This window comes from Solidesulfovibrio sp. (assembly GCF_029978005.1).
In the GTDB taxonomy this organism is placed as follows: Bacteria; Desulfobacterota; Desulfovibrionia; order Desulfovibrionales; family Desulfovibrionaceae; genus Solidesulfovibrio.
This window is the reverse complement of the sequence record NZ_JARKOZ010000146.1, coordinates 1-42,397: the sequence shown is the minus strand read 5'-3', so window position 1 is coordinate 42,397 and position 42,397 is coordinate 1. Positions and strand designations below refer to the sequence as shown.

General features: G+C 68.9%; 39 protein-coding genes and 1 tRNA gene. 16 read left to right on the top strand and 24 right to left on the bottom strand.

What is annotated here, in order from left to right:
* From Q1K70_RS16885 to Q1K70_RS16870, 4 genes are all read right to left on the bottom strand, one after another.
* Nucleotides 1-886 (bottom strand): MCP four helix bundle domain-containing protein (locus tag Q1K70_RS16885; RefSeq protein WP_300161959.1); only part of this gene is annotated, 886 nt, incomplete at its 3' end.
* A gap of 153 nt (nt 887-1,039) precedes the next feature.
* Nucleotides 1,040-1,711 (bottom strand): ABC transporter ATP-binding protein, encoded by a 672-nt coding sequence (locus Q1K70_RS16880; RefSeq protein WP_300161956.1) that lies wholly within the window; start codon nt 1,709-1,711, stop codon nt 1,040-1,042.
* A gap of 28 nt (nt 1,712-1,739) precedes the next feature.
* Nucleotides 1,740-2,903, bottom strand: a complete 1,164-nt coding sequence (locus tag Q1K70_RS16875) for an FtsX-like permease family protein (protein WP_300161953.1) — start codon at nt 2,901-2,903, stop codon at nt 1,740-1,742.
* A 14-nt stretch (nt 2,904-2,917) separates the two neighbouring features.
* On the bottom strand, nt 2,918-3,400 hold the full coding sequence (locus Q1K70_RS16870; RefSeq protein WP_300161951.1) for a DUF2318 domain-containing protein: 483 nt from the start codon (nt 3,398-3,400) through the stop codon (nt 2,918-2,920).
* 365 nt (nt 3,401-3,765) lie between these two features.
* On the opposite strand from Q1K70_RS16870, the gene Q1K70_RS16865 reads away from it, so the two are divergent.
* The 3 genes from Q1K70_RS16865 (at nt 3,766) to Q1K70_RS16855 (ending at nt 10,077) form a co-directional block, all read left to right on the top strand.
* On the top strand, nt 3,766-5,574 hold the full coding sequence (locus Q1K70_RS16865; RefSeq protein ID WP_300161948.1) for an ATP-binding protein: 1,809 nt from the start codon (nt 3,766-3,768) through the stop codon (nt 5,572-5,574).
* Complete coding sequence (locus Q1K70_RS16860) at nt 5,549-6,916, top strand: sigma-54 dependent transcriptional regulator (RefSeq protein ID WP_300161945.1); 1,368 nt, start codon at nt 5,549-5,551, stop codon at nt 6,914-6,916. Before Q1K70_RS16865 ends, Q1K70_RS16860 begins: the two co-directional genes overlap by 26 nt.
* 164 nt (nt 6,917-7,080) lie before the next feature.
* A complete protein-coding gene (locus Q1K70_RS16855) occupies nt 7,081-10,077 on the top strand; it encodes a PAS domain S-box protein (protein ID WP_300161965.1) in 2,997 nt (998 codons plus the stop codon).
* On the opposite strand, the gene Q1K70_RS16850 is transcribed toward Q1K70_RS16855, so the two are convergent.
* The 5 genes from Q1K70_RS16850 to Q1K70_RS16830 form a co-directional block, all read right to left on the bottom strand.
* Nucleotides 10,074-11,240 (bottom strand): DUF459 domain-containing protein, encoded by a 1,167-nt coding sequence (locus Q1K70_RS16850; protein ID WP_300161942.1) that lies wholly within the window; start codon nt 11,238-11,240, stop codon nt 10,074-10,076. The two genes, Q1K70_RS16855 and Q1K70_RS16850, sit on opposite strands and share 4 nt — an antisense overlap.
* Nucleotides 11,215-12,387, bottom strand: coding sequence for a DUF459 domain-containing protein (locus Q1K70_RS16845; RefSeq protein WP_300161939.1), 1,173 nt, complete (start codon nt 12,385-12,387; stop codon nt 11,215-11,217). Before Q1K70_RS16845 ends, Q1K70_RS16850 begins: the two co-directional genes overlap by 26 nt.
* A gap of 52 nt (nt 12,388-12,439) precedes the next feature.
* Nucleotides 12,440-13,231, bottom strand: coding sequence for a DUF459 domain-containing protein (locus tag Q1K70_RS16840; RefSeq protein ID WP_300161937.1), 792 nt, complete (start codon nt 13,229-13,231; stop codon nt 12,440-12,442).
* Nucleotides 13,232-13,364: 133 nt separating this feature from the next.
* A tRNA-Met gene (locus Q1K70_RS16835) sits at nt 13,365-13,441 on the bottom strand.
* A gap of 76 nt (nt 13,442-13,517) precedes the next feature.
* Nucleotides 13,518-14,324, bottom strand: coding sequence for an undecaprenyl-diphosphate phosphatase (locus tag Q1K70_RS16830; protein WP_300161934.1), 807 nt, complete (start codon nt 14,322-14,324; stop codon nt 13,518-13,520).
* 111 nt (nt 14,325-14,435) lie between these two features.
* Between Q1K70_RS16830 and Q1K70_RS16825 the strand changes: the two genes are divergently transcribed.
* Entirely contained in the window at nt 14,436-14,627 is a 192-nt protein-coding gene (locus Q1K70_RS16825) for a hypothetical protein (protein WP_300161931.1), read from the top strand.
* Here the strand turns inward: Q1K70_RS16825 and yihA are convergent.
* A complete protein-coding gene (yihA, locus tag Q1K70_RS16820; protein ID WP_300161928.1) occupies nt 14,596-15,225 on the bottom strand; it encodes a ribosome biogenesis GTP-binding protein YihA/YsxC in 630 nt (209 codons plus the stop codon). The two genes, Q1K70_RS16825 and yihA, sit on opposite strands and share 32 nt — an antisense overlap.
* Before the next feature lie 69 nt (nt 15,226-15,294).
* On the opposite strand from yihA, the gene Q1K70_RS16815 reads away from it, so the two are divergent.
* The 4 genes from Q1K70_RS16815 to Q1K70_RS16800 all read left to right on the top strand — a co-directional run bounded on the left by Q1K70_RS16815 (nt 15,295) and on the right by Q1K70_RS16800 (nt 19,793).
* The gene (locus Q1K70_RS16815; protein WP_300161925.1) at nt 15,295-15,768 is read left to right on the top strand and encodes a type II 3-dehydroquinate dehydratase; all 474 of its coding nucleotides are present in this window, start codon (nt 15,295-15,297) and stop codon (nt 15,766-15,768) included.
* A gap of 10 nt (nt 15,769-15,778) precedes the next feature.
* Nucleotides 15,779-16,336: an elongation factor P gene (efp, locus tag Q1K70_RS16810; protein ID WP_300161923.1), complete on the top strand. Its 558-nt coding sequence runs from the start codon at nt 15,779-15,781 to the stop codon at nt 16,334-16,336.
* 54 nt (nt 16,337-16,390) lie between these two features.
* On the top strand, nt 16,391-18,892 hold the full coding sequence (locus Q1K70_RS16805) for a DNA translocase FtsK (RefSeq protein ID WP_300161920.1): 2,502 nt from the start codon (nt 16,391-16,393) through the stop codon (nt 18,890-18,892).
* A gap of 286 nt (nt 18,893-19,178) precedes the next feature.
* Nucleotides 19,179-19,793 carry an outer membrane lipoprotein carrier protein LolA gene (locus tag Q1K70_RS16800; protein ID WP_300161917.1) on the top strand — a complete coding sequence of 205 codons (615 nt, stop codon included), beginning with the start codon at nt 19,179-19,181 and terminating at the stop codon, nt 19,791-19,793.
* Nucleotides 19,794-19,808: 15 nt separating this feature from the next.
* Here Q1K70_RS16800 and Q1K70_RS16795 read toward each other — a convergent pair whose 3' ends face one another.
* From Q1K70_RS16795 to Q1K70_RS16755, 9 genes are all read right to left on the bottom strand, one after another.
* Nucleotides 19,809-20,678 carry a pseudouridine synthase gene (locus Q1K70_RS16795; protein ID WP_300161914.1) on the bottom strand — a complete coding sequence of 290 codons (870 nt, stop codon included), beginning with the start codon at nt 20,676-20,678 and terminating at the stop codon, nt 19,809-19,811.
* Between the two features lie 26 nt (nt 20,679-20,704).
* Nucleotides 20,705-21,841 (bottom strand): HAMP domain-containing sensor histidine kinase, encoded by a 1,137-nt coding sequence (locus Q1K70_RS16790; protein ID WP_300161911.1) that lies wholly within the window; start codon nt 21,839-21,841, stop codon nt 20,705-20,707.
* Between the two features lie 120 nt (nt 21,842-21,961).
* Nucleotides 21,962-22,561, bottom strand: coding sequence for a sulfurtransferase-like selenium metabolism protein YedF (gene yedF, locus Q1K70_RS16785; protein ID WP_300161909.1), 600 nt, complete (start codon nt 22,559-22,561; stop codon nt 21,962-21,964).
* Between the two features lie 156 nt (nt 22,562-22,717).
* Nucleotides 22,718-25,591: a fused MFS/spermidine synthase gene (locus Q1K70_RS16780; RefSeq protein WP_300161906.1), complete on the bottom strand. Its 2,874-nt coding sequence runs from the start codon at nt 25,589-25,591 to the stop codon at nt 22,718-22,720.
* Between the two features lie 156 nt (nt 25,592-25,747).
* Complete coding sequence (gene nth, locus Q1K70_RS16775) at nt 25,748-26,380, bottom strand: endonuclease III (RefSeq protein WP_300161962.1); 633 nt, start codon at nt 26,378-26,380, stop codon at nt 25,748-25,750.
* A 66-nt stretch (nt 26,381-26,446) separates the two neighbouring features.
* Complete coding sequence (locus Q1K70_RS16770) at nt 26,447-27,001, bottom strand: arginine decarboxylase, pyruvoyl-dependent (RefSeq protein WP_300161903.1); 555 nt, start codon at nt 26,999-27,001, stop codon at nt 26,447-26,449.
* Between the two features lie 47 nt (nt 27,002-27,048).
* Entirely contained in the window at nt 27,049-27,846 is a 798-nt protein-coding gene (locus Q1K70_RS16765; protein ID WP_300161900.1) for an SPOR domain-containing protein, read from the bottom strand.
* A 57-nt stretch (nt 27,847-27,903) separates the two neighbouring features.
* Nucleotides 27,904-29,559: an arginine--tRNA ligase gene (gene argS, locus Q1K70_RS16760; protein ID WP_300161897.1), complete on the bottom strand. Its 1,656-nt coding sequence runs from the start codon at nt 29,557-29,559 to the stop codon at nt 27,904-27,906.
* A 3-nt stretch (nt 29,560-29,562) separates the two neighbouring features.
* On the bottom strand, nt 29,563-30,513 hold the full coding sequence (locus Q1K70_RS16755) for an ACP S-malonyltransferase (protein ID WP_300161894.1): 951 nt from the start codon (nt 30,511-30,513) through the stop codon (nt 29,563-29,565).
* Between the two features lie 98 nt (nt 30,514-30,611).
* Here Q1K70_RS16755 and Q1K70_RS16750 point away from each other — a divergent pair, with 98 nt between their 5' ends.
* On the top strand, nt 30,612-31,310 hold the full coding sequence (locus Q1K70_RS16750; RefSeq protein WP_300161891.1) for an RsmG family class I SAM-dependent methyltransferase: 699 nt from the start codon (nt 30,612-30,614) through the stop codon (nt 31,308-31,310).
* On the opposite strand, the gene Q1K70_RS16745 is transcribed toward Q1K70_RS16750, so the two are convergent.
* On the bottom strand, nt 31,271-31,501 hold the full coding sequence (locus tag Q1K70_RS16745) for a hypothetical protein (RefSeq protein ID WP_300161888.1): 231 nt from the start codon (nt 31,499-31,501) through the stop codon (nt 31,271-31,273). The genes Q1K70_RS16750 and Q1K70_RS16745 overlap by 40 nt on opposite strands.
* Before the next feature lie 22 nt (nt 31,502-31,523).
* Entirely contained in the window at nt 31,524-31,988 is a 465-nt protein-coding gene (locus tag Q1K70_RS16740) for a 23S rRNA (pseudouridine(1915)-N(3))-methyltransferase RlmH (protein ID WP_300161885.1), read from the bottom strand.
* 127 nt (nt 31,989-32,115) lie between these two features.
* On the opposite strand from Q1K70_RS16740, the gene Q1K70_RS16735 reads away from it, so the two are divergent.
* From Q1K70_RS16735 to Q1K70_RS16725, 3 genes are all read left to right on the top strand, one after another.
* The gene (locus tag Q1K70_RS16735) at nt 32,116-32,691 is read left to right on the top strand and encodes a DUF4390 domain-containing protein (protein WP_300161882.1); all 576 of its coding nucleotides are present in this window, start codon (nt 32,116-32,118) and stop codon (nt 32,689-32,691) included.
* Nucleotides 32,692-32,772: 81 nt separating this feature from the next.
* Entirely contained in the window at nt 32,773-33,702 is a 930-nt protein-coding gene (locus tag Q1K70_RS16730) for a TIGR01777 family oxidoreductase (protein WP_300161879.1), read from the top strand.
* The gene (locus Q1K70_RS16725; protein ID WP_300161876.1) at nt 33,695-35,035 is read left to right on the top strand and encodes an HD domain-containing phosphohydrolase; all 1,341 of its coding nucleotides are present in this window, start codon (nt 33,695-33,697) and stop codon (nt 35,033-35,035) included. The genes Q1K70_RS16730 and Q1K70_RS16725 overlap by 8 nt, the downstream gene beginning before the upstream one ends.
* On the opposite strand, the gene Q1K70_RS16720 is transcribed toward Q1K70_RS16725, so the two are convergent.
* A complete protein-coding gene (locus Q1K70_RS16720) occupies nt 35,032-35,745 on the bottom strand; it encodes a polyphenol oxidase family protein (protein WP_300161873.1) in 714 nt (237 codons plus the stop codon). The genes Q1K70_RS16725 and Q1K70_RS16720 overlap by 4 nt on opposite strands.
* Nucleotides 35,742-36,344 (bottom strand): 5-formyltetrahydrofolate cyclo-ligase, encoded by a 603-nt coding sequence (locus tag Q1K70_RS16715; RefSeq protein WP_300161870.1) that lies wholly within the window; start codon nt 36,342-36,344, stop codon nt 35,742-35,744. The genes Q1K70_RS16720 and Q1K70_RS16715 overlap by 4 nt, the downstream gene beginning before the upstream one ends.
* 82 nt (nt 36,345-36,426) lie before the next feature.
* Between Q1K70_RS16715 and Q1K70_RS16710 the strand changes: the two genes are divergently transcribed.
* From Q1K70_RS16710 to Q1K70_RS16700, 3 genes are read left to right on the top strand one after another with little or no spacing between them, the layout of a single operon-like run.
* Nucleotides 36,427-37,098 (top strand): metallophosphoesterase family protein, encoded by a 672-nt coding sequence (locus tag Q1K70_RS16710; RefSeq protein WP_300161867.1) that lies wholly within the window; start codon nt 36,427-36,429, stop codon nt 37,096-37,098.
* A 56-nt stretch (nt 37,099-37,154) separates the two neighbouring features.
* Entirely contained in the window at nt 37,155-38,906 is a 1,752-nt protein-coding gene (locus Q1K70_RS16705) for a response regulator (protein ID WP_300161865.1), read from the top strand.
* The gene (locus Q1K70_RS16700; protein WP_300161862.1) at nt 38,903-39,667 is read left to right on the top strand and encodes an exodeoxyribonuclease III; all 765 of its coding nucleotides are present in this window, start codon (nt 38,903-38,905) and stop codon (nt 39,665-39,667) included. Before Q1K70_RS16705 ends, Q1K70_RS16700 begins: the two co-directional genes overlap by 4 nt.
* Nucleotides 39,668-39,796: 129 nt before the next feature.
* Here the strand turns inward: Q1K70_RS16700 and Q1K70_RS16695 are convergent, their stop codons facing one another.
* The gene (locus Q1K70_RS16695) at nt 39,797-41,263 is read right to left on the bottom strand and encodes a fused MFS/spermidine synthase (RefSeq protein WP_300161859.1); all 1,467 of its coding nucleotides are present in this window, start codon (nt 41,261-41,263) and stop codon (nt 39,797-39,799) included.
* Nucleotides 41,264-41,427: 164 nt separating this feature from the next.
* Here Q1K70_RS16695 and Q1K70_RS16690 point away from each other — a divergent pair, with 164 nt between their 5' ends.
* Nucleotides 41,428-42,141, top strand: coding sequence for a carbonic anhydrase (locus Q1K70_RS16690; RefSeq protein ID WP_300161856.1), 714 nt, complete (start codon nt 41,428-41,430; stop codon nt 42,139-42,141).
* Nucleotides 42,142-42,397: the final 256 nt, after the last annotated feature.

Here is a 42,397-nt window from a genome sequence, read left to right as displayed (position 1 = left end):
GGCTGTCGAGCAGCTCGAAGCAGCGGACCTGCTTGGAACGCACCGTTTCCATGGAAGCGACGCGCATCTTGGCGCAGATGGCGGATACCCGGGCCACTTCCTGCGAGAGCGTGGCGAAATGGCCCATGGTCGCGGCCACGGCCGGCAAGAGGTCGGCGCGCACGATGGCGGCCTGCTCCTCGCGCGGGGCGTTTCTGGCGGCCAGTTCCTTGAGCCTGCCCACGGACTGGTGCAGCTTGTCGTGGATGGCGCGAACTTCCGTCAGGGTCTTACGGAAGACGGGATTGGCGATGTCGCGCCCCTCGGCGTCGAGCCATCGGCCAAAGTTGCACTTGGTGGAATCGTCGCCGCCGCTTAAGGGCGTGCCGAAAAGGACCAGGGACTCGGCGTCGGTCAGGAGCTTGTAGTGGTCGCCCCGGAACTGGGCGAGCTTGTTCTCCAGGGCGTCGGGGTCGTCGATGTCGGATTTGTCCCACTCCCGGGCCAGGTCGAAAGTCTCGTTGTTGACCTTGACCCACTCCTGCCAGGCCGGCACGAATTCCCGCCACAGCTTTTCGGCTTCCGGGGATTTGGGGAGCTTCTCGTATTCCTCCCAGGACTTTCGGTAGCTCTCGCGCAGGTTGGCGATGTTTTCGTACTGGCGCTTGCGGTCCTTTTCCGAAAGGCCGGGGACGTTGAGGGTCCGTTGCGCCACGCGCACGGATTCGCCCGCGATCTTGATCGCCTGCAGGTCGCGCACGGCCGGCAGGTCGACTTCGGTGACCTGGGTCAGGCTCTTGGTGAGGCCCGATATCCCCATGAGGCCGACAAGGCCGACCACCAGGGTGATGGCGGCGCAAAGGAGAAAGCCGCCGACCAGCTTCACGCCCAACTTCAGGTTGCCCATATTTCCCTCCCCCGAGAGCCGGTGTTGCACAAGGCGTTTACCATACTAAAATGCAAGATTCCTAAAGGGGCATACGGGCGTTTGTCAAACGGCCTTGCGTGAAGATGCGGCGTCTCGCGTCGCGGGATCGACCCGAAAGGGGCGACCTGCTGTTCAATGGGCGGCGGCGATCCTCCCGTCGCGGATCTCGATGACCCGGGAGGCCATGGCCGCGTAGGCGGGCTCGTGGGTGACCATGAGCACGGTCAGGCCATCGGCGTTGAGCCGCGACAGGATGTCCATGATCTGGCCGCCGGTGTCGCCGTCGAGGCTGCCCGTGGGCTCGTCGGCGAAGACGATGCCCGGTTCGGTGACCAGGGCCCGGGCGATGGCCACGCGCTGGCGCTCGCCGCCGGAGAGCGCGCCCGGCAGCCGGTCGGCCTTGTCGGCCAGTCCCACCCGGTCGAGGCAAGCGAGGGCCTGGCGGCGGCGGGCGGCGGACACCGGGCGCAGCCCGGACAGAAAGGGCGCGAGCACGTTCTCCCGGGCCGTCAGATAGGGGAGCAGGTGATGCATCTGGAAGACCATGGAGAAGTCCGTGGCCCGCAGCTTGTTGCGTTCGCCCTCGCCCATGGCGGCCAGGTCGCGCCCCTTGTAGCGCACGCTCCCGGCGTCCGGGGTGAGCAGGCTCGAGAGGATGTTGAGCAGGGTGGACTTGCCCGAGCCCGAGCGGCCCACGATGCAGACGAACTCCCCGGGCGAGACGGAAAGCGAGACGCCCCGCAGCACGGGAGCGGCCTGATCCTTGGCGGCAAAGCTCTTGACGACGTCCTCGGCGATCAGCATGAGGATATTTTCCTTTTCTTCAGATAGGTTAGAGCATGACCAGGGCCTGGGACGGCTCGATGCGCGCGGCGGCCAGAGCCGGCGGCAGGGAGGCCAGGACCGAGAGCAGGGCCACGGCCGCGAACACGGCCGCGAACTGGGCCGGGGCGAAGGTCGGCGCGGCCGCGCCGAGGTCGAGCAGGGCCATGAGCCGGGAGCTCGCGGCGAATCCCGCCGCCTGGCCCACCACGGCCGCCGCCAGCCCCAGCGTCACGCCTTCGAGGCTCATGAGCGTGAAGATGGACGCCTTGGAATAGCCGAGCGCCCGCAGCAGCCCGATCTCGTTCTTGCGTTCGTTGACCGAGGAGAAGACCGACAGCCCGATCATGACGCAAGCCGTGAGCAGGATGACCCCGGACACGGCCACGGCCAGGCGCTCGACGAACTCCACGGTCATCATGCGGCTTTTCACCACCTGACCCATGGCCTTGACGTCCGTGCCCGGCAGGGCGGCGGCCAGTTGTTCCGTGATCTCCTCGATGGGACAGCCCGAGCAAAGCGCGGCCACCTCCACGAAGTGCACCCGGTTTTCCCGGCCGGCCGCCCGCTGCAAGGCGTGCAGGTCGGAAAAAAGCATGGCGTCGTCGCCAGAGCCCGTGGGGCCGAGCACGCCGGAGACGGTGAAGGGCTTGCCCTCCACCACGACCTGGCCGCCCGGCGAGAGCCCGAGACGGGTCGCCGCCTCCGATCCGGCGAGAATCTCGCCCTCGCCGAGGCGCAAGTCGCCGCTTTGGGCGTGCCAGTAGCTCTTGATGCGCATCTCCTGGTCGAAATCCACGCCCACCACGCCGACCGGCGTCTCGCCGACCTTGGTGAGCAGGGCGAACTTCGGGGCCACGGCGCTTAAGCGGTCCTTGTGGTGGATGCCGTTTATGGCGGCGATGGTCTGGTCTTCCGTGAGCGAGCGGATGTCCACGGACACGTCGCCAAGGGCCATGCCGCCGTAGCTCACGGACAGCGTTTCGGTGCGCGGCGTGACCAGGATGTTGGCTCCGTAGGCGGCGAGCTTCTCCTCCAGGCTCTCGCCCACGGCCTTGGACAGTTCGAGCAGGGCCGTGACCGAGGCCACGCCGATGGAAAAGACCGCGATCATGAGCAGGGTGCGCAGGAGCTTGCGCCGCAGGTTGCGAAGGGGGATGGTGAGAATGTTCAAGACCCGCTCCTCGACTAGAAGAAGCGCCCGCCGGCGGCCAGGGAGGCCATGGTGATGCGAAGGGACTCGCCCGCCGTCTCGGCCGCCAGGGGGGCCGGATTGCACCCGCCGTGGATCTCGCCGATCTTGCTCGCGTGGAAGCGGCGGCCGCAGTTGACGCAGACCATGAATTCCCCTTCCTGGCGGTAGCCCTTCTTTTCCGGGAAGCAGACGTCGCAGGCGTCGAAGGCCGTGCGCACCTTGCCGTCCGGGCTTTTGACCGCGAAGAAGCGTATTTCCTTGCCGCCGGCCGATACCGTGTAGAAATGGGCCTTGCCGTCCGAGACCTCGGCCAGGGGGATGGTCACGGCGTCGTCCTTGGGTGAAAGCGTCTTGACGTCGGAAAAAAGCCCGAGCAGGGCTTCGGCCGGGGCGGGCAGGGAGAAAAGGCCGGCCAGGGCGAGGGCCAGGGCGAGCAGGGCGAGGCCGGTTCGGGCGGGTCTGGGAAGCTGGGGCATGGCGCATATTCCTTTGGGGTTGCGGTGGGGCGCTTTGGCCGTTCCGGTTCGAAGCGGCGGACGCTCGGGGTAATCCGTACCTGCCAAGTCGGGTTTGACCGCCTGGAAATAGCAACCCACATGCCAAGGTCAAGGACCCGGGGCGGGTTTGGTCGCAAGCCGCTCCGTCCTTCCCGCGATCCCGGGCCGATAGGCGCGAAACGACAGATGGAACGGGCCATGCAACCCCGGTCCGGCCGGCCGTCGGATGCACAGAGCTGCGCGAAAAAGCGTCTGCTTTCTGGACAGGACGGGCCTGCTGCCGTATTAAAATAAGACGGTCTGTATGAAATGCATACAGTTCGCCGCAGCCCAACGAGAACGACATGTGGCCCTTTCGCAGGAAGAATCCCTTTGGCGGCGCGTCCTCGCCGCTTCTGGTCATCGGCGCGGCCGGCATCCTGGCGGCGGTGGTGGTGGCCATGGCCGTCATCGACCTGGGCCGGGAAAAGCAGTACATGACCCAGCTTTTGCTGGAAAAAGGCGCGGCGCTCATCAAGTCCTTCGAAGCCGGGGCGCGCACCGGCATGCGCGGCGGTTTCGGCGCGGAGATCCGCCTCCAGCATCTCCTCGAGGAGATGGCCGACCAGCCCGGCATCTTCTACATCGCCGTCACCGACGCCGACGGCCGCATCGTGGCCCACAACGACGCCGGCCGCATCGGCCAGGAGCTTTTCGCCCCCGAAGTCATGGCCAAGCTCGCTGCGGACGCCACCGAAAAATGGCGGCTGGCCCGGGAGGAGGAGGACGGTCGGCAATCCTTCCTGGTCTACCGTCGCTTCGTGCCCTCCCTCGGCGGGCGCGGCCCCCACGGCATGCACGGGCTTGGGCCCATGCGCGACAAATCCTTTTTCTGCACCGACGACTGCGACGCGCCGGGCGGGCGGCGCGATTTGCGCGGCGTGCCCCTGGACATCTTCGTGGGCCTGGACGTGGCCCCCATCGAGGCCGCCCGGCGGGCGGACCTGCAAAACACCCTGACCACGGCGGCGGTGCTCCTCGTGCTTGGCCTCGGCGGCGTGCTGGCCCTGTTCTGGGCCCAGAGCTACCGGGCCCAACGCAGGGCCCTGCGCCACACCACGGCGCTGGCCTCGGAAGTGGTGGCGGCCATGCCGGCCGGGCTGCTGCTCGTGTCCCCTGACGGCCGGGTGGCCATGGCCAACGGCGCGGCCGAGGCCCTGGCCGGGGTCGCCCCGGGCGGGCTCACGGGCCGGGTCGTGGCCGAGGTGCTGCCGCAAGGCCTTCTGGCCGCCGCGGAAGCCGGCGAGCGCGAGATGGACCTGCGCCTGGCCGGCGGGGACGAGGCCCCTCTTGGCGTCTCTGTCTCGTCGGTGGTCGCCGAGGAGGGCTCGGTGGTGGGGGCGCTGGTGGTGCTGCGCGACCTGCGCGAGGTGCGCCGCCTGGAGGCCGAAGTGCGGCGTCGCGAGAAGCTCGCCGCCGTGGGCAACCTGGCCGCCGGCGTGGCCCATGAGATTCGCAATCCGCTTAGTTCCATACGCGGCTACGCCGCCTATTTCGGGGCCAAGTTCGCCCCGGGCAGCGAGGACCGGCAGGCGGCCGAGGTCATGGTGCGCGAGGTGGATCGCCTCAACCGCGTCATCTCGGAGCTGATCGAGTTCGCTCGTCCCTCGGATCTGGTGCGCCGGCCCGTGCGCCTGTCCGACCTGGCCGCCCACGCCGCCCGCCTGACCCGGCCCGACGCCGTGGCCCGGGGCGTGACGGTCGATCTTGAGGGCGTCGGCGAGGGCCCCGAAATCCAGGCCGACCCGGACAGGCTGTCCCAGGCCCTGCTCAACCTGTGCATAAACGCCATCCAGGCCATGGATTCCGGCGGCGTCATGCGCCTGGCCACGGGCATCAGTCCGGACGGCCGGGCCTTCGTGTCCGTGGCCGACGACGGCGGCGGCATCGATGCCGCCGACCGCGACCGCATATTCGATCCCTATTACACCACCAAGGCCAGCGGCACGGGCCTCGGGCTGCCCATCGCCCACAAGATCGTGACGGCCCATGGCGGCGAGATCGTGCTTTCCGCCCGGCCCCGGGGCGGCACCCTGGCCACGGTCTTTTTGCCCGTCTCGGGCGGGGCCGCGACGAACGGAGAAGAGGATGCAGGCGAAGATACTCGTAGTTGACGACGATCCCGGGCACCTGTCCATGCTGCGTACCGTGCTTTCCGGCTGGGGTTTCGCCCCGGAGGGCGCGGCGGACGGGGAGACGGCCGTGGAGATGGTGCGGGCCAAGGCCTACGACGCGGCGCTGCTCGACGTGCGCATGGCCGGCATGGGCGGCATGGAGGCGCTCTCGCGGATCAAGGAATACAACCCGGCCGTGCCGGTCGTCATCATGACGGCCTATTCCTCGGTGGAGACGGCCGTGGCCGCGCTTAAAAAGGGGGCCTACGACTACCTGACCAAGCCGCTGGACCTCGACGTGCTGCGCCTGACCCTGGACCGGGCCCTGGATCACATGCGCCTGGCCGCCGAGAACGCGACGCTGCGGCGCAAGCTGGCCGATGCGCCGGCCGGGCCGGAGATCATCGGGGCCAGCCGGGCCATGCGCGAGCTCTTCACCCTGGTCGGCATGGTCGCCCCCACCGAGGCCACGGCGCTCATCACCGGCGAGTCCGGCACGGGCAAGGAGCTCGTGGCCCGGGCCATCCACGCCGGCAGCCCCCGCTCGGCCGGGCCGCTGGTGGCGGTCAACTGCGCGGCCTTGAGCGAAACGCTGCTCGAATCCGAGCTTTTCGGCCACGAGAAGGGGGCCTTCACCGGGGCCGAGCGCCGCCGCGAAGGCCGGTTCATGGCCGCGGACAAGGGCTCCATCTTCCTCGACGAGATCGGCGAGATCGCCCAGCCCATTCAGGCCAAACTCCTGCGCGTCATCCAGGAGCGCGAGATCCAGCGGGTGGGCGGCGACAAACCCCTGGGCGTGGACGTGCGCATCCTGGCCGCCACCAACCGCGACCTCAAAAAGGAGGTCGAGGCCGGCCGCTTCCGCGAGGACCTCTACTACCGCCTCAATGTGGTGTCCGTGCCGGTGCCGCCCCTTCGCGAGCGGGTCGAGGACATTCCGCTTCTGGCCCAGTTCTTTCTTGGTCGGTTCGCCGAGAAGAACCGCAAGCGCATCAAGGGCTTCACTCCGGCGGCCATGGACCATCTGGTGCGCTGCGCCTGGCCGGGCAACGTGCGCGAGCTCGAAAACGCCGTGGAGCGGGCCGTGATCCTGTCCGTCGGCGAATACGTCACCGAGCGCGAACTGCCCCTCTGCGACCCCCGGGAGGCCCCGCCGACTTCCGCCGCCGCGCCCGAGGGCGGAGCAAGCGGTCTGGCCGGCCGGCCCCTGGACGACGTGGAACGCGAGGTCATCCTGGCCACGCTCGACTCCTGCGACGGCAACAAGAGCGAGGCGGCCCGGGTGCTCGGCATCACGAGGGCCACCCTGCACAAGAAGCTCAAGAAGTACGGCGAGGATTGAGGCCGGCCCGAGCGTTTTCGACGCGCGCCCCCTCGTCAGGGAAAGGAGGATTGGCTTTTTTTTCCCGGGCGGCGATGGTAGGGTTTGAGAAGGTGGTGTACCCTGGCATCAACTGGCCGTCTCTCCTGGTTTCCCGGGAGCCGTACCTGAGGATGGGCGTCGTGATGGAGCCGATTTCCAAGAGCGTGTTTTTGGGGCTGGTCAACAATGCCGCCCTGCTGGTCGCCCTGGCCTTCCTCTACGACTCCTTCACGCGCGGGGAGATCGGGCGCGGCTCCTGGGGAAAGCGCCTGCTGGCCGGCCTGTGCCTCGGCGGCATGGCCATGGGCGTGATGCTGAATCCCTGGGAGATGCGGCCGGGCCTTTTCTTCGACACCAGGTCCATCCTGCTTGGCGTCGCCGGCCTGTTCTTCGGCCCGCTGCCGACCTGCCTGGCCGTGGTCATGGCCGCGACGCTGCGCGCCTTCCAGGGCGGCGTGGGCATGGCCATGGGCTTGGCCACCACCGTGGTTTCGGGCGGCCTGGGCCTGGCCTGGAGCCGGTGGCGCGGCAGGGATCTCGCCGAGCTCACCGCGTGGGAGCTCCTGCTCTTCGGCCTCGTGCTTCATGTCTGCGTGCTGGCCTGCACTTTCCTGCTGCCGCTGCCCGTGGCCTTCGAGACGCTGCGCGAAGTCGGGATCCCGGTGCTTGCCCTCTTTCCGCCGGTGACGGTCGCCCTCGGGCTTTTGCTGGTACGCCGTCTGGCGCGAAACCGGCTGATCTCCCAGTTGATCGAAAGCGAATCCCGCTACCAGAGCCTTTTCGAGAACAACCACGCCGTGATGCTGCTCATCGACCCCGACACCGGGTCCGTGGTGGACGCCAATCCCTCGGCCTGCGCCTATTACGGCTGGACTCGGGACGAGTTCAGGCGGCGGCGCATGTCGGAAATCAACACCATGACCCCGGAGGCTGTCCTCACGGCCATGACGGAGGCCAGGCAGGGCCGCAGGCGGGTCTTCGACTTCCGCCACCGGCTCGCCGACGGCGGCATCCGCGACGTGAGGGTCTATTCCGGCCCGATCCGCCTGGGCGACCGGACCCTGCTCTATTCCATCGTCACGGATGTCACCGATCGACTGGAGGCGCAGCGCCGTTTGTCGGAAAGCGAGAAGCGTTTCCGGCTGCTGGTGGAAAACGCGCCCTCCGGCATCTTCGTGCAGACGCGGGGTCGGTTCGCCTATGTCAACCCCATGGCGCGGCAGCTCTTCGGCGTGCCGGTCCCCGGCGGGCTCGTCGGCACACCCGTGCTGGAGCGGGTAGCGCCGCAGTACCGCGACAGGGTCAGGGAACGCATACGCCGCCTCAACGAAGACAAGGACATGGTTCCCACCTCCGAACACGACATGCTGCGCCTTGACGGGGAGCGGTTCATCGCCGCTGTGGCGGCCGTACCCGTATGCTGGGACGGCGAGGACGGGGCGCTCGTGTTTCTCCACGACGTCACGGAGCGTCGGCGGGACGAGGAGCTGCTGCGGATCAGCGAGGCGCGCCTCAAGAGCCTTTTCGGCCTGACCCTGATGGAAACGGACGCCGACGAGGCCTTGTTCGCCCATGCAGCGACCGAAGCCCGGCGGATGACGCGAAGCGGCCGCTGCGGCGTATTCACGCGTGGCGAGGCGGACGGGCGCTGGCACCTGGCGGCCACCAGCGGCGAGCTGGCCTGCCGGGCGCTGTGGGACAGCGGCCCGAGCGAAGCCGAAGCCATGGGAAGCTGGGCGCAGGCCGTGCGCCTGTGTCGACCCGAGGTCGTGCAGGAAGCCGGAGACGGCGGCCGGCAGGCGCTTTGCGTGCCGGCCGTGGCCGGGGAAACCGTGGCCGCGCTGCTGGTGCTTTCCGGCAAGGAACAGGCTTACGACGAGGCGGACGTCCATTTCGGCGCGCTGCTCATGGATACGGTCTGGCGTCTGGCGGCCAGACGCCGCGACGCGGCGACCCTGCTGGCGGCCAAGGAGGCGGCGGAAACGGCCAGCCGCGTCAAGAGCGAGTTCCTGGCCAACATGAGTCACGAACTGCGCACGCCCTTAAACGGCATCCACGGCATGGCCCAGCTGCTGGCCGACACCGAACTCACCGCCGAGCAGCGCCAGTACGTGGATGCCTCCCTGGTCGCCTGCCGCCGACTGACGCGGCTTTTAAGCGACATCCTGGACCTGTCGCGCGTGGAATCGGGCAAGCTCGGGCTCGAAAGCGAGCCGTTCAGGCTGGACGACCTCCTGGCCGCGGTCACCACCGCCTTCGAGCCGGCCTGCCGCGAGGCCGGCATCGCGTGGAGCGTGTCCGTCGCGCCCGGCGTGCCCGATGTCCTTTTCGGCGACGAGGGCCGGGTGCGGCAGATCCTCTACAACCTGGCCGGCAACGCCGTGAAGTTCACCCGCAAGGGCGGCATCGGCGTCGAGGTATGGGCCGCGCCGCCCAACGCCGCCGGCGAGGGCAGCGTGCTTTTCACCGTAGCCGATTCCGGCGTGGGCATCCCCCTTGGGGAGCTCGACGCCGTGTTCGAGGCCTTCCACCAGGTGGAGCGCTCCTTCTCGCGCCGCTTCCAGGGAGCGGGCCTTGGGCTGGCCATCGTGCGCCGGCTGGTGGGGCTCATGGCCGGGGTCGTTGTCATGGAAAGCGAGGTGGGCCAGGGCACGCGCTGCACCTGCGCCCTGCCCCTGGCCCGGCCCCGGGAAAAGGGGCACGAACCGGCCGGGAAACAGGACCGGAAAGCCGAGGCGACCCCGATAAGCGGTCGCCGCCTCCTCGTGGCCGAGGACGATGCCGTGAGCGCCCTGGCCGTGCGGCGCATTCTTGAACGCTGCGGCCACGACGTCCTCGTGGCCAAGGACGGCCGGGAAGCCGTGGACCTGGCCCTGGCCTACCAGCCAGACCTCATCCTGATGGACATCGGCATGCCGGTGCTCGACGGAGTGGCGGCCGTTGCCGCCATCCGCGAGGCGGCGGCCAGACAGGGTCGTCCTACCTCCCCCGTGATCGCGCTCACCGCCCACGCCATGGCCGGTGACCGCGAGGCTCTCCTGGCCGCCGGCATGGACGGCTACCTGTCCAAGCCGGTGGATCACGAGGCGCTTCTCGCCGCCGTGCGGCAGCATCTGGAACTGGCGGAAGGACGGCGCTAACGCTTGCGCTTCTGGGGAATGCGCAGCTCCTGGCCCAGGGACAGGCGCGTGGAATCTGCTCCGGGATTGACGGCGGCCAGGTCGACGGCGGGAACGCCGAGCTTTCGGGCGATGCTGAGGATGGTGTCGCCCTTTTTCACGGCATAGATCTTGCCGCTGGGCCTCGCCTTGGCGGCCGCGGGCTCCCTGGCCGGTTCCGGCGCGGCCTCGGCCACGGGCCGCACGTCCCGGGCGTAGGCGCGAAGTTCGTCCACGCCGGCGCTCGGCGGGAGCTTCTCGGCCTCGGCCACGACGGCCAGGGCCACTCCGGCCAGCAGCTTCGCCCCGGCGTCGGTCAGGTGCACGCCGTCCGGGGTGCGCAAAAGCACGGTTTCGCCTGTGGCCCGGTCGCGGGCGTGGCGGCTGAAGCGTCCCTCGGGGTCGGAAAAGGGGGCCTGGGCGTCCACGAACCGGCAGCCGTCCGTGGCGGCGCACATGCCGGAAAGGGCGTCGTTGACCTGCCTGATCCCGGCGGCCAACGACGCCTCGCCCATGGAGGGAACGCCCATCCAGTAGACATGGGCCTTGGGATTGGCGGCGCGGCAGATGGCCACGATCTCCCGGGCCTTGGCCGCGTAGGCCTCGGCCCAGGCCGGGTTGTTGAAATAGATGCGCGTCCCGTCCGGGCCTTCCACGGGCATGACGTCGTTGGCTCCGAGCATGACCACCACGATGTCCGGCGCTTCCCTGGCCACGCGCTCGCGCAGGCGGGCCGGCCAGTCGAGGAGTTCGGGCCGGGTGAGGCCGGTGGATTTCGTGCCGTCGCGGGCGAAGTCGAGGCCCGGCGCGCCGACCAGGGCCCGTTCGAGCTGTTCGCCGAGGCTGATGGACAGGGAGTCGCCGACGACCAGGAACCGCCGCGTCCTGGCCGTCTGGGCGGGCTCGGCGGGCTCGGCGGGCTGGGTCGGCTTGGGGGCGCGCCGGGAGAAGATGTCGGTGGGCGACAGGTCCGACCGCTCGGCCTTGGGCGGCTCGTCGCCGCTGCTGCAGGCCGCGCCGAGCAGGCACAGGACGCACAGGGCGCAGGCCGGGACAAGGCGGGCCGCCAGGCGAAGAAGGCCGCGTCGGCCGCGGCGGACGGGACTGCCGGCGCGCCCGCTACTGGGCGCGGGGCGCGGAACCATGGGAGGCATCCGAAGTTTTACGGCGCAGCTCCACGTCCTTGGCCAGGGCGGTCAGGAACGATTGGGCCAGGATGTCGCCGCCGGCGACCGTGAAATGGACCTTGTCGTTGGCGCGGACCTTGATTTTCACGCCCTTTTCGTTGGGCAGAAACGTCGAGTAGTTGCCCTGGTCGTCGGCCAGGAGCGACCAGGTGTCCAGGTAGCGGCTGGCGGAGAAGCGGGCGCACTCTGTCTTGACGATGTCGTTCATGACCTCGGCCTGCTTGGCGTAGGGCGCGTCGCCCATGATGGGAAGCCCTATCCAGTAGTTGCGCACGCCGCGCTCCTGCAGGGCCTCCAGGAAGTTCTCGACGCGCATGGAGAAGACCTCTGGCCAGGTCTTGTTGGGGCTTCCGGGCGGGCGGGGCTTTTCATTGATGTTGATGTACTTGGCGTCGTTGGCCCCCATCATGATGACCACTACGTCGGGCTTGTACTTGTCGAGGAAGACGCGAAGCGCCCGGCCCCAGTCGTAGTACTTGGGATTGGCCAGGCCGCTCGAGACCTTGCCTTCCTCGATGAGTTCGACGTTTTCCAGTTCGGCCACGCTGCGCCGCAGCGACAGGGACAGGCCGATGGCCAGGGAATCGCCGACGATCAGGAGCTTGCGCGCCCCGGTGAGCTTGGCCTGGGCCAGGTTCGGCCCGCCCGGGTCATGGGCCTTGGGCGCGGCCGGGCCGGCGGCGGGAGCGGCGGGCGTCCCTTCCTGAGCGTCTTCGGCGGCCAGGGAAGGCCGGGGCGGGGCCAGGGCGGCCAGCAGTTCGTCGGCGTCCACCGGCACGTCGGGCTTGAGCACCGGCTGGTTGGGATCCAGGCGGTTTTTGAGCGCCAGGGCCTCGGCTTCGGAGCTGGGCTCGTCCCGGCAGGTCAGGGAATTCTTGTAGGTTTCGTCGAAATAGGGGGCCAGGGCGCAGTCGATGTCCCGGGAGGCCGGCCCCAGGCCCGATTCGCGCCAGAGGTTGCGCGCCAGCCGGACCTGCCGGGCCAGCCCCGGGGCCAGGTTGTCGGCGAAATGGTCGTCGACCCACACCGAGACCTTCTCGATGTTGGCCATGGCGGCCACGGCCAGGGCGATCATGTATACGAAACAGGCTTTTTTCCAGCTCATGGGCCGTGGCTTTGTTGGCGTGGTTGAGGATGCGGGTCGGGGGTCGCCGGGATCAGCGGGGAGAGGCCATGGCCGTGACGATGCGGTCCGTCAGGAGCCGGCAGCCGGCGGTTGTGAAATGGACGCCGTCCTTGCCCCGAAGAGAGATGGCCTTGCCGGCCACGGTCTTCTTGGCGCAGAACCGACCCGAAGCGTCGGCGAAGATGTCCCAGGAGTCGATGAAGCGGCACGATCCGGCCGCGGCGCAGGCGGCGCGCATGGCGTCGTTGGCCGTGCGGGCGCGCTCGTTGAAGGCTTTTTCCCGCATGGGCGGCAGGCCCACCCAGTAGACCGCCACGCCGTGGCCGGCGGCGATGCTCAAAAAACGCGAGGCCTTGGCCGTGAAGTCCTGGGCCCACTGGGGCGTGCCCCGGCCGTTTTTGGCGTCGTTGCCGCCGAGCATGACCACCAGCACGTCGGGCTTTTCCGCGTCGAGGAACTGGGCCAGGGCCCTCTCCCAGTCGTAGAATTGGGGCGAGTTGAGGCCGCTTGAGACCTTGCCCTGGTTGGACAGGGCGGTGCGGCACTTCTGGCCCAGGGATTGGGGCATGGTCAGGCCGAGGCCCTGGGCGAAGGAATCGCCGACGAGGAGGATCTTCCGCGGCTCGCGGCCCGAGCGGGCCAGGAGTTCGGAAGTGTCGGGCTGCTGGGCGGCCGGGGCGTCGTGGGCCTTCCTGGACTTGCCCGCCACGCCGGGCGCAGCCACGGCGAGGCTAAGGACGGCCACCGTCGCCCAGGCGGCCAGGGCGCGCAGGGAAGTCGCGAAGGGGAGGGCGCGCCGGAAACGTGGCGAAAACTGTCGCATCCCTACGATCATAGTCGCGGCGGGCCCGTTTGTCCAGGACGGCGGCGGCGGGGCGAGCCGCGGCGGCGGCAGGCCGGCGCTTGGCGCAAGAAAAAAGGAAACCGAGCCAGGGGCTCGGTTTCCTTGAAGTTCTTGGTAGCGAGGGAGGGAATTGAACCCCCGACACTGCGGATATGAGCCGCATGCTCTAACCGTCTGAGCTACCTCGCCAGAAGTCCCCGGCAGCGGGGAAACGGGTATGTAGCCGTTTCCCGGTGCGCTGGCAAGCGTTTTTTTGGCGCAGAAATCACAGCATGTCCTTGGGCCAGAAGAGGAACACCGCCGCGGCCAGCGCCAGCCGGTACCAGGCGAAGGGCCGCAGGGACACGTGTTTGATCAGGACGATGAACGTCTTGACCGCCACCAGGGCCGACAGGAAGGACACCGCGAAGCCGATGCCCAGGATGGTCAGGTCGTCGGAGGAGAAAAGGGCCCGGTTCTTGTAGAAGTCGTAGAGCGTGGCCGCGCACATGAGCGGCACCGAGCCGATGAACGAATATTCGGCGGCCAGCCCGCGCTTGGCCCCGAGCAGCATGCCACCCATGATCGTCGCGGCCGAGCGCGAAAAGCCCGGCCACAGCGCCAGGCACTGGAAGCAGCCGATGCCGAGCGCCAGCCCCGGGGTCACCTCGTCGAGGGTGTAGAACCTGTCCCTGGCTTTGCGCGATTCCACCCAGAAGATCATGAGCGCCCCTACGGCCAGGGCCATGGCCACCGTGACCGGCCCGAACAGGTGGGCCTTGATGGTCTTGTGGGCCAGAAATCCCAGGATGCCCGCCGGCAGCGAAGTCAGAAAAAGCAGCCACAGGCCGCGAATCCCCGAGAAGGCGTGCAGCGGCTTGGGCGAAACCAGCCACCAGAAACGCTTCCAGTAAAGCACGACCACGGCCAGGATGGCCCCGAGTTGGATGACGACGTCGAAGCAGTCGGCCTTCTCGCCGGTGAAGCCGATGAGGTGGCCGACCAGGATGAGGTGTCCGGTGGAGGAAACGGGCAGGAATTCCGTGGCTCCCTCGACGAGGCCGAGGACGGTGGCGGCAAGGGTTTCGGTCATGACGGGCGCGGTCTCCTGGGGCGGTTTGTCCCGGCGGCTCTATCCCACGGGCGGGCAAGTTGCAAGCCGGCGCAGCCTCGTGTATGCCCAATGGCCGAGCAAGGAGGCCCGATGACCACCATCATGCCCCAGGGCGAATTGTTGCGGCGCGCCGTCAAATGGATCGACGAGCAGCGCACGCTCACGGGGGATCCCGTGCCCGCGCTGATCAACAAGGCGGCCATGAACTTCAATCTGAGCCCCAAGGACGCGGACTTCCTGGTCGGTTTCTTCAAGGAACGGGAGGCGTCTCCCCGGGATTGAAGGCGGCTTCGGCCAGGATCCGGCACAGCGCCTCCCGGCCGAGCCCGGTCTTGCCGGAGAAGAGAACAGGCGGGAAGGCGGGGTGCGCCAGGTCCCGCCACTCTTTTTTCCGGGACTCCCGGTCACGCTGGCTGCACTTGTCGGACTTGGTCAGCACCAATATCAGGGGAATGCGCCGGGAGCGCAGCCAGTCCACCAGCTCCACGTCCAGGCGCTGGGGCGGCAGGCGGCAGTCCACCAGGGCGGCCACGGCCCGCAGCCTGTCGGTCTTGCGCAGGTAGGCCTCGATGAGCTTGCCCCATTTCGCCCGCTCCTCCATGGAGCAGCGGGCGTAGCCGTAGCCGGGCAGGTCCACCAGGCAATAGCCGGCGGCGTGGGACTGGTAGAAGTTGAGGCTTCTGGTCTTGCCGGGAGTGGCGCTGATCTTGGCCAGGGCCTTGCGGCCGGCCAGACAGTTGACCAGCGTCGACTTGCCGACGTTGGAGCGGCCGGCCAGGGCGATCTGCGGCGCGTCGATCGCCGGCAGTTGGTCGGACAGGTAGGCCGTGGTCACAAGCTCCAGGTCCAGTTCCGTTCTCGGTTGCGCCGTGGTATCCATGTCCGCGTTGTGACCGGCTCCGTAAGCTCCGTCAAGCCGGCCGCGCAGGGCCGGACAGAGGATGACAGTATGCGCAAGGTCAGACTGCTTGTGTTAAACGGCCCCAACCTCGGGTTCATCGGCGTGCGCCAGCCCGAGATCTACGGACGCCGCACCATCGAGGACCTCCCGGAGATGGTGGCGGAAATGCTCGGCCCCGAGGCTGACAGCCTGGAGCTGCAATTCCACCAGGCCAACAGCGAAGGACACTGCATCGACCGGCTGGAGCAAGCCTGGAAGGACGGCCTCGACGGCGTGGTGCTCAACGCCGGGGCCTACACCCACACCAGCCTGGCCCTGGCCGACTGCCTGGCCTGGATCGGCATCCCCTGCGTCGAGGTCCACATCTCCAACATCTTCGCCCGCACCGACGAGCCGCTGCGGCAAAAAAGCATCATCGGCAGAAACTGCATCGGCTGCATCGCCGGGTTCGGACTCACCGGATACGCCCTGGCCGTCATGGCCCTGTGGCGGCACATCACCGACAATCCAAACTTCATGTGAAGGAGCGACAATGCTTTCCACCACCGATTTCCGCCGTGGACTCAAGATCGAAATGGACGGCGTGCCCTATGAAATCGTTGACTTCCTCCACGTCAAGCCCGGCAAGGGCGGGGCGTTTATCCGCACCAAGCTCAAGAACATGATCAACGGCCGGGTGGTGGAAAACACTTTCCGGTCCGGCGAGAAGATGGTCAAGCCCGACCTCGAGAGCAAGGAGATGCAGTATCTCTACCGCGAGGGCGACGAGTACGTGTTCATGGACATGGAGAGCTACGAGCAGCTCCACGTGGGCGTGGGGCCCATGGGCGAGAAGGGCGGCTACCTCAAGGACGGCATGGAGCTCAAGATGCTGCTCTACAAGGGCCAGCCGCTGGACGTGGACCTGCCGGCCTCGGTGGTCCTCGAAGTCAAGGAAACCGAGCCCGGGGTCAAGGGCGACACGGTCAGCGGCGCCACCAAGCCGGCCGTGGTCGAGACCGGGGTCACGGTTCTGGTGCCGCTTTTCGTCAATATCGGCGACCGGATCAAGGTGGACACCCGCACCGGCGGCTACATCGGCCGGGAATAGCGGGCCAGGCAGGACGCATTGAACAACCGTAGCATCGCCCGCTGAAGCATGAAGATGGGCAACGCCGATCGCAATGGCGGCAAGGACGCCGGAAAGGGCGGACGGGGCGGCTTCCGGGTCACCCGGGAGATCGTGGGCCTGGCCGCCTTCTTCCTGGCCGTTTTCCTGTGCGTGGCCGTGTACACGTATTACGCGGGCGACCCGGGCTTCAACCAGTCCGTGTCCGCCCGCCGGGGCGTGGCCAACCGGGCCGGTCTGGCCGGGGCCTACCTCGGCGGCCTGCTCGCCGAGGCTTTGGGCGTGTGGGCCTACCTGGTGCCCTGCTGGATCGCCTGGCGCGGCTTGCGCCTTCTCGCCCCGAGTCTGCGCCTGCCGTTTTGGCGCACGACCGGGGCCTTTTCCCTGTCCCTGGTCCTGCTGGCCTTCCTGGGTTCGCCCTGGAGCCTTTTCGGCCTGTCCGTGGGCAATGTCCGGGGCGGCGGGGCCGTGGGGCGTTCGCTGTACGAATTCTTCAACCACTACCTGAGCTCTTTCGGAGCCTACTTCTTCCTGGCCTGCGCCCTGGTGGCCGCCGTGCAGGTGACCTTCGGCCTCACCTGGAGCAATTTCTGGCAACCGGTCATGGCCGTGCTGCGGGAACGTGGCCTGCGTGCCTACGACGCCTGGAGCGACTGGCGCGAGCGCCGGGCCGCCGACCGGGCCGCCCGGGAGCGCGAGCGCCCGGCCAGGGCCGAACGCCGCCGGCCCGAGCCGGATTTCGAACTCGACGACGGCGAGGAGGCTTTAGCCCCGAAGCAAAAGGCCCGGCCGGCCCGCGAAAAGGCCAAGGCCGAGCCGGAACCCGCCGCGCCGCCCGCGCCCCCCGTGGTCGTGGAAAAGCCCGCCCCGGCTCCGGCCAAGGAGCCGGCCGAGGCCGTGGACCGCTTCCTCGACGCCATCGTGCACCAGGTGCGCGAGGCCGCTCCCGCCGCGCCGGACAAGGTGCCCGAGAAGGCGCCGGAGAAGGTTCCGGCCGAGGAACCCTCGCCGCTGCAGGCCGTGGCCGCCGCGCCAAAGCCGACCGCGCCGAAGCCGGCCAAGCCCGCGCCCAAGCCCGTGGCCAAGTCCGGCGACATGATGCCGTCCCTGGATCTGCTCGCCGTGCCGCCGGTCTCCGAGGCCGTGGCCGTGGAGCCCGAGGTCTGTCGTCGCCAGGCCGAGAGCCTCATCACGTGCCTCAACGACTTCGGCATCCAGGGCGAGGTCATGCGCGTGGTGCCGGGGCCGGTGGTCACCATGTTCGAGGTCAAGCCCGCGCCCGGGGTCAAGATCAGCCGCATCGTGGGGCTGTCCGTGGACCTGGCCTTGGCCATGAAGGCCTTGGCCGTGCGCATCGAGGGCCCCATCCCGGGCAAGGACACGGTCGGCGTGGAGATCCCCAACGCCAGGCGGCAGACCGTCTATTTCCGCGAGGTGCTCGACACCGAGGCCTTCCGGGCCTCGTCGTCCAGGATCACGCTGGCCATCGGCAAGGACATCCAGGGCCGTCCCCAGGTGGCCGACCTGGCCCGCATGCCCCACCTGCTCGTGGCCGGCGCGACCGGCTCGGGCAAGAGCGTGTGCATCAACGGCATCCTGCTCTCGATCCTCTACAAGGCCAGGCCCGACGAGGTGAAGCTCCTGCTCGTCGACCCCAAGCGCATCGAGCTTTCGGTCTACAACGACCTGCCGCATCTGGTGCATCCGGTGGTGACCGAGACGTCCATGGCCAAGTCCGCCCTGGACTGGGCCGTGGCCGAGATGGACCGCCGCTACGAGGCCATGGCGCTCCTTGGCGTGCGCAACATCGCCGGCTACAACGAGAAGCTTGAAAAGCTCGGCGACAACCGGCCCGACGAACTGCTGGAACTCGAACCCCTGCCCTATCTCGTCATCGTCATCGACGAACTGGCCGACCTCATGATGACCGCCGCCAAGGAAGTGGAGGTCAGCATCGTGCGCCTGGCCCAGCTGGCCCGGGCCGCCGGCATCCACCTGATCCTGGCCACCCAGCGGCCGAGCGTGGACGTGGTCACGGGGCTGATCAAGGCCAACTTCCCCACCCGCATCGCCTTCCAGGTGACGAGCAAGCACGACTCGCGCACCATCCTCGACGCCGTGGGCGCGGAATATCTCCTCGGCCGGGGTGACATGCTGTTCAAGCCCAGCGGCGGCAAGACCGTGCGCATGCACGGGGCCTTCGTCTCCGACGAGGAGACCGCCGCCGTGGTCGAGCACTGGAAGAGCCAGGCCGCGCCGAGCTACAAGCTCGACTTCGCCGACTGGCAGAAGGGCGCGGACGGAAGCGGCGGCGAACCGGGCGGCGAGGGCGGCGACGACACCGCCTCCGACGCCGTCTACCCGCAGGCCGTGGAATTCGTCATGGAGCAGGGCAAGGCCTCCATCTCGCTCATCCAGCGGCGCTTCCGCATCGGCTTCAACCGGGCCGCCCGGTTCATCGAACAGATGGAGCGCGACGGGCTGCTGGGGCCGCAGGAAGGCAGCAAGCCGCGGTCGGTCATACGCAATAAAGAGTGAGAGCGAGAGGAAGAGCAGGAAAATGCCTCCGGCGGCCAGGAGGGGCCGGGGGCCCCTCCTGGACCACCCCGCAAGGGGGAAATAATAATAACGGTGGGACGATGGAATTATGGATAGATTTTTTCGGACGACGCGACCGATGACGATGCAGAAGGCGGAACAGGCGTGCGTTGGTTCTCCCGGTGTCGGGATTCCAAAGGGCGCAGCCCTTTGGTCGCCGAAGGCTTTCTGCGCCCCCTTTCTCGCCGTCCTTTGCCTTCTTCTTTTCGCCGGGCCGGCCCTGGCCGTGGACGCCACGGAACTGGCCGGGCGCATCCAGAAGAAGTACGCCGCGATTTCCGCCTTTTCCGCCGAATTCAGCCAGTCCATCCGCAACGCGGCCAGCGGCGACACGGAAAAGCGCTCCGGCTCGTTTCTCTTCAGGAAGCCCATGCTCGTGCGCTGGGAGACGGTGAAGCCCGAAAAGGAGCTGCTCATCGTCGGCAAGGACGCCGTGTGGGATTATTTCGAGGAGGACAAGGAGGCTTTCCGCTATCCGGTGCAGGAGATCGTGAACTCCAAGACCATGCTGCGGTTTCTCACGGGCAAGGCCAACCTGACCGAGGACTTCATCGTCGCCCCGGGCAAGCCCGAGGAAGCCGGGCCGGGCCAGGCCGTGCTCCAGCTGGCCCCGCGCGAGCCCGAGCCGGGGCTGGTCCTGGCCAAGGTCTGGGTGGACCTCGCCACGGACATGATCGCCCGCGTCTTCATCCAGGACTTCTACGCCAACACCAACGACCTGACCCTAAGCGGCGTCGTGGCCAACCCCAAGCTGGCCGATTCGCTCTTCGCCTTCACCCCGCCTCAGGGGGCCAAGGTCCACGACAACACCCCGGTCAAGGGCCGCGACCTGAAGCAGTAGCGTCGCCCGGACGGTTCACCTGCCGCACCGGGGCTTGCCCGGTGCGGCGCAAGGGCGGTTTTTCCCAGGCGGCTCCGTTTTCCCCGAACCCGCTTCTAGGGCCTGCCGCCCGGCCTCGGGCGCGGCGTGCGCCTCCAGGCCCACGGCCCGGCGCAGGCCGGCCAGTTCGCCGGCCGTCAGTTCGCGACACTGCCCCGGCGGCAGGTCGCCGAGCGTCAGCGGCCCCTGGGCCGTGCGCGAAAGCGTCAGCACGGTCAGGCCCAGGTCGCGGCACATCCGCCGTATCTGCCGGTTCACCCCCTGGGAAAGCTCCATCTCCAGCACGACGCGCTCCGCGCCCGGGCGCGAGGCGATGCGCGCCGCCACCGGGGCCAGGGTCTCACCCTCGGCCAGGGTCATGCCGTGCGCCATGGTCTCTATGGCTCCCGGCCCCACCGCGCCGCGCACCGTGACCCGGTAGCGCTTCGCCACGTGCCAGCGGGGGTGGGCCAGGCGGTAGGCCAACTCGCCGTCGGTGGTGAGAAGCAGCAATCCTTCGGAAAAATAGTCCAGCCGGCCCACGGAAAAAAGCCGCCGCTTCCGGTAGTGCGGCGGCAATGCGTCGAACACGGTGGGCCGGCCCTCGGGGTCGCGGGCCGTGGTCACGCAGCCCGGGCGCTTGTGGAGCATGAGCGTCAGGTCGCCGGCTTCGCGGCCGTTGGCCACGGGCTTGCCGTCCACGGTGAGGACGTCGCTTCGTGGGTCGATCTTGCACCCGAGTTCCGTGACCGTGACGCCGTTGACCGCGACGCGCCCGTCCGCGATCATGGCGTCGGCCTGGCGGCGCGAGGCCACGCCTGCGCCGGCCAGGGCCTTGTTGAGGCGGATGCGTTCCGTGCCGTCCATGACTTGGGAGGGGAGCCGGCCGGGCTCTAGGCCGGCAGGCTGAGGACGAAGCGCGTGCCTATTTCCGGGGCGCTTTCGAAATCCACGTCGCCGCCCAGGCACTGGCGGGCGAAAAGCCGCATGCTGTAGGTGCCGAAGCCCCGGCCCGATCCCTTGGTGGAGTAGCCCTTCTCGAAAAGGCGCAGGCGCGTTTCCCTGGGCAGCACGGCCGCGTTTTGCACCCACAATTCCACGCCGCCGTCTTTCCCCGGGCCGCAGCCGAGGGTGACGGTCTCGCCCGGGCGCGAGGCTTCCAGGGCGTTTTTGATCATGTTGACCATCACGCGCTGCAGGATGCGGGCGTCGGTTGCAAAGCGCAGGGACGGGGCGGCCGGATCCACGGCGATGGTGCGGGAGGCGTCATAGGTGAAGGACTGGCAGTAGGCGGCCAGGTAGGACAGCACCTCCCGGGCGTCGCAGGAGGAGAACGTCGGGGCGTATTCCTGGCTTTCGACGGACAGGAAGTCCTTTTGGGTTTCGATGATGTTCTGGATGTCCTCGATGGCCCGCCGCAGCAGGTCCATGTCGGGCGTGAACCGCTCGGGCAGCTCCGGGGCTATGATCTCGTGGATGCCCCGGATGCCGGACACGGCGTTCATGATGTCGTGGAAAAAGAGTCGCTCGAAGGTACGCAGGTTCTTTTCGTGGGCGATGTCCAGGATGGAGTTGAGCACGAGCCTGCGCTCGCCGTGGTCCATGGGGCAGGCCCAGACTTGCAGGTTCAGGGCGTCGAGCTCGGTGACGTTCTTGCGGTTGATGGCGCATTCCTGGGTGGTCTTTTCGCCGCCAAGGCTTTTGACGATGGCGTTGGCCGAGCCGCAGTACTGGCAAAAGCGCGTGGTGCCGCAACCGCCTTCCCGCTCGAAGGCGTGCAGGCAGCCCAGGGCCTCGCCCGGGCGCTTGCCGAGCACCTCGTCGGAGGAAGGGGCGTTGGCCAGGGCGGCGAAGCGTTCGTTGGCGTAGACGATCTGCCGGGTGTCGTTGACGATGGCCACGGCCAGGGGCAGCACGCCCAGGGACCAGGCCGCCGGGGAGCGGGAGATTTCCTGGGCGATGGACAGGATTTCCTCACGGGGGAGGCGTCGGGCCGGAAGATGCTCGGTGGTCGGGTATTGATCCTGCATGCGGCAAATCCGGGCCTTCGGCCCTGGGACGCCGCCCGGTCGCGTCCGCACGCCTCCAACGGACGGCGCGACGCCGGCGTCATGGCAAAGGGAAGCGGCCGCCGGGCGTCGGCCGCTTGCTCATATCTGGATGACCTTGTCGGCCAGGTCGAGGCTCGTGACCACATCGAGCATATTGGTGGTCTCGCCGACCTCTTTCTTGTCCAGAACGCCGAAAAAGTCCAGACAGGTGCCGCAGACGAGGATGGAGACGCCGGCGGCCGCGAGCTCCTTGAGCTTGGGCAGGACCGGGCTTCCGGCCACGGCCAGCTTGACGCCGCCGTTGACCATGATGATGCGCCACAGCCCTTCGCCCAGTTCGGGCAGGGTGTTGACGAAGTTGACCATGAGCTTGGCCCCGAGTTCCGGGTCGCCCCGGCCCACGGTGTCGGCGGTGAGGAACACGGCGGTCTTGGGGTTGTCCACGGCCTGGCGCGTCGCCGCCGGCTCCGGCTGGGGAGCGGTGCCGGTCGCCGTGGCCGTCAGGGTGGAGATTCCGTCGGCCTCGACGGCCTCCACGGCGTAGCCGCGCATGGTCAGGAAGCGGGTGACGTTTTCCCTGGCCGCCTGGTTGTCCACGGTGACGGACAGGGTTTTGGGGGCCTCTTTTTCCACGCATTCCTTGCAGCGCAGCACCGGCCCGGGGCAGGCCAGCCCCCGGCAATCCAGAGTCGTGTCCATGGTTTCCTCCCTTTTCCGGTCAGAATAGGCCACGGGGAGGGCGGCAGGTCAAATCGATTGATCGGATGCTCTTCAAGCGAACGGATAGGGCATCTCGATGGATTGGCCAGGGCGGCTCGCGTCGGCTCCGTCCCGCGACGCTTGCCGGTGCGGGGGTCAAAACGGGCTTTTGAAGCCGAAGGTGCGGGCCAGCCAGTCCATGTAGGACTTGGCCGCGGCGCTGGCCTGGCCGCCCTTGAAGGCCACGGCGGCCAGGGCCTCGGCCTCGGCCAGCCGGCCGTCCAGGCACAGCACGAACACCCGCGCCGGGGCCAGGTTGCTCGGGTAGCCCATGTCCTGGGCGCGCCGCAGCTTGGCGTCGGCCAACAGATAGTCGCGCTCGGCCAGGGCCCGGATGCCGAGCTGGAATTCCGTCTCCGGCGTGGGGGCCATGCCGTCGGCCAGGACATGGGTCACGATGGCCTGCTTCTTGGCGTCGGACTTCATGAGCCAAAGGGGCAGGACGCGCAGATCCGTGCCCGAGAGCACGTAGTTGACCGCCGGCAGCGACGGCGGGGGCGTGAGCATGTTGTTGAGGTACGTGTTCATGATCTGCTGGGTCTCGAACCAGGCCCCGGCCTCGGCCAGGATGGCCTGGGGCAGGAGCAGGGCCGCCTCGGCCGAGTCGGCGAAGCGCTCCTTGGCGGCCATGGCGTCCATGAGCTTCTCGTGCTCGGCCAGGTATTGCTTCTGGACCTCGGGGCTTTCGGGATAGCCGCGCAGGCGCTTGGGGTAGTTGTCGGTGAGCGGCTTGGCGTCGCCGAGGTATGCGGCCAGGGACGGGCCGTCGAGCATGAAAAGCGCCCCGAGCTGGGCCGGGTCCTCCACGGCGATGCGGCGCAGGCCCTCGCCCGTGGCCGCCGCCTCCCAGGGCTGGGGGAAATCCTTGGCCGGCTTTGGGCCCTTGGGCTTTTTGACCCCGACCATCATCCAGTTGAAATTGTCGCCCATCCACAGCGAGGCGTGCTCGAAGACCTCGGAGAAGGCCTTGAGAATGGCCTTGGCGTCTTCCGGGGAGATCTCGAAGACCGGCAGCCAGTAGGTGACCATGCCGCCGTCGGTCAGCCGGTCGCGGATGAGCTGGAAGTATTCCCTGGAGTAGAGGTTGGCCACGCCGGCCATCATGGGCGGCGGCGGCTCGGCCGTAATGATGTCGTACTTCTTGGCGGTGGCCAGCAGGAAGAAGCGGCCGTCCTCCACGTGGGCGCGCACGCGCGGGTCTTCCAGGGGGTTGCGCTCGGGCTTGGGGTAGACGATGGCCGCGCCGCGCAGCACGTCGCGGGAGATGTCCACCACGTCGATGGAGGCCAGCCGCTTGTCGTCGACCAGGGCCGTGGCGGTGGAGCCGGTGCCGAAGCAGATGAGCAGGGCGGACTTGGGGTTTGGCAGCACGGCCTCGGGAAAATAGGCGAAGAGCTTCATGTAGCGCTTGGCGCTGCGGTCCGTGGAGGCCATGGAGTAGCCGTCGGTGACCAGGCGGTAGGCGTAGGGCCGGCCGAGGTAGTCCTGGCGCAGGTACTGCAGGGTGCCGGAGACGCCCTCGATGGTGGCCACGAGGGTCTCGCCGTCCTTGAGGAAGTCGGCGCAGGCCCGCCGGAAGTAGCCGTTCATGGAGCCGAAGGGAAAAATCGCCAGGCTCAAGGCGAAGGCCAGGCCCGCGGCGACCAGCGGCCGGCTGCGGCGCGGCGAAGGCCAGGGCGCGGCGCCGCCCAGGCACAGGGCGGCCGGCAGGGCGTAGGCGGCGCACAGAAGAAACAGGCTCCACTCCATGCCCAGGGCCGGAACGAGGCAAAAGCCCGCGAGCAGCGGGCCGGTCATGGCCCCCAGGGTGTTGGCCATGGAGACCAGCCCGGCCGAGCGTGCCCGGTCGCCCACCTCGCGGTGGAAGGCCTCGCCCAGGGTGGTGAAGACCAGGCCGGACACCAGGGCGGCAGGGAACATCAGGGCCAGGGACAGCACGGTCACGTAGCGCCAGTCCACGGTCTGGAAGGGGCCGATGGCGACCCCGGCCGCGGCTTCGAAAAGCCGGTAGGAGACCAGGGCGGCGGCCCCGACCAGCAGCACGAGGGGCGCGGTGACCCTGCGGCCGTCGGCCTCGCGGCGCAGCCACCATCCGGCCAGGGCGCCGCCCAGGCCGATGCCGGCCAGGATCACGGCCAGCATCACGGCGAAGGCCAGGCTCGTGGAGCGCACGAAAAGCTGGAGGAACCGGGTCCACACGACCTCGAGCCCGAGAAAGGCCGCGCCGCAGACGAAGCCCGCGGCCAAAAGCCGCCTGGCCCGCGCCGAGAGCGGCGGCTGGACCGGCCGCGGCTTGGCGTCGGGCCGGGCCGGTTCGTCGCGGAAGCGCGAAGACACGGCCAGGGCCCCCACGGCGGCCAGGACGTTGAGCCCGGCGGCGAAAAAGCCCGTGCCGGAAAGCCCCAGGGGGGCGATGAGCACCGTCTCGCCGAGCAGCGCGCCCAGGCAGGCCCCGAGGGTGTTGACGCCGTAAAGCCGGCCGAGCGCCAGGCCGAATTCCCCGGGCCGTCTGGCCAGGGCCTTGACGAGCAGCGGCAGGGTCGCGCCCATGGCCGTGGCCGGGAGCAGGAAAAGCAGGAAGGAGAAGGAGAAGCGCAGCGAGTTGAGCAGCAACGGCTTGCCCAGGGCCGGGTGCAGCATGGCTCCCAGCCACACGGTGAGCAGGGGGAAGCACAGCACGAGCAAAAGCCCCCAGGCCCCGACGAGGAGCTCCATGGCGGCGTAGAAGCGCACCGGGTCGGTCACGTCGCGGCCGAAACGGGAGATCAGGGCGTTGCCGAGCGCCAGCCCGCCCATGAAGCTCGAAAGCACGAGCGCGCTGGCGTAGACGCCGACGCCGAAGACCAGTCCGGCCAGATGGAACCACAGCGTTTCGAAAACCAGGGCCGACGCGCCTGAAAGCAGGAAGACGAAGCCGAGGACGAGTCGGTCGCGACGCGTCGCGGGAGGGGAGGCGGGCAGGGCGGTCATAGGCCTCTCGGGCGGCCGGCCGCGTCCGCGTCCGGCGCAGCCGGTCCGGGACGCCGGGGACGGCGTTGCGGTTGCTTGCCGGGGAAAAGATTCGTCAGGCCGGAGCCGTTTCCCGCGACTGGCCCGGCCGGCGCGTCACGGGGCCCTGGGACACGGTCAGAGCCCGAGCTTCGGGCAGACGTCGCCGAGCACGCAGGCGTCGCAACGCGGAGAGCGGGCCTTGCACACGGCCCGGCCGTGGAGCACGAGCAGGTGGTTGACGGCCCCCCAGTCCTTGCGCTCGAAAAGCGGCATCATGTCTTTTTCTATGATGATCGGGTTGTCCGAGGACGTCAAGCCCAGGCGGAAGGACAGCCGGCGCACGTGGGTGTCCACGGCGATGCCCTCGTTTTTGCCCAGGGCGTTGGACAGGACGATGTTGGCCGTCTTGCGGGCGACGCCCGGCAGGGCGGTCAGGGCCTCCATGGTGTCCGGCACGGCCCCGCCGTGGCGCGAGACCATGAGCTTCGCCGCGGCCACGAGGTTTTTCGCCTTTTGCCGGAAAAAACCCGTGGAATGCACCACTTCCTCCACGGCTCCGACCTCGGCCCGGGACAGGACGGCCGGATCAGGCCAGCGGCGGAAGAACTCGGGGGTGACGGTGTTGACCCGGGCGTCGGTGCACTGGGCGGCCAGGACCGTGGCCACCAGGAGTTCATAGGCGCTTCGATAATCGAGCGCCGGCACGAGGTCGGGGTAGAGCGGCGAGAGCCGCTTGACGATTTCCCGGGCGCGGGCGACAGCGTCCATCATCCGTGCTCCGGAGTGGTCGCGGCCGCCCGGCCGGCGGCGAAGCGGTCCGCCTGGAGCATGGGCCTAGGGAATGAACACCACCGCGGAGATGGTCGTGGTCCACATGCCGGACTCGCCCGTGGTGACGCAGGGCATGGAGGCGGAATCGATGATCTTGCCGCTCATGAGGTAGGTCTGGCGGCGTTCGTCGTAGGCCGTCTCGGGATCGAAGTCGATGCCCAGCGTGGTGGCGAGCATGGTGGAGGCCAGGTCTTCGGCGAAGTCGCCGATCTCCTGCTCCTCGGCCCCGAAGGCCGTGTGCTCGGAAATATAGCCGTAGTTGGATTTGTCGGCCGGGAAGGCCATGCCCACGGCGGAGCCGACCAGGCGGTTCTTCTCGTCCGTGGCGTTGCGGGCCATGACGCAGAAGGTGATCTGGCCGGGACTTAAAAGGCTCACGCCCTCGGGGATGGTGATCAACTGGCAGTGCGGCGGATAGATGCTCGACACGTAGACCAGGTTGAGCTTTTCGATGCCCGCCTCGCGCAGGGCCAGCTCGAAGGACTGGAGCTTATTTTTGTGGCGGCCGACACCTTTGGTGAAAAACGCCTTGGTGGGGACGAAAGAGCCTGGGATCATTGGCGGTCCTCTTTGTGCAACGATTTTGCCGCGAAAGCGGACGATTCTTATAAGGGTTTTTTGCCGAGAAGTATAGGGCCTTTTTCGCCCGTACGCCGCAGCCCGTCGGCGATTTCCGCCTCCGTGCCCTTGATCACGACCTTGACCCGGAAGACCGCCCGGCTGCCGGAACTGGCCTCCTGGACCGAGGCCGAAACCCCCTTGCGGGAAAGCTCCTTGACCATGGTCTCGGCCTGCTCCTTGGACGGAAAGGACGCCACCTGGTAGGTGGCCGCGAACTTGCCGGCCTCCTTCTTCTCGAAGGGGGCCTTGGGCTCCACGGCGGCCTTGGCCTGGGGCGCTGGAGCGGCCTTCGGGGCCGGGGCCTGCTTTTGCGGCGCGGCCGGCACGGCCCCCGCGACCGGCGCGGCCGGAATCGGGCCGGGCCGGGCCGGGATGGCCACGGGAGCCTGGGCGGAGCCCATGGGCGCGGCGGTTTTGGCCTCCGGGGCCTTGCGGCCGTCGGCCGAGGACTTCTGGGTGGAATCGGCCACCACTTCGCCGTCCTTGTCGTGCAGGCCCTCCATGAACTGCAGCTCCTCGGGCTTGAGCACGGTCGGCGGCGAGGCCTGGGTCGTGCCCTCGGGCTGTCTGACCTCGGTGGTCGGCATCATCTGGGCGATCTGCGGCACGGCGGCCTCGGGCTTGTAGCCGCGCCCGACCAGGATGCCGAGGATGAATACCCAGCACATGCCGAGCACCACCACGATGCCGACGGAAATGACGCCGGACATGCTGATCTCAAAGGAGAACTTCTTGGGTCCCCCCTTGTCCTGGGATACGTTGAATCGACTGAGAAGCTTCATGGGGCTCGGTTCCTCGGCCTAGGCATCATTGCCAAAGGCGGGCGAATGTCAAGACGCCTACATTTTTTCCGGGGCCGACACGCCGAGCAGGGCCAGCCCGTTTTTGACCACCGCGGCCACGGCGGCCAGCAAATGCAGCCGCGCCGCCGCCAGGGCGTCGTCCCCGGCCGCCAGCACCGGATTGACGGTGTAGTAGCGGTGGAGCCTGCCGGCCAGGTCGCGCAGGTAGAAGCTCACCAGGTGCGGCGAGAAGGTCCTGGCGGCGGCGGACACCGTGTCCGGGTACTGCTCCAGAAGCTTCAAAAGCTCCATGTCCTCGGCCGTGTCCAGGCGGGCGAGCAGCTCCGGCCCGGCCGGGGCCGGGGAGAAGCCGCGCTCGGCCGCCTTGGCGAAAAGCGACCTGACCCGGGCGTGGGCATACTGGACGTAGTAGACCGGATTGTCCATGGACTTCTGCTTGACCGCGTCGAGGTCGAAGTCCAGGTGGCTGTCGGACTTGCGCGAGAGAAACATGAAGCGGGCCGCATCGGCCCCCACTTCCGCCACCACGTCGGCCAGGGTCTCGAACTTGCCGGCCCGGGTGGACATGGCGATCTGCTCGCCCCCCTTGAGCAGGTTGACGAGCTGGACCAGGATGACCTTGAGGCTCGCCTCGGGGTCGCGCCCGAGCGCGGCCACGCAGGCTTTCATGCGCGGCACGTAGCCGTGATGGTCCGCGCCCCAGATGTCCACGGCCACGTCGAAGCCGCGCCGGAACTTGTCGTCGTGGTAGGCGATGTCCGAGGCGAAATAGGTGAGCTCGCCCCCGGATTTCACCAGCACCCGGTCCTTGTCGTCGCCGAAGTTGGTGGTGGCGAACCAGAAGGCCCCGTCCTTGTCGTAGGCCAGGCCCTTTTCCCGCAGCGCCGCGAAGGTGCGGTCCACCGCGCCGGCGGCCAGGAGCGTGGATTCCGGAAACCAGACGTCGTGGTGGACCCGGAAGTCCCGCAAGTCCTTCTTGATGCCGTCCAGGATGCGCTTTTCGCCGTGCAGGCGGCATACGTCCGTGGCCTCGGCCTCGGGCAGGTCGAGGAGGGCGCGGCCGCCCTGGTCGAGGAGCTCCCGGGCCAGGTCCTTGACGTAATCGCCCCGGTAGTAGTCCTCGGGCTCGGTCACCGGCTCGCCGAGCAGCTCCCGGTAGCGGTAGAGGATGGACATGCCGAGGATGCGCATCTGCCGGCCGGCGTCGTTGATGTAGTATTCGGTCTCGACCTCGAAGCCGGCGGCCCGAAGCACCCGGGCCAGGGAGTCGCCCACGGCCGCGCCCCGGCCGTGGCCGATGTGCAGGGGGCCGGTGGGGTTGGCCGAGACGAATTCCACCTGGATGCGCGTGCCCCGGCCGATGTCGAGCCGGCCGTAGCCGTCGCCGGCGTCCAGGACCTCGAGCACCGTGCGCTGCCAGAAGGCCGGTGCGAAGGTGACGTTGAGAAACCCCGGACCGGCCACTTCCACGCCGGCGACGTCGCCGCCGGCCAGCAATTCCCCGCGCAGGGCCTCGGCCAGCTGCCGGGGCGGCGTCTTGGCCTGCTTGGAGGCGACCATGGCCACGTTGGTGGCCAGGTCGCCGTGGGCCTTGTCGCGCGGCGGTTCGATGGTGGTTTTTTCCGGCCAGGGGATGTCGCGCGCGGCCAGGGCCTTTTCCAGAAGCCCCTGCAGGTACGTCGTGGCGCGCATGCCCTAGGCCTCCAGGGCGGCCGCGGCGGCCGGGTCGGGGACGCCCACGGCCGTGCAGCCGTCGCAGACGTCCTTGAGGTTGACAGTGGCCAGCTTGGCCAGCACGCCCTTGGGGCCGAGCTCCGCGAAGGTGCGCGCGCCGGCGGCGTGCAGGTTGGCCATGGTGTCGATCCAGCGCACCTGCGAGGTCATCTGGCGGCAGATGCGCTCCAGCCCCTTGTCCGCGTCGGCCTCGGCCGCGCCGGTGACGTTGAAATAGACCGGGGCCACGGACGGGGCGCGAAGCCCGGCCTTGCGCAGAGCCTTTTCCAGCTCCGCCGCCGGCTCGGCCATGAGCGGGCTGTGGAACGCGCCGCTGACGGCCAGCGGCACGGCCCGGCCCTTGCGCTCCTTGACCAGGGCGGCGGCGGCCTCGATGGCCGCCTTGTCGCCGGAGAGCACGAACTGGCCCGGGGAATTGTAGTTGGCCACGACCAGGAGCCGGCCGGCGGCCTCGCCGGCCTCGCGCACGACGTCCTCCACGGCCTCGAGGGAAAGCTTGAGCACGGCGGCCATGGCACCGTCGCCGCCGCCGGCCTCGGCCATGAGCCGGCCGCGAAGGCTGGTCAGGGCCAGGGCCTGCCCTGCCTCCAGCATGCCGGAAGCGGTCAGGGCGGCGTATTCGCCGAGGCTGTGGCCGGCGAAGCCGACGATGCCGGAGAGCCTGGGGCGCAGGTAAAACCACAGGCCCAGGCCCACGGCGGTCATGGCTGGCTGCAGGGCGCGGGTGTCGGCCATGGCCGCGTCGTCGCCCTCCCAGTAAATTTCCCGCAGGGGGAGCCCGGAGGCCTTTTCGGCCAGCTGCCACAGTTCGGCGGCCTCGGACGAGGCCTCGGCCAGGGTGCGGCCCATGCCGCGTTCCTGGGAACCCTGGCCGGGAAAGAGGATGGCCAGGCTGTTTCGGGTTGCGCTCACGTTCGCCTCTCCTTAGAGCTTTGCAGGTCTTTTCGGCCGCGATTGGTAGAGCAACGGGCCGAAATGTGCAACGGTCAATTTGACGGAGGAAAATGGCCATGTCCCAGAGCGCGCCCATGCCGGACGCGGACGCGGTGGCCGGGGCGGCCCTGGCCCTCGGCCGGGAGCTTTCCCCGCGCCAGGCCCAGGCCCTGGCCGGTTATCTCGGGCTGGTGGAGCGGTTCCGCACCCGGGTCAACCTGGTCGGGCCGTCGGATTGGCGGGTCGTGCTCGAGACCCTCGTGGCCGACTCCTGGCATCTGGCCGACTTCCTGGCGGGAGGACCGGCCTCGGCCGTGCTGCCGGCCGCGGGCGCGCCCCTGGTCTGCCTGGACTTCGGGGCCGGGGCCGGGCTGCCGGGCCTGCCGCTGCGGGCGTTCTGGGAGCGGGGGCCGTACTGGCTGCTGGAGGCGCGCCAGAAGCGCTGCGTGTTCCTGTCCGAGGCCGTGGCCCGGCTGGGGCTGGCCGGCCTGCGGGTGGCCGAGGGGGACGTGCGCCGCACCGTGCCGGACATCCTGGCCCGGGAGCCCGGGGCCTTCGTGCTGTGCCTGAGCCGCGCCTTCGCGCCCTGGCCCCAGTTTCTGGCCCTGTGCCGGGAAATCGTGCGCCCGCCCATGGCCGTTTTGGCCATGACCGGCGCGCCCTGTCCGGCCGGGGAGACGCCGGCCGGCTTTGGCCTTGGGGCCGAAGCCTCTTACGCCGTGGCCGGCAAGACGCGCTACCTGTCGCTTTTCGCGACGCCCGCGGCTTCCATGTAGGAATCCTTGAAGATGAGCCGCGTGGCCATGGCGTCGGCCACATCGGCCAAGTCCATGAGGGTCTCCAGGAAGTCGAGGATCTCGCCCTTGACTTCCTCGGAGGCGTTGTCGAAGTCGAAGGCCAGGTCGCCGGATTCGAAATAGGCGTGCAGCTTCTTGAGATAGGCCGCGTCGAGCAGGGGCAGGGGCATACGGACCGCCTTTTGCAGGAATTTAATGGTGGTAGGGCGCGCCGGCAAGAATGGCCGCCGCGCGGTAGAGCTGTTCGTAGAGCACTACCCGGGCCAGTTCGTGGGGCAGGGTGCCGGGACCGAGGGACAGGGTCATGTCCGCCCGGTCGAGCACCGCCTGGGAAAGCCCGAAAGCGCCGCCCACGACGAAGCAGGGGACGCGGCCCGGGTCCTCGATGAGCGAGGACACCTTGGCGGCCAGTTCCCGCGAGGCGAGCGCCCGGCCGCGTTCGTCGAGGACGACGACGCAGTCGCGGGGGGAGAGCCGGCCCAGCAGGGCCTTGCCTTCCTCGTCCTTGCGCCGGGTCGGCTCGGAAGCCTTGCCGTCGCGCACCACGATCTCCTCGGCCGGCAGGTAGCGCCGCAGGGCCGTCAGGTAATGGGCGGCGGCGTCCCTTAAAAACGGGGCCTTGGCGGACCCCACGATGTAGAGGCGGATGGGTTTCATGGGCGAGTGGTCCGGCGGGGAAGCCGCCGCCTCGGCTGTTAGCCGAGGGGCCTTGCTGTTGTCAAAGCGGGCGGCTTGGATTAGGCCCAAATACCGCATGATTGGTTTTGCGCACCCAAGGAGCGGCATGCCTTTTTTCGTCCGCCACATGCGCCGCCTGACCATGGCGCTGGCCCTGGCCGCGGCCGCCGTGCTCGTGGCCGCGGGGCCTTCGCGCGCCCAGGAGCTTTTGCTCAGCAACCTCGTGCTCAACAACTTCGAGGGCAAGATCTGGGTGCGTTTCGGCGTCGAGCCCACGGGCGCGGACGCCATCCGCCAGGTGCTCATGGCCGGCGAACGCCTGGCCCTGGTGTGCAAGGCCAAACTCTCGGTCAAGCGCGACTACGTCTGGAACCGCGAGGTGTCCTCGGCCCGCTACGAGAGCGTGCTGCGCCGGCTCAAGGGCGGCGAGTTCGCCGTGGAGCTGCCCGGCCAGGGCGCGGTGGCGGATAGGGAGCTGGCGGCGCTTTTCCGCAAGGCCTGGGGCGAGATCCTCATCGATCTCGGGCCCTGGGACAGGCTGGAGCGGGGACAGACCTACGCGCTCACCCTGGAGCTTTCCCTCACGCGCCTGGACGTCTCGCCGTGGCTGAAAAAGGGGCTGTTCTTCTGGCCCTTCGATCCGGCCACGCCCGTTTCCTACCAGCTCGATTTCACCTACTGAGCGCGACTTCCCCGTTGCTTTGGTCGCCGGTTTCCGTATAAGAGTTCCAAGAATCCAAGGGAGTGCGGCAAGGAGGCTGGCATGCGCGCGGTCATCGCCGGCGGCACGGGATTCATCGGGAGCGCCCTGGTTCGTTCCCTGACGCACGACGGCCACGAGGTCGTGGTGCTCTCGCGCGCGGCCTGCGCGCAAAAACCTTGGCCGGGCGTGACCTTCGCCACGGCCGGCGGGACGAGCGGCGCGGCCTGGAGCCGCCATCTCGACGGGGCCGACGTCCTGGTCAACCTGGTCGGAGAAAACATCGCCTCAGGCTGGTGGACCCGGGCCCGCAAGAAGCGGCTGCGCCAAAGCCGCCTGGACGCCGCCGCGGCCGTGATGGACGCCCTGTCCCGGGCGGCCTCGCCCCCGGCCGTGCTCGTGCAGGCCTCGGCCACGGGCTATTACGGCGACCGGGGCGACGTTCCCGTGGACGAATCCGCGCCCTGCGGCACGGGGTTTTTGGCCGAACTGGCCCGGGACTGGGAGGCCTCCACGGCCGGGGCCGAGGCCCTGGGGCTGCGCCGGGTGGTCGTGCGCACGGCCGTGGTCCTCGGCGCGCACGGCGGAGCCCTGCCGCGCCTGCTCGCGCCCTTCCGCTTCTTCCTCGGCGGCCCCCTGGGCTCGGGCCGGCAGTATTTTCCCTGGATTCACCTGGCAGACGAAGTGGCGGCCATCCGGTTTCTCATGGACCATCCACGGGCCTTCGGCCCGTTCAACCTGGCCGCGCCGGGCGCGGTCACCCAGAACGACCTGGCCCGGGCCGTCGGCCGGGCCCTGGGAAGGCCGTCCTTCGTCCGGGCGCCGGCGGCCGTCCTGCGCCTGGTCATGGGCGAGATGGCCCGGGAACTTTTTCTTGGCGGCGTGCGGGCCGTGCCGCGAAGGCTTGTCGAACTCGGCTTCGCCTTCCGCTTCCCGGACCTGGACGCGGCCCTTGCCGACATCCTGCACGGGCAGGGACGGGGCCATGGCTGAGTCCGCGCCCCGGCCCCGGGTGCTCGTCGTCGAGGACGAGGCCATCGTCGTCATGGACGTCCGGCGCCGGCTGGAGCGCCTGGGCTACGAGGTGGCCGGCGTGACCGACGCCGGCGAGGAGGCCCTGCGCCTGGCCGGGAAGCTCGCCCCGGACCTGGTCCTCCTGGACATCATGCTGGCCGGCCCCATGGACGGCATCGCCGCCGCCGTCGGCATCCGGGAGGCTTTCGCCGTGCCGGTGGTCTTCCTGACCGCCCACACCGACCCGGAGACGCTGCGTCGCGCCGGCGAGACCGGCCCCCACGGCTACGTCATCAAGCCCTTCGAAGATCGGGAACTCGGCGCGGCCCTCGAAATCGCCCTGTACAAATCCCGCATGGAGCGTCGGCTGGCCGAAAGCGAGCGCTGGATGGCCATGACCCTGGCCCACCTGGACGAGGGCGTGGTCACGGCCGGAGCCGACGGCCTGGTGCGCTTCGCCAATCCCATGGCCGAAAGACTTCTGGGCCAGGCCTCGGGGAGCATGCTCGGGCGCGAGCTCTCGCGCGTGTACCTCACGCGGCGCGACTGCGAAGAAGAGGGCGGCGTGCGGCGGGAAAACGTCATGCTGTGCCGCCCCGACGGCGGCTGCCTGCCTGTCGAGGAGCGCTGCTCGGACATTCTGGACGATCGGGGCGGCCGGCTCGGCACGGTGCTGGTCCTTCGCGACGTCAGCCGCCGGCTCGGCGTGGAGCAGGCCCTTCGCGAATCCGTGGCCGGGTTGCGCCGCGCCCTGGAGGAGACGGTCAACGCCCTGACCGTGACCTCGGAAACGCGCGACCCCTTCACCGCCGGCCACCAGGAGCGCGTCTCCCGCCTGGCCGTGGCCGTGGCCGACGCCCTGGGCCTCGAGGCCGAGGCCGTGGAGGGCCTGCGCGTGGCCGGGCTCGTCCACGACATCGGCAAGATCCACGTGCCTTCGGAAATCCTGGCCAAGCCCGAGGCCCTAAGCCCCATCGAGATGGGCATCGTGCGCGAGCACAGCCAGGCCGGCTACGCGATCCTGCGCAACATTCCCTTTCCCTGGCCCGTGGCCCGGATGGTGCTCGAACACCACGAGCGCCTGGACGGTTCGGGCTATCCCCAAGGCCTTTGCGGCGAAACGCTCGTCGGTTCGCGCATCCTGGCCGTGGCCGACGTGGTCGAGGCCATGACCTCGCACCGGCCCTACCGGGCGACATGCGGCCTGGAGGCGGCCCTTGCCGAGCTGCGCCTTGGCAGCGGCACCCGCTACGACGCGGACGTGGTCGAGGCCTGCCGCCACGTGTTCGAAAGCGGCGGCTTCCGGTTCTAGCCCCTCTCCTTGATCCAGATGAGGCTGGCCTGGCGGCCGGCGGTCCTGTCGCGGCGGTAGGAGAAGAAAAGCGGCAGGCTTTTGGTGCAAAGGTCCAGGCCGAAGATGCGGTCCCGGTCGAGGCCGGCCGCGACGAGCTGGTCGCGCGTCAGCCGCCACAGGTCCACCCGCCGCTTCCGGTAGTCGAAATACGGTCGGAAGGCCTCGCCGAATTCCGTCTCGAAGGCGGTGAATTCCGATTCCCCCGGCCCCAGGCTCGGGCCGCGCACGGCATAAAGTTCGCTTGGGGCCAGGCCGTAGCGCACGCAAAACGACCGCACCCCCCGACCGCAGAAATCCGCTACGTTGCCCCGCCAGCCGACGTGCAGGGCGGCCACGAACTCCCCGGACTCGTGGGCGATGAGGATGGGCTGGCAATCGGCCGTCTTGACGGCCAGGGCCCGGCCGGGCCGGCTCTCGGCCAGGCCGTCGCCGGCCTCCAGGCTCGGCCGCTCCAGGGTGTCCCATTCCGGTTCGAAGACCATGTGCACGCCGTGCACCTGCCTAAGCGACTGCCAGGCGGTAAAGCCCAGCTCGTCGCGCAGGGCGCGGCGCGTGGCGATGACAGCCGCCGGGTCGGGCGCGCCGGTGAAGGCCATGGTGTCGGGGCCGCAGCCGAAGGCGCAGCCGATGCCCGGCAGGCCGGGAAAGGCGAAGGGGATGTAGTTCATGCACGGACCAGTCGGGTTCGAAGTTCGGTGAGCACCGCGTCCACCGGCCTGTCCCAGGCCTGGGTGGGCAGGTGCGGCACTAGCTGGAAGTCGTGGGCCAGGCCCGCCGTGAACGCGCCGGCGGTCGCCGGGCGGGCCAGCAGCCTGTCGTAGTAGCCGCCGCCGAAGCCGAGCCGCGCGCCGGCCAGGTCGAAAGCCAGGCCGGGCACGAGGATGAGGTCCGGGGCGAAGGCGTCCGGAGCCAGGCAGGCTTCCTCCCGGGGCTCCAGCAGGCCGAAGCGGCCGGGGACCACGTCCTCGAGGCAGGCCACGCAGCCGATGTCGAGCAGGCCCGGCGCATGGGGCCGGCAGCGCGGCAAAAGCAGCCGCTTGCCCCGGGCCAGGGCCTCCCGGGCGATCAGGGCGGCGTCGATCTCGTTTTTGACGGGCAGGTAGGCCAGCACTTCCCTGGCCGCGACCGCAGCCGGCAGCTCCCACAGGCGCGCCGCCACGGCGACGCTGGCCCGGGCCACGGCCTCGGGCGAAAGGGCCAAGCGGCGGGCGAGCATGGCGCGCCGCAGGGCGGCCTTGTCCGCGTCGAAGGCGGCGGATGGTTGCATTTTGTTCACAATGACCGCATGGTAGCAGGCGGAAGCCGCCTGGGGAAGCGCATTCCCGGGCGTCGAACGCGCGGGAGGGCGCATGGGCGAAGGCGCATACTGGATCGGCATCGGCGACATCCACGACGATGCGGCGGCCGTGGCGCGCGTGCCGGGGCTCGACGCGGCGGCAGGCGTCGTCGTCACGGGCGATCTGACGGTAAAAGGCGGCGCTGCGGCGGCAAGAGCGGTCATCGAGGCCGTGCGGCGGGAAAATGCCGTCATCATGGCCCAGATCGGCAACATGGACAAAAGCGAAGTGGACGCCTACCTCACGCGAGAGGGCGTCAACATCCACGCCACGGGCCGGGTGACCCCCCAGGGGGTGGGATTTTTCGGCTGCGGCTATTCCACGCCCACGCCCTTCGGCACGCCGAGCGAGGCCGGCGAGGAGCGCATCGCCGCCTGGCTCGAGACCGGCTACGCCGCCGTGGCCCATTGCCCCCACCTGGTCATGGTCTGCCATACGCCGCCCCACGGCACGGCCACGGACGTGGTCGGCGGCGGCGTCCACGTGGGAAGCCAGGCCGTTCGCGCCTTCATCGAGCGGGTGCAGCCGGCCGTATGCCTCACCGGACACATCCACGAGGCCAGGGCCGTGGACCGGCTCGGCGCGACCACGGTGGTCAATCCCGGGGCGCTTTCGGGCGGCGGCTTCGCCAGGGTGACGTTCTCTTCCGGGGTCCTTTCCGCCGAGTTGCTGTCTTTCGCCTGACGCCCGATGCAGTGTAAGCCGGACGCGGCGCGGCTGCCTGCGTCCGGGAGGTGTTGATGTTCGTCGTCAATGTCATCGACATCGCTTTCTACAGGGCCTTCCTGTCCAAGATCTACCTGACGGCGGGCGTGGACTATCTTTTCGCCTTTCCCGAGGACGGCCGGGTGGATCTCCCTCTGTACGATCGGGTTCCGGACGCCGTGCTGGTCCAGGACTCCTACATGAGCCTGGAAAGCGAACAGCTCATCGAGGGCATCCGGGCGGCGGCCCGGGACATGGGCCGCGCCGTCCCGATCCTCTACCTTTTGCCCTTCGAGGAGGGCGATGCCCAGGGCATGGCCGCCGTGCCCGACGGCGGCGACATCCACCCCGTCAACCGCCACAACCTGGCCGCGGTGCTCCAGGAGATCAAGGAACGGAACAAGGCGGCCGCCCGGTCGGGCCGACGTGAAATCCTCTTCGTGGACGCCGGCAAGACCTTGCTCCACGTGGTGCGCGCCGCCCTGTCGCCGGCCGGCTTCCGGGTGGTGGCCGCGCACAACGCCGAGCAGGCCCTGGCCCTTTGCCGCAAGCACGCCTTCGAGCTCGTGCTGACGAGCGTGCTTTTGCCCGGACTTTCCGGCCTGGACCTGTGCCGGCGGCTCAAGGAGGAAAACTCCGGCCGCTACCTGCCCGTGATCATCCTCTCCAGCAGCGACGATCCCCTGGACATGGACACGGCCTTCGGCTGCGGCGCGGACGACTACCTGCTCAAGTCCTTCCCGCCCGAGATGCTGGCGGCCAAGGTCTCCGAGCACCTGGATCTGGTCGAGCGCAAGCGCCACAACAAGATCCTGGTCGCCGACGACACCAAGCTCATCCGGGAGCTTTTGCGCCACAGCTTCATCAAGAGCGGCCTGTTCGTGATCACGGCCCAGAACGGCCGCGAGGCCCTGGAGCTGGCCCGGGAGCACAAGCCAGACGTGGTGGTCACGGACATCGAGATGCCGGAGATGGATGGCTACGCCCTGTGCGAGAAATTGCGCGACGAGCCCGAGCTGCGCCACACCATGGTGGTGATCATGAGCACCCGGGGGCGGCAGAGCGACATTTTGCGCGGCGAGCGCCTGGGCGTGTCCCGCTATTTCGTCAAGCCCTTCGACGTGGAGAAGATGCAGCTCGTGGTGGAGCAGCTCTTGGCCGAGAGCTACCGCCACATCAAAAAGGAGCACGAGCATGTGCTGGCCAGCATGTCCGCGCTCATCACGGCGCTCGAGGCCCGCGACGAATACACCAAGGGCCACACGGCCCGGGTGTCGCGCATGGCCATGCGCCTGGGCCGGGCCATGGAACTGGACGACAAGGCCCTGCGCGAGCTCGAGATCGGGGCCAACCTTCACGACATCGGGAAGATCGGCGTGCGCGACGCCGTGCTGCTCAAACCCGGCAAGCTCACCCCCGGCGAGTACGCCAAGATCCAGGAGCACGCCATCATCGGCGCGGAGATACTGCGACCCATCATCTCCCTGGCCCCGGTCCTGCCGCTGATCCTGCTCCACCACGAACGCTGGGACGGCGGGGGCTACCCCACGGCCATCATGGGCGAGGACATCCCCCTCGGAGCGCGTATCATCGCCATTGCCGACGCCTTCGACGCCATGACCACGGACCGGCCGTACCGGCGGGGCATGCCCCTGTCCACGGCCCTTTCCATCATCGAAGAAGAGGCGGGCCGGCAGTTCTGTCCGGACTGCGCCGCGACCTTCCTGCGCATGATGCGCGGCGAAACGGTCGACTCGTCCCGGGAAGAGGCGGAGGAAGCGTCATGATCCTGATGAGCTGGAACGTCAACGGCCTGCGGGCCGTGGTTCAGAAGGGCTTCTGGGACTGGCTGGCCGGCTGCGGCGCGGACGTCGTCGGCATACAGGAGTCCAAGATCCAGCCCGGCCATGAGGCCGATTTCGGCCACACGGAAACGTACCGGACGCTCTGGTGCAGTTCCGTGGTGAAGAAGGGCTACTCCGGCGTGGGCTGCTTCTCCCGGGTCGAGCCCCTGAGCGTGGTCATGGACCTGCCCGACCCGGTCTACTGCGGGGAGGGGCGGCTCATTCAGATGGAATTCAAGGACTTCTACTTCTTCAACGTCTATTTTCCCAATGGCGGCCAGGGACCCGAGCGCCTGGCCTACAAGCTTGGCTACTACGACGCCTTCCTGGCCCACGCCGAGGCCTTGCGGCGGGAAAAGCCCATCGTGGCCTGCGGCGACTTCAACACCGCCCACACCGCCCTGGACCTCAAAAACGCCAAGGCCAACGAGAAGACCTCCGGCTTCCTGCCCGAGGAGCGGGCCTGGCTCGACAAGTTCACGGACGCCGGCTACGTGGACACCTTCCGCATGTTCACCCGGGAAGGCGGGCACTACACCTGGTGGGACTACCGCTTCAAGGCGCGCGAACGCAACGTGGGCTGGCGCATCGACTATTTCTTCGTGTCCGAGGAGCTGCGGGGCAGGGTGCGCCGGGCCTGGATCGACGACACGGTCATGGGCTCGGACCACTGTCCGGTCGGCTTGGACCTCGACGCCTCCTGACGCTCCCCCGCCGGTCCGTTCCAGCGCTTTTCCCGAAGCCGCGCGCCACGGCATCGCGGCTCTCGCCTTCTGTCGGGGCTTTTTGAGAAGACCTCGACGCCCCGCGCGCCCCCGTCGCGTCGCGCCGCGCTACAATCCCAGTCCCAGCCATTCCACGGGCGCGTGGTCGTCGGTGAGGACCAACGCGTCGTTGCCGAACGGATCGTCGAGCCTTCCCGTCAGGAAGGCCCGGGTCTCGGCGTCCGTGGGCACGGGGCCGGGGCCTTCCTCGGGGCGGGCGACGAGCATGACGTTTTGCTCCTCCCCGGCTTTCTCAGGCCCGGCCAGGGGATAGACGGCCAGGTCGGGAAAGGCCGTGGCGAAGGTGGCGGCCAGGGAGCGCAGGAAACGCCCGCCCGTTCCCTGAGGCGCGCCGATGGCGTTGACCACCACCGCCCCGCCCGGGGCGAGCAGGGCCGCAAGGCGCGTCGCCGCCTCCCGCGTGACCATGTGGAAGGGCGGCAGGTAGTCCGTGCCGAAGACATCGAGGTAGATCAGGTCGTAGGGCTCCCCGGGCCGGTTGACGAAGGTCCGGGCGTCCTCGTGGACGATGGTCAGGCGCGGGTCGTCGGCGAGCCCGAAATGTTTCCGGGCCAGGGCCGTCACACCCGGGTCGAGCTCCACCACGGTGACCGTGGCGCCGGGCAGGTTCCTCGCGGCGTGGCGGGCGAAGGCGTAGCCCCCGCCGCCGAGAACCAGCACCCGGCGCGGTTCGGGGACCAGGGAATAGCCCATGGCGAAAAAACGCGTGTAGGGAAGGGCCAGCTCGGAAGGTGCGTCCGGGTAGATGGCCGACTGGCAGCGCAGGGGGCCGGTGGTCATGATGCGAAGCGTGCGGCCGGTGTCCGGTTCCATGCCCGAGTAGACCAGCACCCGGCCGTAGGCCGTGTCCACGTCCGCGACGCCGGCCGCCGCCAGGGACTGGTCCGTGGCCTGGATGGCCAGGCCGGAAAGCAGGAGCACGGCCGCGGCCGCGGCCTTGCCCTTGATGCCGGTCCGGGAGGCCAAAAGCGACAGCAGGAGCAGGAAGCCGGCCACGGCCAGGAGGGTGGCCGTGGTGCCGCAGGCCGCGATGAGGAAAAAGCCCGCCGCGAAGGTGCCGACGATGCTGCCCAGGGTGGACAGGGCGTAAAGCCGGCCCGCGGTGGTCCCCGACGTGGCGGCGTCGCGCACGGACAGCCGCACGGCGAAGGGCGCGACCATGCCGAGCAGGGCGGCGGCCGGGGCGAACAGCAGCAGCACGGCGGCGAGCACGGCCAGGCGCGGCCCCGGAGCGCGGGTGGCCAAGAATTCCAGCAGCGGGATCTTGGTTGCGGCCGTGGCGGCAACGAGGGCGGCGGCCAGGGCGATGACCCCCGAAAGCACGCCCGGGCTCGGGCGACGGTCGGCGATGCGCCCGCCCTGCCAGTAGCCCACGGCGAGGCTGGCCAGGACGAGGCCGATGAGCCCGCTCCACACCACCATGGAGGTGCCGAAAAACGGGGCCAGGATGCGCGCGCCCACGAGCTCCAGCACCATGACCGCCGCGCCGCAGCCAAAAACGACGATTCCCAGCATGACAGGCTCCGTTCTTGCGGATGCGCGGGCGACGCGCCCGCCCCGGCAGCATACCCGGGGGAATTGGCGGGAGCAACCGCTCGGGCGGCAGGATTGCTTTGACCATGCCCTTGGGTTTGTTGTAGGTATGTTGAAGCCATAACCAGCCTGAGGGAGGATTCAAGATGAAACGGTTTTTCACGGCGACCACCATGACTGCATTGCTTTTCGCGCTTTGCGCCTTGGCCATGGCTTCTTCCGGCGGCCCGGGACTGAGCGCTGACGAGGCTCTGGGCAAACTCAAGGAAGGCAACATGCGCTACGTGGCGGCGGCCAGCGTCGCGCCGCACCAGGATGCCGCTCGCCGTCACGAGACCACCGCCGGCGGCCAGCACCCCTTCGCCACCATCCTGTCCTGCGCCGATTCCCGCGTGCCCCTGGAGATCGTCTTCGACCAGGGCGTGGGCGACATCTTCGCCGTGCGCGTGGCCGGCAACGTGGCCGCCGTGGACGAGATCGGCACCATGGAATACGGGGCCGAGCACCTGGGCGTGCCGCTCATCGTGGTCCTTGGCCACACCAAGTGCGGCGCGGTCACGGCCGTGGTCAAAAACGAGCCCGTCACCGAGAACATCGGCAAGCTGGTTTCCCCCATCGTGCCGGCGGTCAAGTCCGTCAAGTCCCGCTTCGCCTCCTCGGATCTGGAGGAGCTGATCAACAAGTCCATTGAAGCCAACATCTGGCAGGCCATAAGCGACATCTACGCCAAGAGCCCGCTGCTCAAGCAGATGGCCGCCGCCGGAAAGGTCAAGGTCGTGGGGGCGCTCTACGACATCGACTCCGGCGAGGTGCACTGGTTCGGCGAACACCCGAGCGTGGCCACCCTGCTCGGCAAGTAGTTTTTCCGCCCGCAGGGCGACGAAGGCGGCCCCTTCGGGGGCCGCTTTTTTGTTTTGGATTTTGCCGGCAAAACTGCTAGGTCCGGGGCGTGCGCGCCATCGTGCTTGTCGTTTTCGTGTTCGTGTACGCGGCCATGGCCTTGGGGCGGCTGCCGGGACTGGCCCTGGACCGGGCCGGCGCGGCGGTGCTCGGGGCCATCGTTCTGGTCGCCTCGGGCCTGCTCACCGTGCCCGAGGCCCTGGCCGCCGCCGACGC

Bases quoted from the DNA above. Each gene is read 5' to 3' on its own strand.
- Q1K70_RS16880 (WP_300161956.1), bottom strand. From the start codon at position 1,711: ATGCTGATCGCCGAGGACGTCGTCAAGAGCTTTGCCGCCAAGGATCAG.
- Q1K70_RS16870 (WP_300161951.1), bottom strand. From the start codon at position 3,400: ATGCCCCAGCTTCCCAGACCCGCCCGAACCGGCCTCGCCCTGCTCGCC.
- Q1K70_RS16865 (WP_300161948.1), top strand. From the start codon at position 3,766: ATGTGGCCCTTTCGCAGGAAGAATCCCTTTGGCGGCGCGTCCTCGCCG.
- Q1K70_RS16860 (WP_300161945.1), top strand. From the start codon at position 5,549: ATGCAGGCGAAGATACTCGTAGTTGACGACGATCCCGGGCACCTGTCC.
- Q1K70_RS16855 (WP_300161965.1), top strand. From the start codon at position 7,081: ATGGAGCCGATTTCCAAGAGCGTGTTTTTGGGGCTGGTCAACAATGCC.
- Q1K70_RS16850 (WP_300161942.1), bottom strand. From the start codon at position 11,240: ATGGTTCCGCGCCCCGCGCCCAGTAGCGGGCGCGCCGGCAGTCCCGTC.
- Q1K70_RS16845 (WP_300161939.1), bottom strand. From the start codon at position 12,387: ATGAGCTGGAAAAAAGCCTGTTTCGTATACATGATCGCCCTGGCCGTG.
- Q1K70_RS16840 (WP_300161937.1), bottom strand. From the start codon at position 13,231: ATGCGACAGTTTTCGCCACGTTTCCGGCGCGCCCTCCCCTTCGCGACT.
- Q1K70_RS16830 (WP_300161934.1), bottom strand. From the start codon at position 14,324: ATGACCGAAACCCTTGCCGCCACCGTCCTCGGCCTCGTCGAGGGAGCC.
- Q1K70_RS16825 (WP_300161931.1), top strand. From the start codon at position 14,436: ATGACCACCATCATGCCCCAGGGCGAATTGTTGCGGCGCGCCGTCAAA.
- yihA (WP_300161928.1), bottom strand. From the start codon at position 15,225: ATGGATACCACGGCGCAACCGAGAACGGAACTGGACCTGGAGCTTGTG.
- Q1K70_RS16815 (WP_300161925.1), top strand. From the start codon at position 15,295: ATGCGCAAGGTCAGACTGCTTGTGTTAAACGGCCCCAACCTCGGGTTC.
- efp (WP_300161923.1), top strand. From the start codon at position 15,779: ATGCTTTCCACCACCGATTTCCGCCGTGGACTCAAGATCGAAATGGAC.
- Q1K70_RS16805 (WP_300161920.1), top strand. From the start codon at position 16,391: ATGGGCAACGCCGATCGCAATGGCGGCAAGGACGCCGGAAAGGGCGGA.
- Q1K70_RS16795 (WP_300161914.1), bottom strand. From the start codon at position 20,678: ATGGACGGCACGGAACGCATCCGCCTCAACAAGGCCCTGGCCGGCGCA.
- Q1K70_RS16790 (WP_300161911.1), bottom strand. From the start codon at position 21,841: ATGCAGGATCAATACCCGACCACCGAGCATCTTCCGGCCCGACGCCTC.
- yedF (WP_300161909.1), bottom strand. From the start codon at position 22,561: ATGGACACGACTCTGGATTGCCGGGGGCTGGCCTGCCCCGGGCCGGTG.
- Q1K70_RS16780 (WP_300161906.1), bottom strand. From the start codon at position 25,591: ATGACCGCCCTGCCCGCCTCCCCTCCCGCGACGCGTCGCGACCGACTC.
- nth (WP_300161962.1), bottom strand. From the start codon at position 26,380: ATGGACGCTGTCGCCCGCGCCCGGGAAATCGTCAAGCGGCTCTCGCCG.
- Q1K70_RS16770 (WP_300161903.1), bottom strand. From the start codon at position 27,001: ATGATCCCAGGCTCTTTCGTCCCCACCAAGGCGTTTTTCACCAAAGGT.
- Q1K70_RS16765 (WP_300161900.1), bottom strand. From the start codon at position 27,846: ATGAAGCTTCTCAGTCGATTCAACGTATCCCAGGACAAGGGGGGACCC.
- argS (WP_300161897.1), bottom strand. From the start codon at position 29,559: ATGCGCGCCACGACGTACCTGCAGGGGCTTCTGGAAAAGGCCCTGGCC.
- Q1K70_RS16750 (WP_300161891.1), top strand. From the start codon at position 30,612: ATGTCCCAGAGCGCGCCCATGCCGGACGCGGACGCGGTGGCCGGGGCG.
- Q1K70_RS16745 (WP_300161888.1), bottom strand. From the start codon at position 31,501: ATGCCCCTGCCCCTGCTCGACGCGGCCTATCTCAAGAAGCTGCACGCC.
- Q1K70_RS16740 (WP_300161885.1), bottom strand. From the start codon at position 31,988: ATGAAACCCATCCGCCTCTACATCGTGGGGTCCGCCAAGGCCCCGTTT.
- Q1K70_RS16735 (WP_300161882.1), top strand. From the start codon at position 32,116: ATGCCTTTTTTCGTCCGCCACATGCGCCGCCTGACCATGGCGCTGGCC.
- Q1K70_RS16730 (WP_300161879.1), top strand. From the start codon at position 32,773: ATGCGCGCGGTCATCGCCGGCGGCACGGGATTCATCGGGAGCGCCCTG.
- Q1K70_RS16725 (WP_300161876.1), top strand. From the start codon at position 33,695: ATGGCTGAGTCCGCGCCCCGGCCCCGGGTGCTCGTCGTCGAGGACGAG.
- Q1K70_RS16720 (WP_300161873.1), bottom strand. From the start codon at position 35,745: ATGAACTACATCCCCTTCGCCTTTCCCGGCCTGCCGGGCATCGGCTGC.
- Q1K70_RS16715 (WP_300161870.1), bottom strand. From the start codon at position 36,344: ATGCAACCATCCGCCGCCTTCGACGCGGACAAGGCCGCCCTGCGGCGC.
- Q1K70_RS16710 (WP_300161867.1), top strand. From the start codon at position 36,427: ATGGGCGAAGGCGCATACTGGATCGGCATCGGCGACATCCACGACGAT.
- Q1K70_RS16705 (WP_300161865.1), top strand. From the start codon at position 37,155: ATGTTCGTCGTCAATGTCATCGACATCGCTTTCTACAGGGCCTTCCTG.
- Q1K70_RS16700 (WP_300161862.1), top strand. From the start codon at position 38,903: ATGATCCTGATGAGCTGGAACGTCAACGGCCTGCGGGCCGTGGTTCAG.
- Q1K70_RS16695 (WP_300161859.1), bottom strand. From the start codon at position 41,263: ATGCTGGGAATCGTCGTTTTTGGCTGCGGCGCGGCGGTCATGGTGCTG.
- Q1K70_RS16690 (WP_300161856.1), top strand. From the start codon at position 41,428: ATGAAACGGTTTTTCACGGCGACCACCATGACTGCATTGCTTTTCGCG.